General features: G+C 65.9%; 55 protein-coding genes and 2 tRNA genes (2 of these 57 cut by a window edge). 20 read left to right on the forward strand and 37 right to left on the reverse strand.

The features are described from left to right. The 4 genes from ACYQ4T_RS07615 to ACYQ4T_RS07630 all read right to left on the reverse strand — a co-directional run. On the reverse strand, nucleotides 1-120 hold the start of the coding sequence (locus ACYQ4T_RS07615; protein WP_459852170.1) for an ABC transporter permease. 945 nt of this gene lie to the left of the window's left edge; 120 of the gene's 1,065 nt are visible here — the first part of the coding sequence; it begins with the start codon at nucleotides 118-120; its stop codon lies off the left edge, out of view. A gap of 10 nt (nucleotides 121-130) precedes the next feature. Continuing rightward, nucleotides 131-1,549 carry a CmpA/NrtA family ABC transporter substrate-binding protein gene (locus ACYQ4T_RS07620; protein WP_459852172.1) on the reverse strand — a complete coding sequence of 473 codons (1,419 nt, stop codon included), beginning with the start codon at nucleotides 1,547-1,549 and terminating at the stop codon, nucleotides 131-133. A 295-nt stretch (nucleotides 1,550-1,844) separates the two neighbouring features. Next, nucleotides 1,845-2,999 carry a CmpA/NrtA family ABC transporter substrate-binding protein gene (locus ACYQ4T_RS07625; protein WP_459852174.1) on the reverse strand — a complete coding sequence of 385 codons (1,155 nt, stop codon included), beginning with the start codon at nucleotides 2,997-2,999 and terminating at the stop codon, nucleotides 1,845-1,847. After that, nucleotides 2,996-3,568: an ANTAR domain-containing response regulator gene (locus ACYQ4T_RS07630; RefSeq protein ID WP_459852176.1), complete on the reverse strand. Its 573-nt coding sequence runs from the start codon at nucleotides 3,566-3,568 to the stop codon at nucleotides 2,996-2,998. Before ACYQ4T_RS07630 ends, ACYQ4T_RS07625 begins: the two co-directional genes overlap by 4 nt. Before the next feature lie 354 nt (nucleotides 3,569-3,922). Between ACYQ4T_RS07630 and ACYQ4T_RS07635 the strand changes: the two genes are divergently transcribed. Next, complete coding sequence (locus ACYQ4T_RS07635; RefSeq protein WP_459852178.1) at nucleotides 3,923-4,657, forward strand: CBS domain-containing protein; 735 nt, start codon at nucleotides 3,923-3,925, stop codon at nucleotides 4,655-4,657. Between the two features lie 22 nt (nucleotides 4,658-4,679). On the opposite strand, the gene ACYQ4T_RS07640 is transcribed toward ACYQ4T_RS07635, so the two are convergent. Together ACYQ4T_RS07640 and ACYQ4T_RS07645 are read right to left on the reverse strand one after the other, a co-directional pair. After that, complete coding sequence (locus ACYQ4T_RS07640; RefSeq protein WP_459852180.1) at nucleotides 4,680-5,348, reverse strand: hypothetical protein; 669 nt, start codon at nucleotides 5,346-5,348, stop codon at nucleotides 4,680-4,682. Beyond that, nucleotides 5,341-7,770 (reverse strand): Lon protease family protein, encoded by a 2,430-nt coding sequence (locus ACYQ4T_RS07645; RefSeq protein WP_459852182.1) that lies wholly within the window; start codon nucleotides 7,768-7,770, stop codon nucleotides 5,341-5,343. The genes ACYQ4T_RS07640 and ACYQ4T_RS07645 overlap by 8 nt, the downstream gene beginning before the upstream one ends. Nucleotides 7,771-7,934: 164 nt before the next feature. Between ACYQ4T_RS07645 and ACYQ4T_RS07650 the strand changes: the two genes are divergently transcribed. After that, nucleotides 7,935-8,279, forward strand: coding sequence for an HPF/RaiA family ribosome-associated protein (locus ACYQ4T_RS07650; protein ID WP_459852184.1), 345 nt, complete (start codon nucleotides 7,935-7,937; stop codon nucleotides 8,277-8,279). Between the two features lie 188 nt (nucleotides 8,280-8,467). Here ACYQ4T_RS07650 and ACYQ4T_RS07655 read toward each other — a convergent pair. Next, nucleotides 8,468-8,543: transfer RNA gene (locus ACYQ4T_RS07655), tRNA-Glu, on the reverse strand. 197 nt (nucleotides 8,544-8,740) lie between these two features. Between ACYQ4T_RS07655 and ACYQ4T_RS07660 the strand changes: the two genes are divergently transcribed. The 3 genes from ACYQ4T_RS07660 to ACYQ4T_RS07670 all read left to right on the forward strand — a co-directional run bounded on the left by ACYQ4T_RS07660 (nucleotide 8,741) and on the right by ACYQ4T_RS07670 (nucleotide 11,505). Beyond that, on the forward strand, nucleotides 8,741-9,091 hold the full coding sequence (locus tag ACYQ4T_RS07660; protein WP_459852186.1) for a RidA family protein: 351 nt from the start codon (nucleotides 8,741-8,743) through the stop codon (nucleotides 9,089-9,091). Between the two features lie 133 nt (nucleotides 9,092-9,224). Further along, nucleotides 9,225-10,517 (forward strand): DUF3300 domain-containing protein, encoded by a 1,293-nt coding sequence (locus ACYQ4T_RS07665; RefSeq protein ID WP_459852188.1) that lies wholly within the window; start codon nucleotides 9,225-9,227, stop codon nucleotides 10,515-10,517. 31 nt (nucleotides 10,518-10,548) lie between these two features. After that, on the forward strand, nucleotides 10,549-11,505 hold the full coding sequence (locus ACYQ4T_RS07670; protein WP_459852190.1) for a DUF2950 family protein: 957 nt from the start codon (nucleotides 10,549-10,551) through the stop codon (nucleotides 11,503-11,505). Between the two features lie 42 nt (nucleotides 11,506-11,547). On the opposite strand, the gene ACYQ4T_RS07675 is transcribed toward ACYQ4T_RS07670, so the two are convergent. Together ACYQ4T_RS07675 and recJ are read right to left on the reverse strand one after the other, a co-directional pair. Further along, on the reverse strand, nucleotides 11,548-11,925 hold the full coding sequence (locus ACYQ4T_RS07675; protein ID WP_459852192.1) for a hypothetical protein: 378 nt from the start codon (nucleotides 11,923-11,925) through the stop codon (nucleotides 11,548-11,550). 219 nt (nucleotides 11,926-12,144) lie between these two features. Continuing rightward, on the reverse strand, nucleotides 12,145-13,959 hold the full coding sequence (recJ, locus tag ACYQ4T_RS07680) for a single-stranded-DNA-specific exonuclease RecJ (protein WP_459852194.1): 1,815 nt from the start codon (nucleotides 13,957-13,959) through the stop codon (nucleotides 12,145-12,147). Nucleotides 13,960-14,251: 292 nt separating this feature from the next. Here recJ and ACYQ4T_RS07685 point away from each other — a divergent pair, with 292 nt between their 5' ends. Further along, entirely contained in the window at nucleotides 14,252-15,250 is a 999-nt protein-coding gene (locus ACYQ4T_RS07685) for a LacI family DNA-binding transcriptional regulator (protein ID WP_459852196.1), read from the forward strand. 40 nt (nucleotides 15,251-15,290) lie between these two features. Here the strand turns inward: ACYQ4T_RS07685 and glpX are convergent, their stop codons facing one another. The 3 genes from glpX to ACYQ4T_RS07700 are packed head-to-tail and all read right to left on the reverse strand — an operon-like array spanning nucleotide 15,291 to nucleotide 18,904. Further along, complete coding sequence (glpX, locus tag ACYQ4T_RS07690) at nucleotides 15,291-16,262, reverse strand: class II fructose-bisphosphatase (protein WP_395021380.1); 972 nt, start codon at nucleotides 16,260-16,262, stop codon at nucleotides 15,291-15,293. 25 nt (nucleotides 16,263-16,287) lie between these two features. Continuing rightward, a complete protein-coding gene (locus ACYQ4T_RS07695) occupies nucleotides 16,288-17,601 on the reverse strand; it encodes a homoserine dehydrogenase (RefSeq protein ID WP_459852199.1) in 1,314 nt (437 codons plus the stop codon). A gap of 58 nt (nucleotides 17,602-17,659) precedes the next feature. Continuing rightward, a complete protein-coding gene (locus tag ACYQ4T_RS07700; RefSeq protein WP_459852201.1) occupies nucleotides 17,660-18,904 on the reverse strand; it encodes an OmpA family protein in 1,245 nt (414 codons plus the stop codon). 325 nt (nucleotides 18,905-19,229) lie between these two features. On the opposite strand from ACYQ4T_RS07700, the gene ACYQ4T_RS07705 reads away from it, so the two are divergent. Further along, a complete protein-coding gene (locus ACYQ4T_RS07705; RefSeq protein WP_459855147.1) occupies nucleotides 19,230-20,978 on the forward strand; it encodes a PHA/PHB synthase family protein in 1,749 nt (582 codons plus the stop codon). 944 nt (nucleotides 20,979-21,922) lie between these two features. Continuing rightward, complete coding sequence (locus tag ACYQ4T_RS07710) at nucleotides 21,923-23,347, forward strand: hypothetical protein (protein ID WP_459852203.1); 1,425 nt, start codon at nucleotides 21,923-21,925, stop codon at nucleotides 23,345-23,347. A 16-nt stretch (nucleotides 23,348-23,363) separates the two neighbouring features. Here the strand turns inward: ACYQ4T_RS07710 and ACYQ4T_RS07715 are convergent, their stop codons facing one another. From ACYQ4T_RS07715 to ACYQ4T_RS07725, 3 genes are read right to left on the reverse strand one after another with little or no spacing between them, the layout of a single operon-like run. Continuing rightward, a complete protein-coding gene (locus ACYQ4T_RS07715; RefSeq protein WP_459852205.1) occupies nucleotides 23,364-23,570 on the reverse strand; it encodes a hypothetical protein in 207 nt (68 codons plus the stop codon). A gap of 49 nt (nucleotides 23,571-23,619) precedes the next feature. Beyond that, a complete protein-coding gene (locus ACYQ4T_RS07720; RefSeq protein ID WP_459852207.1) occupies nucleotides 23,620-23,997 on the reverse strand; it encodes a hypothetical protein in 378 nt (125 codons plus the stop codon). Nucleotides 23,998-24,016: 19 nt separating this feature from the next. Continuing rightward, on the reverse strand, nucleotides 24,017-24,376 hold the full coding sequence (locus tag ACYQ4T_RS07725) for a hypothetical protein (protein WP_459852209.1): 360 nt from the start codon (nucleotides 24,374-24,376) through the stop codon (nucleotides 24,017-24,019). A 232-nt stretch (nucleotides 24,377-24,608) separates the two neighbouring features. Between ACYQ4T_RS07725 and ACYQ4T_RS07730 the strand changes: the two genes are divergently transcribed. Beyond that, entirely contained in the window at nucleotides 24,609-24,827 is a 219-nt protein-coding gene (locus tag ACYQ4T_RS07730; protein WP_459852211.1) for a hypothetical protein, read from the forward strand. Between the two features lie 32 nt (nucleotides 24,828-24,859). On the opposite strand, the gene ACYQ4T_RS07735 is transcribed toward ACYQ4T_RS07730, so the two are convergent. The 4 genes from ACYQ4T_RS07735 to ACYQ4T_RS07750 form a co-directional block, all read right to left on the reverse strand. Beyond that, on the reverse strand, nucleotides 24,860-26,029 hold the full coding sequence (locus tag ACYQ4T_RS07735; RefSeq protein ID WP_459852213.1) for an aromatic ring-hydroxylating oxygenase subunit alpha: 1,170 nt from the start codon (nucleotides 26,027-26,029) through the stop codon (nucleotides 24,860-24,862). Between the two features lie 78 nt (nucleotides 26,030-26,107). Further along, nucleotides 26,108-26,635: a PAS domain-containing protein gene (locus ACYQ4T_RS07740; RefSeq protein ID WP_459852215.1), complete on the reverse strand. Its 528-nt coding sequence runs from the start codon at nucleotides 26,633-26,635 to the stop codon at nucleotides 26,108-26,110. A gap of 135 nt (nucleotides 26,636-26,770) precedes the next feature. Further along, nucleotides 26,771-27,517, reverse strand: coding sequence for a TfuA-like protein (locus ACYQ4T_RS07745; protein WP_459852217.1), 747 nt, complete (start codon nucleotides 27,515-27,517; stop codon nucleotides 26,771-26,773). Nucleotides 27,518-27,867: 350 nt separating this feature from the next. Further along, a complete protein-coding gene (locus tag ACYQ4T_RS07750) occupies nucleotides 27,868-28,344 on the reverse strand; it encodes a hypothetical protein (RefSeq protein WP_459852219.1) in 477 nt (158 codons plus the stop codon). 47 nt (nucleotides 28,345-28,391) lie between these two features. Between ACYQ4T_RS07750 and ACYQ4T_RS07755 the strand changes: the two genes are divergently transcribed. After that, a complete protein-coding gene (locus ACYQ4T_RS07755; protein WP_459852221.1) occupies nucleotides 28,392-29,639 on the forward strand; it encodes a YcaO-like family protein in 1,248 nt (415 codons plus the stop codon). Nucleotides 29,640-29,658: 19 nt separating this feature from the next. On the opposite strand, the gene ACYQ4T_RS07760 is transcribed toward ACYQ4T_RS07755, so the two are convergent. From ACYQ4T_RS07760 to ACYQ4T_RS07790, 7 genes are all read right to left on the reverse strand, one after another. After that, nucleotides 29,659-30,162: a PAS domain-containing protein gene (locus ACYQ4T_RS07760; protein WP_459852223.1), complete on the reverse strand. Its 504-nt coding sequence runs from the start codon at nucleotides 30,160-30,162 to the stop codon at nucleotides 29,659-29,661. 326 nt (nucleotides 30,163-30,488) lie between these two features. Continuing rightward, a complete protein-coding gene (locus ACYQ4T_RS07765; protein WP_459852225.1) occupies nucleotides 30,489-31,025 on the reverse strand; it encodes a PAS domain-containing protein in 537 nt (178 codons plus the stop codon). Between the two features lie 210 nt (nucleotides 31,026-31,235). Continuing rightward, nucleotides 31,236-33,278, reverse strand: a complete 2,043-nt coding sequence (locus tag ACYQ4T_RS07770) for an elongation factor G (protein ID WP_459852227.1) — start codon at nucleotides 33,276-33,278, stop codon at nucleotides 31,236-31,238. Nucleotides 33,279-33,438: 160 nt separating this feature from the next. Next, nucleotides 33,439-34,356, reverse strand: coding sequence for a phosphotransferase (locus ACYQ4T_RS07775; RefSeq protein ID WP_459852229.1), 918 nt, complete (start codon nucleotides 34,354-34,356; stop codon nucleotides 33,439-33,441). 5 nt (nucleotides 34,357-34,361) lie between these two features. Further along, nucleotides 34,362-36,776: a GcvT family protein gene (locus ACYQ4T_RS07780; protein WP_459852231.1), complete on the reverse strand. Its 2,415-nt coding sequence runs from the start codon at nucleotides 36,774-36,776 to the stop codon at nucleotides 34,362-34,364. After that, complete coding sequence (locus ACYQ4T_RS07785) at nucleotides 36,773-39,229, reverse strand: GcvT family protein (RefSeq protein WP_459852233.1); 2,457 nt, start codon at nucleotides 39,227-39,229, stop codon at nucleotides 36,773-36,775. Before ACYQ4T_RS07785 ends, ACYQ4T_RS07780 begins: the two co-directional genes overlap by 4 nt. Nucleotides 39,230-39,232: 3 nt before the next feature. Next, on the reverse strand, nucleotides 39,233-40,144 hold the full coding sequence (locus ACYQ4T_RS07790) for a phosphotransferase (protein ID WP_459852235.1): 912 nt from the start codon (nucleotides 40,142-40,144) through the stop codon (nucleotides 39,233-39,235). A 126-nt stretch (nucleotides 40,145-40,270) separates the two neighbouring features. On the opposite strand from ACYQ4T_RS07790, the gene ACYQ4T_RS07795 reads away from it, so the two are divergent. Then, nucleotides 40,271-40,960 carry a phosphatase PAP2 family protein gene (locus ACYQ4T_RS07795; protein ID WP_459852237.1) on the forward strand — a complete coding sequence of 230 codons (690 nt, stop codon included), beginning with the start codon at nucleotides 40,271-40,273 and terminating at the stop codon, nucleotides 40,958-40,960. Here the strand turns inward: ACYQ4T_RS07795 and ACYQ4T_RS07800 are convergent. Next, nucleotides 40,957-41,721 carry an alpha/beta fold hydrolase gene (locus ACYQ4T_RS07800; protein WP_459852239.1) on the reverse strand — a complete coding sequence of 255 codons (765 nt, stop codon included), beginning with the start codon at nucleotides 41,719-41,721 and terminating at the stop codon, nucleotides 40,957-40,959. The two genes, ACYQ4T_RS07795 and ACYQ4T_RS07800, sit on opposite strands and share 4 nt — an antisense overlap. Nucleotides 41,722-41,880: 159 nt before the next feature. On the opposite strand from ACYQ4T_RS07800, the gene ACYQ4T_RS07805 reads away from it, so the two are divergent. Beyond that, nucleotides 41,881-43,884, forward strand: a complete 2,004-nt coding sequence (locus ACYQ4T_RS07805) for an oxidoreductase (protein WP_459852241.1) — start codon at nucleotides 41,881-41,883, stop codon at nucleotides 43,882-43,884. Nucleotides 43,885-43,897: 13 nt separating this feature from the next. Here ACYQ4T_RS07805 and ACYQ4T_RS07810 read toward each other — a convergent pair whose 3' ends face one another. From ACYQ4T_RS07810 to ACYQ4T_RS07820, 3 genes are all read right to left on the reverse strand, one after another. Beyond that, nucleotides 43,898-44,380, reverse strand: a complete 483-nt coding sequence (locus ACYQ4T_RS07810) for a hypothetical protein (RefSeq protein WP_459852243.1) — start codon at nucleotides 44,378-44,380, stop codon at nucleotides 43,898-43,900. A 66-nt stretch (nucleotides 44,381-44,446) separates the two neighbouring features. Beyond that, nucleotides 44,447-45,049, reverse strand: a complete 603-nt coding sequence (locus tag ACYQ4T_RS07815; protein ID WP_459852245.1) for a hypothetical protein — start codon at nucleotides 45,047-45,049, stop codon at nucleotides 44,447-44,449. Nucleotides 45,050-45,129: 80 nt separating this feature from the next. Next, on the reverse strand, nucleotides 45,130-45,528 hold the full coding sequence (locus ACYQ4T_RS07820) for a COG4315 family predicted lipoprotein (RefSeq protein WP_459852247.1): 399 nt from the start codon (nucleotides 45,526-45,528) through the stop codon (nucleotides 45,130-45,132). A gap of 226 nt (nucleotides 45,529-45,754) precedes the next feature. Here ACYQ4T_RS07820 and ACYQ4T_RS07825 point away from each other — a divergent pair, with 226 nt between their 5' ends. Next, complete coding sequence (locus ACYQ4T_RS07825; protein WP_459852249.1) at nucleotides 45,755-46,174, forward strand: hypothetical protein; 420 nt, start codon at nucleotides 45,755-45,757, stop codon at nucleotides 46,172-46,174. Between the two features lie 12 nt (nucleotides 46,175-46,186). Here ACYQ4T_RS07825 and ACYQ4T_RS07830 read toward each other — a convergent pair whose 3' ends face one another. After that, nucleotides 46,187-46,915, reverse strand: coding sequence for a hypothetical protein (locus ACYQ4T_RS07830; RefSeq protein ID WP_459852251.1), 729 nt, complete (start codon nucleotides 46,913-46,915; stop codon nucleotides 46,187-46,189). Between the two features lie 270 nt (nucleotides 46,916-47,185). Between ACYQ4T_RS07830 and ACYQ4T_RS07835 the strand changes: the two genes are divergently transcribed. Both ACYQ4T_RS07835 and ACYQ4T_RS07840 read left to right on the forward strand, forming a co-directional pair. Beyond that, complete coding sequence (locus ACYQ4T_RS07835) at nucleotides 47,186-47,764, forward strand: hypothetical protein (protein ID WP_459852253.1); 579 nt, start codon at nucleotides 47,186-47,188, stop codon at nucleotides 47,762-47,764. Nucleotides 47,765-47,906: 142 nt separating this feature from the next. Continuing rightward, nucleotides 47,907-48,302 carry a hypothetical protein gene (locus ACYQ4T_RS07840; protein WP_459852255.1) on the forward strand — a complete coding sequence of 132 codons (396 nt, stop codon included), beginning with the start codon at nucleotides 47,907-47,909 and terminating at the stop codon, nucleotides 48,300-48,302. 51 nt (nucleotides 48,303-48,353) lie between these two features. On the opposite strand, the gene ACYQ4T_RS07845 is transcribed toward ACYQ4T_RS07840, so the two are convergent. The 4 genes from ACYQ4T_RS07845 to ACYQ4T_RS07860 all read right to left on the reverse strand — a co-directional run bounded on the left by ACYQ4T_RS07845 (nucleotide 48,354) and on the right by ACYQ4T_RS07860 (nucleotide 49,864). Next, nucleotides 48,354-48,530, reverse strand: coding sequence for a hypothetical protein (locus tag ACYQ4T_RS07845; protein WP_459852257.1), 177 nt, complete (start codon nucleotides 48,528-48,530; stop codon nucleotides 48,354-48,356). Between the two features lie 75 nt (nucleotides 48,531-48,605). Continuing rightward, a tRNA-Leu gene (locus ACYQ4T_RS07850) sits at nucleotides 48,606-48,694 on the reverse strand. Nucleotides 48,695-48,719: 25 nt separating this feature from the next. Beyond that, complete coding sequence (locus ACYQ4T_RS07855; protein WP_459852259.1) at nucleotides 48,720-49,496, reverse strand: competence/damage-inducible protein A; 777 nt, start codon at nucleotides 49,494-49,496, stop codon at nucleotides 48,720-48,722. Nucleotides 49,497-49,510: 14 nt separating this feature from the next. Continuing rightward, nucleotides 49,511-49,864, reverse strand: a complete 354-nt coding sequence (locus ACYQ4T_RS07860; RefSeq protein WP_459852261.1) for a hypothetical protein — start codon at nucleotides 49,862-49,864, stop codon at nucleotides 49,511-49,513. Nucleotides 49,865-50,019: 155 nt separating this feature from the next. Between ACYQ4T_RS07860 and ACYQ4T_RS07865 the strand changes: the two genes are divergently transcribed. From ACYQ4T_RS07865 to radC, 4 genes are all read left to right on the forward strand, one after another. Next, complete coding sequence (locus ACYQ4T_RS07865; RefSeq protein WP_459852263.1) at nucleotides 50,020-50,472, forward strand: PAS domain-containing protein; 453 nt, start codon at nucleotides 50,020-50,022, stop codon at nucleotides 50,470-50,472. Nucleotides 50,473-50,491: 19 nt separating this feature from the next. Next, nucleotides 50,492-51,208: a DNA/RNA nuclease SfsA gene (gene sfsA, locus ACYQ4T_RS07870; protein WP_459852265.1), complete on the forward strand. Its 717-nt coding sequence runs from the start codon at nucleotides 50,492-50,494 to the stop codon at nucleotides 51,206-51,208. Between the two features lie 76 nt (nucleotides 51,209-51,284). After that, nucleotides 51,285-52,109, forward strand: coding sequence for a type I methionyl aminopeptidase (gene map / locus ACYQ4T_RS07875; protein ID WP_459852267.1), 825 nt, complete (start codon nucleotides 51,285-51,287; stop codon nucleotides 52,107-52,109). Between the two features lie 13 nt (nucleotides 52,110-52,122). Continuing rightward, entirely contained in the window at nucleotides 52,123-52,824 is a 702-nt protein-coding gene (radC, locus tag ACYQ4T_RS07880; protein WP_459852269.1) for a RadC family protein, read from the forward strand. Between the two features lie 51 nt (nucleotides 52,825-52,875). Here radC and ACYQ4T_RS07885 read toward each other — a convergent pair whose 3' ends face one another. Beyond that, nucleotides 52,876-54,423, reverse strand: coding sequence for a S8 family serine peptidase (locus ACYQ4T_RS07885; protein WP_459852271.1), 1,548 nt, complete (start codon nucleotides 54,421-54,423; stop codon nucleotides 52,876-52,878). Nucleotides 54,424-54,565: 142 nt separating this feature from the next. Continuing rightward, complete coding sequence (locus tag ACYQ4T_RS07890; protein ID WP_459852273.1) at nucleotides 54,566-55,006, reverse strand: SRPBCC family protein; 441 nt, start codon at nucleotides 55,004-55,006, stop codon at nucleotides 54,566-54,568. A gap of 100 nt (nucleotides 55,007-55,106) precedes the next feature. Here ACYQ4T_RS07890 and ACYQ4T_RS07895 point away from each other — a divergent pair, with 100 nt between their 5' ends. After that, on the forward strand, nucleotides 55,107-55,157 hold the 5' portion of the coding sequence (locus ACYQ4T_RS07895) for an adenylate/guanylate cyclase domain-containing protein (protein ID WP_459852275.1). It continues 1,026 nt past the right edge of the window; 51 of the gene's 1,077 nt are visible here — the first part of the coding sequence; it begins with the start codon at nucleotides 55,107-55,109; its stop codon lies off the right edge, out of view.

A 55,157-nucleotide genomic window follows, 5' to 3' on the forward strand; every position in this document is an offset into this window, starting at 1 on the left:
CAGGCGCAAGGCCGGCACCAGAGCGCCGAAGCCGGACAGGCTGAGCGCGGTGCAGAGCCGGGCGATCCGTGCCAGGCGCTGTTCCGCGGTATCGATCGTCAGGGTGTCGGTGACGGCCATGGGATCTCGCTCAGTTGGTGACCGTGGTGCCGTCGACGCGCTGGCTGCCCTTGAGGCCGATCGCCAGTTGCTCGAGATAGGCGTTGGGTTGCTTGCCGTCATAGGCGACGCCGTCGATGAACGCGGCGGTCGGCGCGCGATAGCCGTCGGTCTCCCAGGGGAAGTCGCCCTGCTGCGCCTTGCCCTCATCCACCAGCGCCTGCGCCGCCAGGCGATAGATGTCCGGGCGATAGACCGACTTCGCGGTCTCGGCGTACCAGGCATCGGGCCTGGCTTCCGCGAGCTGGCCCCAGCGGCGCATCTGCGTCAGGGTCCAGACCGCGTCGGAGTAATAGGGATAGGTCGCGAAGTGGCGGAAGAAGACGTTGAAATCCGGCACCGCGCGCTTATCGCCCTGCTCGTATTCGAAGGTGCCGGTCATCGAATTGGCGATGACCTGGGGATCGGCGCCGACATAGTCCGGCTGGCTGAGCAGCTTCACCGCCTCGGCCCGGTTCTTGTTGTTCGCGGCGTCGAGCCACATGCCGGCGCGGATCAGCGCCTTGGTCAGGGCGACCACGGTGTTCGGGTTGGCTTCGACGAACCCGGCGGTGAGGCCGAACACCTTCTCCGGATTGTTCTTCCAGATCTCATAGTCGGTGACGACGGGGACGCCGATGCCCTTGGCGACCGCCTGCTGGTTCCAGGGCTCGCCGACGCAATAGCCGAGGATGGTGCCGGCCTCGAGCGTCGCCGGCATCTGCGGCGGCGGCGTCACCGAGAGCAGCGCATCGGCCATGATCTGCCCGCTGGTGTCGCCGGGCGCATAGAAGCCGGGATGGATGCCGCCGGAAGCCAGCCAATAGCGGAGCTCGTAGTTGTGGGTCGAGACCGGGAAGACCATGCCCATGTTGAAGGGCTTGCCCTCGGCTTTGTAGCGGTCGACCACGGGCTTCAAGGCCTCGGCCTTGATCGGATGCACCAGCTTGCCGTCGGCGCCGACGGGGATATGCGGCTTCATCTCCTGCCAGACGGCCTTCGAGACGGTGATGCCGTTGCCGTTCAGGTCGAGCGAGAGCGGCGCCACCACATGCGCCTTGGTGCCGAAGCCGATGGTGGCGCCGATCGGCTGGCCGGCCAGCATATGCGCGCCGTCGAGCTCGCCGGTGATCACGCGATCGAGCAGCACCTTCCAGTTGGCCTGGGCCTCGAGCGTGACATAGAGGCCCTCGTCCTCGAAGAAGCCCAGCTCCTTGGCGACGGCGAGCGGCGCCATGTCGGTGAGCTTGATGAAGCCGAGCTTCAGCTCCTCCTTCTCGATCGTCGCGGCGGCGCGCGCCGGCCGCGTCAGCCGCCGCAAGCCATAGGCGAGCCCGCCGGCCGAAGCCGCCTCGAGCAGGCGGCGGCGGCTGAGCCGCGACGCGCGCATCGTCTTCACTGCATCACCCATGGTCGCTTCCTCTCCTGCATCGAGGGGCCAAACGAAAAACGCCGCTGATCGAGGCGCAAAAGGCGCATCGACGCAGCGGCGTTGCTGTCTCTGTCCAGCTTTGGACGGTCGCGAGATCGCCGCACTTTGGCGATCTCAGTCATCTGCCTTCTTACACATGCCGTGCCAGCTTTGCGGCGCGGCGACATATCGTTGTTCTGAAACGGCTTAGCGCGCGTGCGCGCCGCCGGCAGGCGCCGGCCGCGGCGGCCGATGCTCAAATTCCAAGCGGCAATGTTTGTGCGTTGCACAAAGACTAGGCGAAGGTCTTCTCGCTCAGGGCGCGCAGATAGCCGCCGATATCCTCCGGGGTGAAGGCCGGACCGGCGAAGGCGCCGATGCCGTCCTCCTGCGGCGTGAGCGCGGCGTCATAGAGATCGGCGCGATAGACCGCCGCCGCCGCCGCCTCCGCAGCGGGCGACGGCGCAACCTGATGCCAGTGCACCATCTGCGCATAGAGCCAGAGCGCATGACGCCGATCCGGTCGCAGCGATGCGGCGGCGTCGAGGATGAAGAACTGGCCATGCGCGCGCGTCGTGCCGTCCGGCGCCACGCGCAGCCTGCCCTCCAGCAGCTCGGCGATGATGCCGGGCGCGACCGCCAGCCGATCGGGCGCCGCCAGGATGCCGACCAGCGCCGCGCGGTGTTCCTCGACCGCGCACCAGGCGGCGGCCCGCACGCAGGCGCGCACCAGGGCATGTAGAATCTTCGGATTGTCGGCGGCCCAGGCATTGCGCACCGCCAGCACCTTCTCCGGGCAGCGCGCGATCAGGTCGACGCCGAAATGCAGGATGCGGCCATGGCCCGCCATGACCGCGACGCTGGCCCAGGGCGCGCCGACGCAGAAGCCGTCAAGCTGTCCCTTGGCCAGCGCATCCGCCATATAGGGCGGCGGCAGCACGACCAGGCTGAGGTCGCGATCGGGATCGATGCCCGCCGCCGCCATCCAGGTGCGGAGCTGGTAGTTGTGGCTGGAGAATGGGAACACCATGCCGAAGACCAGGGGCTCGGCGCCGCGCCGGCGGCGCTTCGCGATCGCCTGAACCAGAGCCGCCGCCGTCACCTTGGGATCGGTGAAGTCGCCGGCAGCCTGGGCGCGGAGCTCCGCGTCGAGCGCCGCCGACACCACGATCGCATTGCCGTTCAGGCCCAGGGCCATCGGCGCCGTCATCCGCGCTTGCGGGCGATCGCCGTCGAGCGCTGCGGCGATGGCGAGCGGCGCCAGCATATGCGCGGCATCGAACTGGCCGAGCGCCAGCCGGTCGCGCAGGTTGGCCCAGGAGACCTCGCGGGTGAGTTCCAGCCGGAGCCCCTCCTCCGCCGCGAAGCCGCCATCGGCCGCGACGATCAGCGCCGCCGCGTCGATCAGCGGCATGAAGCCGGCCCGGACCGGGGTGAGGTCGCGGTTCATCGCAGCATCTCCGCCGCGGTCAGGATCGATTGCGCGATCTCCACCAGCTTCTTCTGCTCCTTCATCGCGGTCTTGCGCATGCGGTCATAGGCCTCTTCCTCGCTCAATCCCTTGGCGCGCATCAGGATGCCCTTGGCGCGATCGACCAGCTTGCGCTCCGCGAGCTGGCTCTTGGTCTGGTCGAGCTCCTGGCGCAGCGCGTCGAAGGCCTTGAACCGCGCGATCGCCACGTCGAGGATCGGGCGCACGCGGTTGGCGTTGAGGCCATCGACCACGTAGGCGGAGACGCCGGCCTCGATCGCCGCGTGCATCATGGAATTGCTGCTCTGGTCCACGAACATGACGATCGGCCGCGGCCGCTCGCGGGTGGCGACGCGCAGCTGCTCGATCGTGTCCCGGTCGGGAAGATCGAGATCGACGATCAGCACGTCGGGCTGCGCGGTCCGCAGCAAGGCCAGCAGGTCGCCGGCCTTCGGCGCGACCTCGACCATGTAACCGCCGACATCCACCAGAGCCTGACGAACGACCGAAGCCCGCTCGGGGTTGTGATCGACCACCAGGATGCGCAAATAAACCGTCCCTGCCCTCACGCCGTCAGGCAATGAAGCAAGCGACATGCCAAGGCCAACGCCTTGGATTCCCGCGCTGAACACCGCCGCCGCCCGACGCGGCGACTGAAAATGAGGCAATCGCCTGCCGCTTCTTCAGACTGCCGCGCCCGGCGCCGCGGCCAGAACTTGATCCTGTCTGGGCCGGGTCTGCGTTGCCGGTGCCGCCGCACGCCTGGCGGCAATCAGCCTCAGGTTCCCCGGAGGGCGGATCGCGTGCCGGACTCGCTCCGCGATTGATCAACATCAAAGCCGGGCGCGGCGCTCGGCTGTCAGATGGCGGTGGTCCGAACGAACGCGAACAGGAGACTGCCGATGAAGGCCGCCGATATCATGACGCGCAGCGTCGTCACCATTCGTGACGATGCCACCGTGCGCGATGCCGCGCGCTTGATGCTGCAGGACAATCTCAGCGGGCTTCCCGTGGTCGATCGCGACGACCGGCTGGTCGGCATGGTCACGGAGGGCGATCTGCTGCGCCGCGTCGAGATCGGAACCGAAGCGCGGCGGCCGAAGTGGCTCGAATTCCTGGTCGGGCCGGACGTGCTGGCCGGCGAGTATGTCCGCAGCCATGCACGCCGCATTTCCGAGATCATGACCACGCCGGTCGTCACGATCGGCGAAGACGCCGAGCTCGAAGATGTCGTGCGCCTGATGGAGCGCAAGCGCATCAAGCGCGTCGTCATACTGCGCGACGGCAGGATCGCCGGCCTCATCACCAGGAACAATATGCTTCAAGCCCTGGCCGCCCTGATCCCGGACTCCCTGCCGACACAAGCATCGGATCGGGCGATCCGCGAAGGCATCCTGGCGGAAATGGGCCGACTGCACTGGCGGCCGAGCACCTCGATCAACCCGATCGTCCACGATGGCGTGGTCGAGCTTCACGGCGTGATACTGGGCGACCGCGAGGCGGATGCGCTCTGTGTTCTTTGCGAGAACATCCCGGGCGTGAAGCGCGTCAACGACCGGCTGGTCTGGGTCGATCCATTCTCCGGCCTTACGGTCGATCGTTCAGACTTCAGATCCGCCGGCAAACCCGCCGCCTGACACTGAGCGGCTGCCGAGCGAGCTAAGCGCGGTTCGGACCGCCGTCTGAGGGTCCCGGCGACCGACCTGGCAAGACCAGGACGGTGCGCCGCCGCAGATCCGTCAGCTCGGTTGGCGAGGGATGGAGAAGCAGTGCCGGTGTACCGGTGAATACGGGCGCCAGAAACTTGATGAGGCTCTCCAGATCCTCCGCTTCGCCATCCAGGACCGACAAGCCGCCCAACGGCGATGCCAAGTCGCCGAGAAAGATCGCCGGCCGCCGGGCCGCGTCCGCCAGCTTGCGGACTGCCGCCAAGCTGAGGCTGGCGTTGCGCGGCTGGCCGAGCAGGAAAAGGTCGCATTCGGCGGAGGCGGCGGCGATCTCCGCCATCGGCCGGCCGCGCACCGATCGCAGTTGCCAGCGCAATCCGGCGCGCCCGGCGAGGTCTTCGAACCGAAGCGCCAGGTTGCGGGCGAGAACCATGAAGTCCAGTTCGAGACTCTGTCGCGTCAGGCCGCGCCGCACGCCCGTCGTCGCCAGAATCTCCTGAGTGAAGGGCAGATCGGCCGCTGTCATCAGCGCCGCATCCTGGACCAGGATGGCGTCGATCTTCGCCGCGCTGCGGGCGGCGATCCTGGTCGCGAGCTCGGGCACAGCGCCCTGCGCGGATGCCGGCTCGAGGACGACCAGGATGCGACGGATCTCAGGCATGCCCGGCCTCGGCGCTTGCGCCATTGCCCGCTCCCGCCTCCGGCTGGCTGTACTTCCGCGCGGCCGCGACGAAGTCATCCAGCCGTTGCTCGATCCGGCGGTTGAGGGAGCCCTCCGGAAACCGCCCCGAAGCATCGCGCTCGCCGGCTTCGCATCCGGTCAGCAGGCTCAGCGCCTGGTCAATTCCACTGATCGCATAGACCCGGAAGCGCCCGGCGGCGCAGGCTTCGACCACGTCGTCGCGCAGCATCAGGTGCTGCACATTCGACATGGGAATGATGGCGCCCTGCTCGCCGGTCAGTCCGATCTCGCGGCAGATGTCGAAGAATCCCTCCACCTTCTCGTTGACGCCGCCGATCGGCTGTATCCGGCCGTGCTGATCGACCGATCCGGTGATGGCCAGCGACTGCAGGATCGCGGCATCGGCCAGCGACGACAGCAAGGCGCAGAGCTCCGCCGCCGACGCACTGTCGCCTTCCACCCCGCCATAGGACTGCTCGAACACCAGGCTGGCTTGCAGCGAGAGCGGCCGGTCGGCGGCGTAGCGCGCGCCGAGAAACCCTTGCAGGATCAGCACGCCCTTGCTGTGGATGGGGCCGCCGAGCTTCACCTCGCGCTCGATGTCGATGAGCTGGCCGCGACCGAGCCGCGTGCGCGCGGTGATGCGGCTGGGAAAGCCGAAGCTGAACCCGCCGAGCTGCGTGACGGCGAGGCCATTCACCTGGCCCACCACCTTTCCCGACGTCGCCACCATCAGCGTACCGCGGCGGATCTGCTCATAGAGCCGCTCCCGGACGCGGTCCGCGCGGTGGATCTTGGCGCTGATCGCCTGCTGGACGTCCTCCGCGGCAATGACGCCGGCGCTCCGCTGGCCCGCCCAGTAGTGCGCCTCCCGCAACAGGTCGGCCAGGGCGCGCCGATGGATCGAGAGCTTGCGGCTGTCCTCGCTCAGTCGCGAGGCATGGTCGATCACCCTGGCCACCGCGCCGCGGTCGAGTGGCGACACCCGCTCTTCCCGCTGCAGGGCCGCAAGATGCCGGCAGAACGACGCCTCATCGGCGGCCGATCGTTCCATGTCCTCGCTGAAATCGGCCGGGACCTTGAACAGCTCGCTGAAGTCGGGGTCCAACGCGCTCAGCAGATAATAGAGGTGTCGATCGCCCATCAGGACCACTTTGACATCGAGCGGAATCGCTTCGGGCTCGAGCGATACGGTGCTGACCAGGCTCAGGATCTGCCCGATCGACTCGATGCGAACCCGCCGGGCGCGCAAGGTGCGCTTCAGCTCCTCCCAGGCCATCGGCTGGGTCAGAACCCGGATGGCGTCGATGATCAGATAGCCGCCATTGGCGCGGTGCAGGGCACCCGGCTTGATCAGATTGAAGTCCGTCACCAGGGCGCCGAAGCGCGAAAGGTGCTCGATCCGCCCGACGAGGTTCTCATGGGTCGGATGATCCTCGTAGTGGACGGGCGCTCCCTTGGACTGGCTGTGGTCGATGAGCAGGTTGACGCGATAGCGCCGGATGGCGCTGATCGTGTCGCCGCCGTCCGCAGGCTGGGCATCCTGATCGGACGTCTGGAACTCGTTGGCATTCTCGATGACGTCCCGGCGAACCGCCTCCAGATGGTCCAGCACGACATCGAGGCCGGCGTAAGCCTTCCGCAGGTCGGCAAACATGTGGTCGACCACATGCGTGGTCACCTCCCGGACCAGGGCCCGAATGGCGGCCCGGGTTTCCTGCTCCAGCCGCGGCAAGCGCCGCACCACTTCCTCCAGGCGCCGACCGAGCGCTTCCATGGCGGCGTGCAGCCGCTTCTGCTCCTCCTCCGGCAGCTGGTCGAACTGCGCCGGCGCCAGCACGTCGCCGTCCTTGGTCGGCGCGAAGGTGAAACCGACCGGGGTGCGCAGCAGGGCGATCCCTTCCTTCCGCGCATCCTCCTGCAGCGTCTCGAACAGCTCGGACTGCTGCTTCTTGGTGGCTTCGACGATCGCGTCGTGCCGGGTGCGAAAATCGTCGCTCTCCAATGCCGCCGGAAGTGCCACCTTCAGCTCCTCGATCAGCGACGTCATGGACTGGCGCAGCCGGACGCCGTTGCCGGCCGGCAGCCGCAACGCCCGGGGTTTGTGCGGCTCCGCGAAGTTGTGCACGTAGCACCAGTCCGGCGGCACCGGCTCGGTTGCGGCACGCCGGCTCAGGTAGCGGGAGACCGCCAGGTGCTTGCCGAGACCGATCGGACCGAGCGCGTAGATGTTGTAATGCTCGCCGCGAATGTCGGTGCCGAACTCCAGCGCGCCCATCGCGCGCGCCTGGCCGAGGGCTTCGTCCGGATCCGTGAGATCGGCGGTCGTGGCGAATGGCAGGCGGTCGGCGACGCAGCGGTGAGACAGGGCGTCACCGGCCAGGGGCAATGGGGCGGGCATGTCCGGACCTGCAGTAAACGCAAGGGGCTCCAGGAGAGCGCGCGATCGCGCCCCAGGCATTGACAAGGGTCAAGCCGCCGCCACGTCGCGATTTTGACTTCGGTCAAGGCAGGATCCGGCGCGCGTGCACAGACTGCGGTACCAGCGCTCAACCGAGGCTCCAGATGAAACTTCCGCTGCAAATCTCGTTCCGAGGCATGGACAACTCGCCGGCGACCGAGGCCTTGATCCGGGAACGGGCCGAGAAGCTCGAGCGATTCCACGATCGCATCACCGGCTGCCGGGTCGTGGTCGAAGCGCACCACCGCCATCAGCGCAAGGGGCGGATCTACCACATCCGCGTCGACCTCACGATCCCGGGTCACGAGATCGTCGTCGGTCGCGAACGCGACGAAGACCACAGCCACGAGGACATCACGGTCGCCGTCCGCGACGCCTTCGACGCCGCGCGGCGCCAGCTGGAAGATCGCGTGCGCCTGGACGATCACCGCAACCGCAACGAAGCCTAGGGCGCGGCTTTCATGGACGCGCGGCCGCGGGACCCCGCCACGCGCGTGGACACCGAAGCGACGTTTGAGATTTTCGGTTGACCCGACGTAGGTATCGCCGTTGCTGAAGAAAATAGGCGTCCCACACGGCATCAGACTCCCTACGCCCTCCGGGCTTCGGGAGACAGCCTACGGTTCTTGATTTCGGGTGGCGTCCCCAACGGGATTCGAACCCGTGTCTACACCGTGAAAGGGTGTTGTCCTAGGCCTCTAGACGATGGGGACGCAAGAGCGCCGCGGGGTGTTAACTCCCCGGGGTGACGCGCCTTTTAACGGCTGCGGCCCTTGAAATCAACCACCCCGATTTGCGCGCCAGTCGGCGCTTTCGCGCCGGCCCGGCATCGGCCATAATCCCGCCCCTCAAGCGGCTGATTTCCCAGCCGATTTCTCCGCATAACCTTCTGAAAACACGAGGTCTTTCCATGTCGATCAAGCGCATTGGCGATCACGGCAATCTGTGCGACGCGGTGGTCCATAACGGGCTCGCCTATCTCGCCGGCCATGTGGCCGACGATCCGGTCTCGCCCTCGGTCTACGAGCAGACCAAGAACATCCTGAAGCAGATCGACGAGACCCTGGCCCAGTGCGGCAGCGACAAGACCAAGATCCTGAAGGCCAACATCTGGCTCTCCGACATCTCGACCTTCGCCGAGATGAACAAGGCCTGGGCCGAGTGGGTCTCCAAGGGCAACGCCCCCGCGCGCGCCACCGTGGAATCCAAGCTCGCCGACCCGAAATACAAGGTCGAGATCATGCTGACCGCTGCGATCTGATCGCCGCACCTTCCGCCCGGCCCCTCTCCCGCAAGTGGAGAGGGGCAAGCTAATGTCCCTTAGGTCCAATCAACGGAGCTCCCCGCTCTCCGTATAATTTCCCTGCGTCCGTGGCATGGCAGGGAGGTTTGAGGTGACTTGGCGTCGCATCGCGCTTGGCGCGGCCTTCACCTTCTTTGTCCTCGGCGCGAGCGCCGCCTTGCGCCCGGCCGCGGCGCAATTCGCCGACATGCAGGAGCAGGAGGCGGTGGCGCCGGAAGGCGACGCCGCCAGCATCATGCTCTCGGCCGAGGAGCTCCACGCCCTGGTGGCGCCAGTCGCCTTCTATCCCGACGACCTGCTGGCGATCGTGCTGCCGGCCGCGACCCAGCCCCTGCAGGTGGTCGAGGCGGCGCGCTTCCTGGAGAAGCAGAAGGCCAGCAAGGACCTGCAGCCGAACGAGAACTGGGATCCCGCGGTGCTGGCGCTGCTGAACTATCCCGAGGTCGTCACGCTGATGAACAACGACCTCGACTGGACCCAGCGCCTCGGCAACGCGGTCATGGACCAGCAAGACGGCGTGCTGGAGGCGATCCAGGCAGCGCGCGCCGAGGCGACCGCCGCCGGCGCGCTGCAGTCGGACGCGAAGCAGACGGTGGTGACCGAGAGCGAGACCATCATCATCAAGTCGGCGGATCCCGAGGTCATCTACGTGCCGACCTACGACCCGGCGCCGGTGGTCGAGCATCATTACGTGGACTACCCGCCGCCGGTCTATTCGACGCCCTATCCCTATTACTACGCGCCGGGCGCCGCCTTCGTGACCGGCATGTTCGTCGGCGCCGCCTTCTCCTATGCCTTCGACTGGAACAACAACGACATCGACATCGATTGCTGCGAAGGCGGCGGCAACAACATCAATATCGGCAACGGCAACACCAACATCGACCGCGACAAGCTGCAGAACAAGTTCAACGGCGACCGCAACCCGAAGGCCAAGGGCGGCAACGGCATGAAATGGTCGCCGCAGAAGGCGCGGACCAAGTCGACCGCGACCCGGCCGGCGAGCGCCAAGCCGCGGCCCACCACCGCGGGAATCTCGAAGCAGCTCGGCAACGGCGGGGCCGGCACCAAGAAAATGACGCCGCCCAAGGCCAAGCCGGCCATGCAGACCAAGCAGCAGAGCCAGCGCGGCAACCAGAGCCTGGGCGCCAACAAGCAGCAGCGGCAACAGCAGTTCAAGCAACCCTCGAAGCCGAAGCCGTCGCAGATGCAGCAGCGCAAGCAGCAGCAGAAGTACAACAACATGCAGACCAAGCCGCGGAAGGGCTCGTTCTCGACCATGCCGTCGCAGCAGCGGACCCGGCAGCAGAGCAATCGCGGCACCAGCAGCATCGGCGGCGTCCAGGGGCCGAGCCGGAGCCGGAGCGGCGGCGGCCGGCGCTAGAGTCGCAGGCGTGGAAGCAAGGAGAGGATCGATGAACGGGATCACGCGGCGCGGCAGCCGGATCGCCGCAGGAGTCTTGAGCGGAACGCTCTTCGCCCTCGCCTGCCCCGGCCTGGCGGCGGCCAAGGACGCCAAGATCTTCGCGACGCCGGAAGCGGCGGCGGCCGGCATGATCGCCGCCCTCGAGGCCGGCTCGCGCGACGCCATCACCGACCTGCTCGGCGACGCGCAGCAGGAGCAGCTGTTCACCGACGACGAGGCCGCGGAGCGCGAGAACCGCAAGCAGGCCCTGGCCGCGGCGAAGCAGAAGATGAGTCTCCGCAACGACGGCGACAACACCCGCACCATGCTGATCGGCAACCAGGAATGGCCGGTGCCGTTTCCGATCGTCAAGGGCGACAAGGGCTGGAGCTTCGATGCCGAGGAAGGCATCTACGAGCTGCTGGCGCGCCGGATCGGCGCCGACGAACTTGCGGCGATCGGCGCGCTGCACGCCCTGGTCGCGGCGCAGCAGGACTATCAGTCGGTCGACCAGGACGGCGACGAGGTGCTGGAATATGCGCAGCGGCTGGTGAGCACGCCCGGCAAGCATGACGGGCTCTATTGGGAAACCGACCCCGATTCCAACGCGCCGGCCAGCCCGCTGCTCGCCTTCGTGACCGCGCAGGGCGGCTATCTCGAAGGCCGCGACCAGGGCGATCCCCTACGCGGCTACAATTTCCGGGTCCTGACGCGGCAGGGCGAGGGCGCCCCGGGCGGGCGCTATGACTATGTGATCAACGGCAACATGATCGGCGGGTTCGGCGCGATCGCCTGGCCGTCGGAATACGGCTCAACTGGGATCATGACCTTCATCGTCAACCAGCAGGGCAAGGTCTATCAGAAGGATCTCGGCGAGGACACCGACCTCGCCGCCGCGGCGCTGCAGAGCTACGACCTCGACGCCAGCTGGACTCTCACCAAGGACAAGGGCGAGACCGAGCCATGATGCGGCTACGGCCGCCGGATCGAACCGGCGGCCGCGCGCTCGTTACTGCGTCACCTTCGAGACGGTGACCTTGTCGCCGATGCGCTCGATGCGCAGCACCGGCTGCGTCTCGCCGAGTGCCAGCGGCACCGAGATCTCCTGGGCCTGGCCCGGCTGCAGCACCGCCTGCAGGCGCACCACCGCATGCTGCTCGGCATCGGTGTCCGCCGCAGCGACGGTGTCGACGGTGGTCACGACCCGGGCGCCTTCCGGATGGTCGGTCCAGTAGGTGATCGCCTTGGCATTGCCGCCGAGCTCGGTGGTGACCGCCTGGCCCGCCCCGACGGTCTTGGCCGAGCCGGCCCAGAGCGGCTGCGCCAGGGCGACGGCGCCGGCCACCAGGATGGTGCCGAGGGCTGAAATCCGGATCATCGAAGTCATGTTGGTCTCCACTTCCCACTTGGCCTGCCACCCATGGCATGCCGCAATGCAGCAAAGATTGTTGCATATGCGAAGAAAGTAAAGGGAGATTAACAAATGACGTGATAACGCGCACCGCTGCAGCGCGCTGCGCTGGAGCGTTTTTGCTATCAATATCAGGTTGTTATCGGCTGTTGTGGCGGCCTGCCGCAGGCGGCGCCGGAACCCTCGCGCGCCCGGCTATTCGACTCGGGCGGCGTCCTCGATGGTCATCTGGACCCGTTCCTGGCCCTGCCAGGTGTCCAGCCGGAGGTGGCCGGCGACATGCAGCGGCCCGGCATTCCGGCCCTGGAGCAGCAGGCGGCCGAGGTCGTTCTCCACCGCGCGGAAGGCGATCGCCTTCAGCCGCGCCCCGTCGCTGCCCTCGAGCACGCAGCGCACATGCTTTTCGCCGGCGAGGTCGGCGAACACCACCCGCACATTGGCCAGGGCGAAGCGCGGCTCGGCATTGCCGGCGCCGTAGGGCGCCAGGCGGTCGAGCATCTGCGCGAAGGCCGGTGCTGCACCCCGCGGCTGCAGGCTGCCGTCGAGATCGAGCACCGCACGCGGCGGCACGCCAGCAAGATGATCGCCGATCCGCGCATCGATGAAAGCCTTCAGCTGGTCGAGCTTGTCGGCCGCGACCTCGAAGCCGGCCGCCATCGCATGGCCCCCGCCCTTCGGTATGATGCCGCTTTCGCGCGCCGCGATGACCGCGTTGCCGAGGTGGAAGCCGTTGGCCGAACGCCCCGAGCCCTTGCCGATCCCGTTCTCCAGCGCGACCACGCAGACCGGCCGCTCATAGCGCTCGCGCAGCCGCCCGGCGACGATGCCGATGACGCCGCCATGCCAGCCCTCGGCGGCGACGAAGATGAGATGCGGGCGCTTGGCCGCTTCCGCGTCGGCGAGGCGGCAGGCTTCTTCCAGCACCTTGGCCTCGATGTCGCGGCGCTCGGCGTTGTGGGCTTCCAGCTCCTGCGCCAGCGCCATCGCTTCGTATGCGTCGTCGGTCGAGAGCAGCCGCGCGCCGAGATCGGAGCGCCCGACCCGCCCGCCGGCGTTGATCCGCGGCCCCAGCAGGAAACCCAGGTGATAGGCGCCCGGCCGCTCCTTGATGCCCGCGGTCTCGCCGAGCGCGCGCAGCCCGGGATTGCGGCGCTGCGCCAGCACCTTGAGGCCCTGCGCCACCAGCGCGCGGTTGACACCGGTCAGCGGCACCACGTCGCAGACCGTGCCCAGCGCCACCAGGTCCAGCCACTGCATCATGTCCGGCTCCGGGCGCGTCGCGTTGTACCAGCCCTTGGCGCGCAGATAGCGATTGACCGCGACCGCGACCAGGAAGGAAACGCCGATCGCCGCCATCTGGCCGTGCCCCGCCGTCTCGTCGAGCCGGTTGGGGTTGACGATCGCCGAGGCCGGCGGAAGGTGCGGCTCCGCGACGTGATGATCGACCACGACCACGTCGAGCCCGGCCTCCTTCGCGGCCTGCAAGGGTGCGAAGGCAGTGACGCCGCAATCGACCGTGATGACCAGGCCGGCGCCTTCGCTCTTCAGCTTAAGCAGCGCCGGCGCATTGGGGCCATAGCCCTCGATGCCGCGATCCGGGACGTAGAGCCGTGCCGGCGGCGCCCCAACGGCGCGCAGGAAGCGCGACAGCAACGCCGCGGAAGTGGCGCCATCGACGTCATAGTCGCCGAAGATGGCGATCTTCTCGCCGTTCTCGACCGCGGCGCCGATCCGGGCCGCGGCGGCATCCATGTCGCGGAAGCTGGAGGGATCCGGCAACAGGTCGCGCAAGCGCGGCGTGAGGAAACTCTCGGCCGTGTCCAGGGTCTGGCCGCGCGCGGCGAGCAGACGCCCGACCGGTTCCGGCAGCTGCAGGCGCTGCGCGATCGCCAGGGCCATGCGCTCGTCGGTGGCGCGCTGGCGCCAGAACTTGCCGGTGACCGAGCGCGCGACGCCCAGGAACGGCGTCGGGTCTTCGGTTTCGACAGGGCGAGTCGCGGCGAGGTTCATCGCGTGACTATAACATGTGTGCCGGGTGGGCCAGCTTGACCGGACCTGGGGGCGGCAAGGCCCCCATCCCGGCCTGCCCCCTGAAGGGAGAAGGACAAGGAGCGCGGCAGGCCGCCGGCCGGTGGTCCGGGGCCGGGAAATCCCCGTCAGATGACAGGCATTTTCCTACGGCAACCGGGCTGAAAGTTGATGGCGGGAATGCTTCGGCATACGATAGTGTTCTTCGTGAGATCACGGCCCCCCGTGACAAGGCCGGCACGCGGGAGGGCCGCCGCCAAGGCGGAGTTCGTCGATGATCACCATCTCTGAGGTCGCACGCGCGGCCGGGGTTTCGATCTCAACCGTATCGCACGTCGTCAACGGAAGCCGCGACGTGGCGCCCGACACCGCGCAGCTGGTCAATGAAGCGATCGCCCGCATCGGCTATCGGCCGAACGACCCGGCGCGCTCCCTGGAACTTGCCTCGACCAGAACCGTCGGGCTGGCGATCTCCACGCTCTCCAATCCCTATTTCAGCGACATCACCGGCGCGGTCGAGGCCGAATGCGCCCGGCTTGGACTGATGGTGTTCCTGGCCGATACGCAGGACGACGCGGAGAACGAGCTGGCCGTGATCCAGGTCCTGCACCAGCGGCGGGTGGACGGCATCATCTTCGCGCCGTCGGCCGAGCCCATCCAGGCGCTCGACTACCTGCTGAACAGCGGCCTGCCCTGCGTCCTGCTCGATCGAATGGCGGACCGGCGTTTCGACCAGGTCGGCGTCGACAATGTCAATGCGATGGACGTGTTGGTGGAGCACGTCCTGCAAAAGGGGCACCGCGATATCGCCTACGTCGCCGGTCAACCCGGATTCGCCACGACCATCGAGCGCATAGCCGGATTCCAGGCGGCATTCGAATCGAGAGGCATCGAACTTCCGGCGGAGAGGATCGTAACGGGCTGCGCGACGACCGCGGCCGCCTGCGCGGCGGCGCATCGCCTGCTCACCCGCCCGCAGCGTCCCTCCGTGATCGTGACCGGCAACAATCTCGCCACGATCGGCGTCATGCGGGCGGTGCGGGAGCTGGGGCTGGCCGTGCCCGACGACGTGTCCCTGGTCGGCTTCGACGACTTCGAATGGGCGGATCTGTTCGAACCGCGTTTGACCCTCGTGGAACAGCCTTGCGCCGAGCTCGGGCGCCAGGCCGCCGCCCTGCTGATCGAACGCATTGCCGCGCCGAACGGCCCCCGCCGATCCGTGCGGCTGCCGACGGTGCTGAATGTCCGCGCCTCCTGCCGGAGGGTGGGATGATCACCGTCGCGCTCGTCGGCTCCGGCGCTGCGAAGCGGGTCTAGTACGCCCCGCGCTGCTCGTAGGGCATCTTGAGGTCCCAGTTGTGGGTCGCCTCGATCACCCGGACGGTGCCGGTCTTCGAGCGCATCACGATCGAATGGGTGCTGGCGCGGGTGGTGCCGCGGCGGACACCCTTCAGCATCGCGCCGTCGGTGACACCGGTAGCGGCGAACATCACGTCGCCCTTGGCGAGGTCGAGCATCGAGTATTTGCGGTTGAGATCGGTGACGCCCCATTTCTTGGCGCGCGCCTTTTCGTCGTCGTTGCGGAACAGCAGCCGGCCCTGCATCTGGCCGCCGATGCAACGCAAGGCCGCCGCCGCCAGCACGCCTTCCGGCGCACCGCCGCTGCCCACATACATATCGACGCCGCTGTCCTTCTGCGCCGTGGCGATCACGCCGGAGACGTCGCCGTCGGAGATCAGCATGATGCGCGAGCCGGCGCTGCGCACCGCCGCGATGAGCTCGGTGTGGCGCGGGCGATCGAGGATGCAGACCACCAGATCGCGGATGTCCATCTGCTTGGCCTTGGCGAGGTTCTTCAGGTTGACCTCGGGCTTGTTGTCGATATCCACCACGCCCTCGGGCAGATCCGGGCCGACCGCAATCTTGTCCATGTAGACGTCGGGCGCGTTCAGGAAGCCGCCCTCCTCCGCCATCGCCACGACGGCGAGCGCGTTATGCCCGCCCTTGGCGGTGATGGTGGTGCCCTCGAGCGGGTCCAGAGCGATGTCGACCTTGGGGCCGCCGGCGCCGACCTTCTCGCCGATATAGAGCATCGGCGCCTCGTCGCGCTCGCCCTCGCCGATCACCACAGTGCCGTCGATGTTGAGCGAGTTCAACGCGGTGCGCATCGCGTCGACCGCGGCCTGGTCGGCCGCCTTCTCGTCGCCGCGGCCCATCAGCCGCGAGGCAGCGAGAGCCGCCGCTTCGGTGACGCGCACCACTTCCAGCGCCAGGTTGCGATCCATGATCTTGGGCCTTCCGATAGCTGAGCTAAGAGAGTTGTTCGATCGACATGACATGCGGCGGCTCGACCACCGCCGAGACCTTGCCGAGCTTCTCGACCACGCGCGTGACCTGCGCCTGGCTGGTCTCATGCGTGGTGAACACCACCGGCACGCGGTCGCCGGGCGAGCGCGAGCGCTGGATCATGCTTTCCAGCGAGACGTTCTCGTCGCGCATGATCGCCGCGACCTCGGCGATGACGCCCGGCCGGTCGACCACCATCATGCGGAGGTAGAACGGCCCGACATGGCTGCCTTCCGGCGCCGCCGGGATCTTCTTCAAGGTCTCGGCCGGCGCCGAGAAGGCCGGCAGGATGCGGCCACGGGCGATGTCCATGAGGTCGCTGACCACGGCAGATGCGGTCGGGCCCTGGCCGGCGCCGCGGCCGATCGCGACGTTCTGGCCGACGAAATTGCCGTGGGTGACGACGGCGTTGTAGACCCCGTCCACCTTGGCGATCAGTGCGTTTTGCGGAACCATGCAGGCATGAACGCGCTGCTCGATGCCGCGTTCCGTCAGCCGCGACAGGCCGAGCAATTTAATGCGGTAGCCGAGCTCGGTCGCGTATTCGATATCCATGGCCGAGACATTGCGAATGCCGGAAATCTTGATACCGGCGAAGTCCACCTCGCAGCCGAAGGCCACCGCGGTCAGGATCGAGAGCTTGTGCGCGGCATCGATGCCGTCGACGTCGAAGCTGGGATCGGCCTCGGCATAGCCCAGCTGCTGCGCCTCGGCGAGCACGTCGGCGAACTCGCGCCCGGTCTCGCGCATCTGGGTCAGGATGTAGTTACAGGTGCCGTTGAGGATGCCGTAGACATGCTCGATGCGGTTGGCGGCCAAGCCTTCGCGCATCGACTTGATGATCGGGATGCCGCCGGCGACCGCGGCCTCGTAAGCCAGCGCCAGGCCGGCCTTCTCCGCACTCCGCGCCAAGGCGGTGCCGTGCTCGGAAAGCAGCGCCTTGTTGGCGGTAACGACATGCTTGCCCCGGCTGATCGCCTTCTCGATCAGCGCCTTCGCCGGTCCGCTCGCGCCGCCGATCACCTCGACGACGACATCGACCTTCGGATGGTCGGCGAGTGCCACCGGATCGTCGCACCAGTCGTACTGGGAGAGATCGACGTCGCGGTTCTTGCGCCGGTCGCGCGCCGAGACCGCCGTGACCTCGATCGGCCAGGGGCAATGCTGCAACAGGATGTCGCGGTTCTCTTTCAGCAGCCGGACGACCCCGACACCGACGGTGCCGAGGCCGGCGATACCAACGCGCAAGGCGCGTCCCGACGCGTTTTCAACAGCCATAGCTCAAACGTTACGAAAGATGGTTACAGGGATGAATCAGTCTTGAATCAGGGAGCGGTCAATTTTGGGACAGATAGACTTCCGCCCTGCGATTGCCGGCTTCACCGGCCGGCGTGCTTTCCGCATAGAGAGACTGATCGTCGCCGGCGGCGGCCACCTGGACCAGGATCGGCTGCACGCCATACTCGACCAGCGCCCGCGCGACCGCGGTCGCGCGCTGCATCGACATTTCGTGGTTCACCTGCTGCTGCTCCAGCGCTTCCAGGTTGCCGGTGCGGGCGCTGGCATGGCCGATGATGCGCAACACGCCGCCCTGGATCTGCTGGAGCTGCGCGACCTGCTGCAGCACCTGGCGGTCGGCAGCGCTGAGGCGCGAGGAGCCGTTGCCGAAATAGACGTAGCCGACCGCCTGGCCGACGCCCGCGATGCTGCCGGAAGGCGCATAGCCGCGGACCGGCGCGACACCACCCATCGTCGGCTGCTGATAGCTGGTCGGCGCGCTCGCCTGCAGGCCGTTCAGCACCGAATAGTCGACCGAGACGCCGTCGCTGCCCGGGGCCGGGGTCATTGCCGTCATCGGTGCGTTGCTGCTGCCCGGCAGCGGCATCGCCGCGATGCCGGACGGCGCGGTGGTGGCCGGGCCGCTCGAGGCCATCGCCGGCGCGCCATCACGCGACAGCGAGCCCGGCTCGAGATGCAGCGGGCCGCTCGGCTCGAACGGCGTCGAGCCCGCCTGCGGGGTGCCGACCTGCGCGACCTGAGTGGTCGGCGCGGGCGCGGGTGTCGGCGTCGGGGTTTCGACCACCGGGGTCGTCGGGGTTTCGACCACGGGAGGCGTCGGCGTCACCGTGGTGGTGTCCGGCTGCTCCGGCGCCTGCGGCTGGACATCCGCCTGCGCGGTCGCCGTGCCCTCCTCGGCCGGCTTTTCCGGACGGGCCGCACTTTGGGTCGGCATGGTCAGCGTTTCGTCGGTGTGCTGGGAATTGCCGCTGTCCGAGCCCAGACCTTCCTGGGCCTGGTCCAGGTTGACGATGCTCGGCGTCGGCGCCTCGTTGGGCACGCTGTTGATGTCAGGGACCTGCGCCTGCTCGCCCGCCATCGGCTCGCCTTCTCCGGGCGCCGGGGTCGCGGTCGAGCTTGGGGCCTGGGCTTGCTCGGAGGGCGATGGCGGGGCCGGCTCCTCGTCGAACCATGAACAGCCCGCGATCACCAGCAGCGCCGTCGCCGGCAGCCAGCGGCCGAACGGCGCGAGATTGATGCCCTCCGCCTTCGCTTTCAGCTGCAGCGCCTTGGATTTGCACATGTCCAACATCAGACCTGATCTCCCCACTTCCCCCGGCTGGCATGGGCTCGACCCCGGTGCCGCGACATGGCCGCGCACACAGAATCTGTCACCGAAGGGCTTTTATCTCTTTAACTCATTAGACTATAAGAAACAATTGGCGTTGTCTCCGCCGCGAGTGTGGTTCCCACGGAGCGGATCGCGCCTGGGCGTATCCCATTGTTAACAATCAGGAACCGGGTGGAAACGCATGTCTGATACCAGCCGTGGCGCCAGCACTGGCAAAGGCCCCGATCAAGAGCCGGGCAACGGCAACGGTTCCGATCCGATGGAACTCGCCCGGGCGATGGCCGGAATCGCCGAGCAATCCCAACGGCTGGTGGCCGACTTCGTCGCCCGGAACCAGGAGCGGCTCAATGACCCCGACCCGCTCAATGTCGGCCGCGCCTTCTATGAGATGACCACCCGGCTGATGGCCGATCCCTCGAAGCTGATCCAGGCCCAGATGTCGCTGTGGCAGGATTACATGAACCTCTGGCAGACCACCGCCCGGCGGATGATGGGCCAGGAGGCCGAGCCGGTGATCGCCCCGGCCAAGGACGACCGCCGCTTCAAGGATGCCGCCTGGCAGGACAACCAGCTGTTCGACTACATCAAGCAGTCCTACCTGCTGACCGCGCGCTGGATGCGCAACACGGTCGAACAGGTCGAGGGCCTCGACGACAAGACCGCGCAGAAGGTCGACTTCTACACCCGGCAATTCGTCGATGCCATGGCGCCCTCCAACTTCGTGATGACCAATCCCGAAGTGCTGCGCGCGACCATCGAGAGCCGCGGCGAGAACCTGGTGAAGGGTCTGGAAAACCTGCTGGGGGATCTCGAGCGCGGCAAGGGCAAGCTCGCGATCAGCATGACCAACTACGAGGCCTTCGAGGTCGGCAAGAACATCGCCGTCACCCCGGGCAAGGTCGTGTTCCAGAACGACCTCTTGCAGCTGATCCAATACACGCCGACCACGGCGAAGGTCGCGAAGCGCCCGCTGCTGGTGATCCCGCCCTGGATCAACAAGTACTACATCCTGGATCTGAAGCCGCAGAATTCCTTCGTCAGATGGGCGGTGGAGCAAGGCCTCACCGTCTTCATCGTCTCCTGGGTCAACCCGGACGAGAAGCTCGCGCAGAAGAGCTTCAGCGACTACATGCGGGAAGGCATTATCGCCGCCCTCGACGCCATCGAGAAGGCGACCGGCGAGAAGAGCGCCAATGTGATCGGCTATTGCCTCGGCGGCACCCTCCTCGCCTCCACCCTCGCCTATCTCGCGGCGAAGAAGCAGTCGAGCCGCATCGCCAGCGCCACTTTCTTCACCGCGATGGTGGATTTCAGCGAGGCCGGCGAGCTCAGCGTCTTCATCGACGAGGAGCAGCTGGACGCGCTCGAAGCCAAGATGAACGAGCGCGGCTATCTCGAAGGCTCGGAGATGGCGACCACCTTCAACATGCTGCGCGCCAACGACCTGATCTGGTCCTTCGTCATCAACAACTACCTGCTCGGCAAGGAGCCGTTCCCGTTCGACCTGCTCTACTGGAACTCGGACTCGACGCGGATGCCGGCGGCGATGCACAGCTTCTATCTCAGGAACATGTACCAGCGGAACCTGCTGGCGCAGCCGGGCGGGATCGAGCTCGACGGCGTGCCGATCGACCTCACCACGGTGAAGACGCCGACCTTCATCCTCTCGACCCGCGAGGACCATATCGCGCCGTGGAAGTCGACCTATGCCGCGACCCAGCTCTACCAGGGCCCGGTGAAGTTCACCCTCGCCGCCTCCGGCCATATCGCCGGCGTGGTCAACCCGCCCGCCGCGAACAAATACGGTCATTGGGTGGGCTCGGAGAAGACCGGCAAGGACTATCCCGCCGACCCCGAGGCCTGGCTCGCGAAAGCCGAGAACCGCCCCGGCTCCTGGTGGCCGGAATGGCGTGCCTGGCTGAAACAGTTCGACGACGGCGAAGTCGACGCCCGCAAGCCCGGTGACGGGAAGCTGAAAGTCATCGAAGATGCGCCGGGTTCTTACGTGCTGGTGAAAGCGCAGTAGGCGGCGTCACGTTCAGGATCCGGCGGGATTCTTCTCAACCGTCCCGCTCGCTCGCCGTCGTCTAGTGTCTAGGGGAGGGGTGGTAAGCCGAGCGATCGAAGTCAGTGAGAGCCACCAAGCGAGTGAACAACTAATCAAGAAGCCGAAGACGACAAAGTATCGAAGCCAATAGATCATTGAACTGTAAGTGCCAGCGTCGTGCGCAAAGATCATCCTGGCTAAGCCACACGCAAGAACGATCAGAAATCCACCCATAGTGCTGTGAATGTCATAAAGCGATTTTATCGTTTCGCGCTGGATTGGCGACATCTCGGCGACAAGTTTTCGACTTGAGCCGACACCGGTATCGAACGCGCTTAATATCGTCGCCAAGTCGCGAATGAGAGAGCACCGATCTTGAGCCTTAGAGCGCTTGCGGTACGTCTTCATTCGCAACAAGCGAACCGCGATCATAGACGTAGAAAAAGTCACGCTCCGGATGAGCATTCCTGCTGAGAGGGAAAGCAATGCTGTCGCCAAGATACCGCTAGACGATACAGTTCCTGCGGTTCCAAGGGCCTGAGGAAAAGCGCTGTTCACCGCATATGCTGCTATTTGAAACTGGTCGCGTAAAATGAAAACCAGCAAGAAGCCTGGCGACGCCAGTGAGATCAACTGTGAGATCGACAACACATCCGAAAACATGAGCGCCCCCTGTCGCGCGACCGATCTGCCTGCAATCAAATATAGAATTTTACTGCACATAACTCAACGCCGGGAGCCTGCACGGGAACGGGCGCTTTTGAGTTTGCAAGCGATGATCTTCGAATTGTCCCGTCGGAGAACAACAACGCGGCCTAATGCGGCCTAATACCGTGTCGCCACATGATTGACGTGGAACCGTCAAGGAACATTCGCCGCCGGCATGCGTTCATACCGCAGTGCAGCAGTTCCCCAGGCGTTTCATGAATATCGTTGCAGTCGATTTCGCCAGCCGACAGGGCGCACGCGCGGTCCAGCCGGCGCAGGACGAATGTCAGGCCTTGTTGCAGCTGGGCGACAGAATCGCCGCGCGCATGCCGCAAGCGGAGAACCTCCTGCGTCCCTGGCGCGCGGCGGTCGGCGCCTTGGGGCATGCCGAGCTCGAACCCCATGCTTTCGAAGCGGAGCTGGATCGCCTGGCCCTCGCCTTGCGCCGAATCTGCCTCGGCCTTGCACACCAGGCTTCGGATAAGGCGCTCCGCTCGCCGCGCGACCGCGATGTGACGTCGATGCCCGACGGCGAGGCGATCGATTTCGGCTACGAGCGCAGCATCGAGCCGGCCGCGCTGGAAGCGCGTCTCGCGGCCTACGCGCCGGCCCCCGCGGGCTGGCAGGCGGACCACCTGCTGTTCTCCAGCGGGCAGGCGGCGATGAACTGCCTGCTGCTGGCCTTGGCGCCGCGCGGGGCCAATCCGGCCAACCCGCCGCGGATCCGGCATCTCGGCGGCTATTTCGAGACCGAGGAATTGCTGGCGATGATGAACAGCCACGGCATGATCCGCGAGCTGCCGATGGAGGGCGACGACCATGCCGACGTCCTCATCCTGGAGCCGGTCTTCTTCGACCGCGACGCCAATGTGCACCGCCTCGATATGACGGCGGCGCTGCAGCGGCACTGCGCCACGGCCGAGGGCTGCCCCTCGCTGGTGATTGTAGACGGCACCCTGGTCGGTCCCTGCTTCGACCTCGATCCCTTGCTGCCGCAGCAGCTCACCTGTTCGGAGGCCGGGCATCTGCTGGTGCGGATGAGCTCCGGGCTGAAGCTTGACCAAGCGGGGCTGGAACTCGCCAATGTCGGCCTGGTCAGCCTCTATCGGGGCGAGGGCCAGACATTTGCCATCGATCCCGCGGAGAAGCTCAGGAAGGCACGCAGCCTGACCGGCGCCGGACTCGGTTTCGATGCGATCGGCGCGCTGCAGGCCCCGTGGTTCCTCGACCGCGAGCAGGCCCGAAGCTATGCCGAGGCGGTGTTCGAGAACAACGCCCTGCTCGCGCAGCGCTTGAGCCGGGTGGACGGCCTGTTCTCGCAGGTCTCACATCCCAGTCTCGGCAGCGACCGCGGCGCCGCGGCGCCTTTTGTGCTGATCCAGCTCGAGGAGGATACGCCGGAGAACTACCGGCAGCTCGAACAGGTGATCGCGCGCGAGGCGAAGGCCCGCAATCTGCGCTTCGACAAGGGCGGCAGCTTCGGTTTCCGCGGCCACCGCTATGAGGCGATCCTGCCGCATGCCGGCGAGATCACGCCCTTCCTGCGCGTCGCCCTCGGCGCCCGCAGCGGCTGGTCTCGCGACGGCATCATCGAGCTGCTGTGCGAAATCGCACGGGCGCCCTCGCTCGAGGCGCTCTAGAAGCGCCGCCAGCGCCTCACGGCCCTGCCCGGGACGGCGTGCTGGCAACCGCCGGCAGCCGGGCCCGCAGCACCTTCTGCTCGGCCCTGGCAGCCTCGATCAATCGCAACGCCATGACGTCGCCATGGGTCGCGTTCAGCGCGCGCATGCGGGCGATGCGGTCGTCGAGCACGGCCAGCCGGTCGCGCAGGCTGTCAGGACTGTTGTCAGTCTCATCGATCATTGTTTGTCCAATCCGCGGTTTGTAGGGGTTGTGTCCCGCAGGCGGGACATCATGGCGCGGGCTTCTCCGTGCTGCCGGCCAGCCTTTGAAGATCCTCGAGCGTGGCTGCGATCAGCTGCTTGTAGCGGGGATCCTGCGCCTCGCCGGTCGCCGCGAAGAGGCGCAAGAGATACACGGCTTTGTCAGCCGCCTCGGTCCAGCTTGCGGCCGGCCCCGAGAACAGCTGTGTTTCCAGCGAAGCCAGAGCTTGGCGAAATGCAGCTTGGTCGGCCTGCACGCCGGACTGATGGCGCCGTGCGTCGGTCTCTTTCTGCGCCGTCATGCCGCGGTGTTCATCCAGCACGACGGCGGCCCCAGCTGCTGGCACGACCACCGGCGGTTCGGTGGTGGGGCCGCGGCTGGGCCGCTCGTTGTCGTTCTCACTCACAGTCAAAGTTCGTCCGTCTTCAGCTCTGGCTGGGCTTAATCAGCTTATCCGCACAGGCCGAGGCGACGTCGCCATTCGGGCTTTCGGCGGAGGGCGCGGTTGCCCAGCCGACCTTCATGACGTAGTCGCGCCGCTCGTAGCCGGTGACCATGCCGGTCATCGCCGTGATTTTGGTCTTGCTGTCCGGGTCAAGCTTCGATTGGGCCACGCAGAACGGGACCAGCGCATCAACCACTGCCACGGCCGACCGATCATCGGCCAAGCGCTCGGCAGACTCGGTTGTGTACCAGCCGCCTTGGCTGAATCCGATGACCAGGGTCGCGACTGCGCCGAGGGCGGCGCCGGTCAAGCCCGGCTTGAGCCAGGTGGGAATGTTCATGGGTGGGTTCTTTCCTGAAGGAGAGGGCGTTCGGTCGGCCCTTCGAAGCCCATATAATGCGCCCAATACGCCCGGAAAGATACATAATATAATATCAAGATCGCAAAATACTTGGCTTTATTAATTTTTATCGCCGACCGGGAAATCTTCGTTTAGACTGCTCCAAATAATATTACGCACATTATTTGAGTTTTTGCGGCACCGCCGAAACCAGCGCTGGGAGACCGGGACAATGAATGATGTCGAAAACCTGCGGTCGGTGCGGCATTCGCTGGTCATCCGCAGGCGAGACCTGGCATCGCGCGGCGCCATGAGTCCGGCCGACGGCGGTCGCTCGGCGACCCAGATCCGGAACATCCAGGCCGAGATCGATGCGATCGACGACGCCATCGCCGACGAAGTGGCGACCGAAAACGCTGCCGTGGATCGAAAGGCGCTGTCGGCGGAATAGTCGCCGGTTGCGGTCGGAAACCCCCGCGCCGCCTACATCAACCGCTGCGCCGCCCATTTATGGAAGCAGTGGGTCGGGACGTCCATCACCGGCGAGAAGACGCCGCCGTCGAAGGCCGGCGAGGCGCGGCCGCGCTGCATGCGCTCGACCACGCCGACATCCTCCGAGAAGACCTGTTTCCAGGCGCGGAGGTTGGCCGAGCGGATCTGGGCGAAGCCGTCGTCCAGCGCCGCGTCGCCGACATAGTAGAGTTCCAAATGCTCGAGCGTGCGGTTGACGCTGACCGGCTCCAGGCGCACGGCCATGAAATGGTCCTGGTGGACGCCGAGCAGCAGGTTCGGGAATAGCGCCGCATATTCGGCGCCGCCGCGAAACTGGCTCGGCAGGCCCGGGAAGTTCGGCAGTTCCTCGCCGGTTTCGGTCAGGGTCGGGCGATAGACCCGGCTGCCCTGGCCGGCGAAGGAATCCCATTCGTTGATGTTGTAGTGGTCCTCGAGCTTGGAATAGGTGTTCAGCGCCGGATGCACCCAAGGCAGGTGATAGGCCTCGCAGTAATTCTCGACCGCGAGCTTCCAGTTGCAGTTCACGTCGAAGGTGGATGAGGAATCCGCCCCGGAATGGCGAATGAGGCTCTGGTCGAACATCGACCAGCGCTCGGCGAGCGGCGCGATATAAGCTGAAAACTCCTGGGCTTGGCCGCTCACGTTCACGAAGATCATGTCGAACCAGACGGCGGTCCGCACCGGCCGCAATCCATGCGCCGATTTGTCGAAACCGTCGCAGCGGTTGACGTTCGGGCCGCCGATGAACGGCGTCGCTTTTAGTTTACCTTCAAGATCATAGGCCCAGGAATGATAGGGGCAGCGCAAGACCGCGCCGACATGGCAGGGCTCGGAGACCAGCTCGGCGCCGCGGTGGCTGCAGACATTGTGGAAGACCCGGATCTCGTTCCTGGTGTCGCGCACCAGAATGAGCGGCAGGCCGAGCAGGTTGCGGGGCACGACGTCGCCCGGCTTGGCCACATCCTTGCCGAAGCCGATGCAGGCCCAGCCGGCCTCGTAGAGCCGCGCCCGCTCGAAGGCCAGGAAGTCGGGATCGACATAGCAAGGATTGGGCAGCGCCCTGGCGGCGGCGGTCTCGGAGAGGACGGCGGTCAGCCGGTTGCGGAAGGCCGGCGCGGTAAAGGCCGAGAGGTCGCCCATGCTGTTCTGCCTTGCGTCAGGTGTTGGGTGGATCGAGTTTCGCCGGGGTCCTTGCAGCCGTCTCCCCGGCCAGCGACGTCAGGATGGCGCGCCGAGATAAGGCCGGCGGGCGACGTAATCCTCCAGGCCGATGAAATGCGTCACCTGCGCCCCGTCCTCCGAGAGCGGGCAGATCACCCATTCGTAGCTGCTGGTGCCGACCCGCATCTGCGTGCCGTCGGTCCGCCCGAGGATCGGCGCACGGGCATCCGCCACCGCGCGATAGAGCCGGATCGTGCGATCCACATCCTCGCCGTCGGGATAGACCTCCGAGACCCATTTGCCGCCGAGCTCGATGCCCAGGGCCGAGACCACCTCGGTGCCGCTGATCCGATAGAACAGGCGATCGGGGTCGCTGTGCCACTCGGTCAGCATGATGTTCTTGAGCAAGTGCCAGATCAGGGTCGGGTCGATGTCCTGGCGGCGCGGCATGTGTCGACCGCCGCGGATCTGGTTCCAGTAGCCGAGCAGCCGATGCACCTTCTCCGAACGGCATTCATCCGGTGTGATGAAGTTGTAGCGCCCGGCCTTCTGACTGCCGAGCGGCTCAGGCAGGTCCGATCCCAAACTGCGCAGCCCCCCAAGGCAGGATTGGCGCACATCCGGCGCCGCTCTACCGACCAATAGGATAATCCACCCTGCCGTGACCCGCCACTGCGGCAAGAGCCCCGGCGCGCAATTCAGGACCAAGGCTGTCAGGAATCAGGTGGGCTTCTCGCCGAGCCCGGGGATGTCGCCGAGCTTGTCCTCGAACTGGTGCACCCAATGGACCGTGCGCGGGAAGGTCCAGGCAGGCTCGGCCGCCGGCCGGCGCGGCGCGCTCAGCCATTCGAGTAGTCTTTTTCCGTCATCGCCCTTCGCGTCCCGCCGGAACTTCCCGTAGCTTTCCGCGACCGCGGCCGCGCGATCAGCCGGAACATGCGCCTCAATCGCCGCGCGAATATGCTCGAGGTTGCGGTCCGCGAAATGCGCCGCCTTGAGGTCGGCGGCGATGGCCTTCTCCTCATCCGGTGAGACGATGCCGGCATGGCGCAGGTCGCGCAAAGTGTAACGGATGCTGATCATCGGCTCCGAGAGCGGCATGTAGTCGAGCGCGTCGATCGCATGGGTGACGCAGACCTCGTCGTCGTCGGCGATCGAGGCGCGACGGTAGAGCCGGTAGATATTGCCGATCCCGCGCATGCCGTAGGGGGCAAGCTCGGCCGCGCGCAACGCCCCGGTGCTGGCGGCGCCCACCACCTCGGCCCCCTTGGCGATCACGAACATGATCTCCTTGTGCCAGACCGACGGCGTGTTGCCGAAGAAGCCGTCGATGATGCCGATCCGGCGATAGCCGTGCTCGAAGGCGCGGTAGACGGAGCCCAAAGCCGCCGGGGGGAGGAAATCGATCTGCGGATAAGCCTTCTTGGGCACCCGAGTCGGACCGACAAAGACACAAGACTCGTTCACGGCCCCTCCCCAGGCGTTGGTTTTTCGCAATCTGCCACGCTGCCGCCGACGGCACGAGCCAGAATCCGCCCTGCGCGTTCCAGTGGCATGACAGCTGCGAAGGGTCTCGATGCCTAGCGATAAGACGGCAGATCCTGCCGGGCACGGCAGGCGTCAAAGCCGCTGGGAGCACGTTGCTAACGAGGGAATGAATCCCCACGAACGGCACTTAGTCCTGACGCAACTTCGCCGCGCATTAGGGAAGACCCGTATTGCGATGCGTTGTGGCTCAAGTTAAGGTTAAGCGTGCGTTAAGCTTAACTACGTGCGTTTACAAAGCGTTAACGTTGGAGGGTGGGACTATGCGTTCATTAGAAGAACTTCTGCACTCGCGGCAGAAAGCTGGCATTGCGATCCATCGGGCTCTGCAGGGCCTCGGTGCTTCGGCGGCGCGCGACGACGATGAGCGCGCTGCGGTTTCCGTCTTTGCCCGCGATGACGACGAGCGCGCCGCGCTCTCCGTTTTCGCCCGTGACGATGACGAGCGTGCGGCGGTCTCCGTCTTCGCCCGTGACGACGACGAGCGCGCGGCGGTCTCCGTCTTCGCCCGCGACGATGACGAGCGTGCGGCGGTCTCCGTCTTCGCCCGCGACGATGACGAGCGTGCGGCGGTCTCCGTCTTCGCCCGCGACGATGACGAGCGTGCGGCGGTTTCCGTCTTCGCCCGCGACGACGACGAGCGTGCGGCGGTCTCCGTCTTCGCCCGCGACGACGACGAGCGTGCGGCGGTCTCCGTCTTCGCCCGCGACGATGACGAGCGTGCGGCGGTTGCCGTGTTCGCGCGCCAAGACGACGAGCGCGCGGCGATCCGCAACTAAGCGATCGACGCGTTGCAGTGACCGAGACTACGGTTGACCTCGGCGGAACGGTACGTGCCCGTTCCGCCGAGGATACTCTCGCGCGAATCAAGCCGCGGATTTCGGAATACGGCATCACCCGGGTGGCGAGCGTCACCGGGCTGGATGTCCTCGGCGTTCCGGTCTGGATGGCGGTCCGGCCGCTGGCCCGGTCGCTGACGGTTTCTCAAGGCAAGGGCATCAGCGATACCCTGGCCTATATTTCCGCCGTCATGGAGAGCATCGAGATGCACCATGCCGAGCACTGGGACGCGACCGGTCCCGAAGTCTCGCTCGGCGAGGCTTTCGAGGACGACCGCTTCGCCTCCCCCGCTTCACTCTCCCTGCGCTCCGACGCGCCGATCACCAACGCGACGAAAGTCGCCTGGGTGGCAGGGCGCGACCTGTTCACCGGCGAAGCGAAATATCTGCCGAAGGAATTGCTCGACCTCGACTTCCGCATGAAGCGGGGCCGCCAGCCGATCTTCCTCTCCTCGTCGAACGGCCTCGCCTCCGGCAACACCCGGACCGAAGCGGTGGTGCACGGGCTTTGCGAAGTGATCGAGCGGGACCAGAGCTGTCTGTGGCAGATCGAGCAGAGCCTGGCCGGCGATCCCAAGGCGCGGATGGTCAAGCTCGAGACCATCGAGGACCCGATCTGCCGGCAGCAGATCGAGATCTGCCGCAAGGCCAACCTCGATGTCTGGGTCTGGTACTGCACCTACGACATCGACGTGCCGGTCTTCGCCTGCACCATCGCCGATCGCGGCAATGCCACCTATTATCCGCAGCGCGCCTCCGGCTATGGCTGTCATCCGGTGGCGACGGTCTCGCTGTCGCGCGCCATCACCGAGGCGATCCAGAGCCGCCTCACGCATATCTCCGGCGTGCGCGACGACGTGACCTGGGAGCGCTATCGCAACGACATCGCTACCACCGACCGCAGCAACATGATCGCCTTCGAGGCGATGGCGAAGATGCAACCCGCCCTCGCCTTCCAGGACATACCGCTGTCGCGCCCGCCGGCCACGATGGAGGCGATGCTGGACGACATGCTGGCGAAGCTCAAAGCCGTGGACCTGCACCAGGCGATCGTGGTCGACCTGCCGTCGGCGCTCGACGACTTCTCCTTCGTCTTCGTCTGCGTGCCGGGGCTGGAATTCGCCGCGAACAAGCCGAACTACACGCCGGGCGCGCGGATGCTGAATTTCCTGTCGGGCTTGAAGCGGAAGAAGCGGCTGAACTGACGCGGTTACTGCCGGGTGCCTACTGGGCGTAGCCGCCGAGATAGCGCCGGGTCGAGACATAATCCTCGAGCCCGAAGAAATGCGTCACCGTCTTGCCGTCATCGGAAAGCGGGCAGAGCACCCATTCGAAGAACTCGACGCCGAGACGCAGCGTGCTGCTGTCGGTGCGACCGAAGATCGGCACGCGGGTGGCGATGACGCGGTAGTAGAGGTTCATCACCTGCTCGAGATCCGGCGGGTTCGGCGTGATCTCCCTGAGCCAGCGGCCGCGGAACTCCTGGCCCGCGGTGGCGACCAGCTCGGTGCCGGCGATGCGGAAGAACACGCCGTCCGGATCCTTGTGCCACTCGCTCAGGTGCAGGTAAGGCAGCAATGGCCAGATGTCGACGGGGTCGATGTCCTGCCGGCGCGGCATCAGGCGGTCGCCGCGGATCTTCTCCCAGTATTCGTAGAGGTCGCGAACACGCGGCGACGTGCATTCGCTCGGCGAAATGATGATGTCATTGCCGAACGAACGGTCCACTGCGAGATCTGGAAGCCGCCTGGAAATCGAACTGCTCCTTAGGCCTTGCTCTGGGGACAATGCGCAGCCCTTCACATCACTATCGTGATATGACACCGGAAACCCGACTCGCCGCAAGTGGCCGAATGTCCCCTGAGCGCCAATTGGCGGCGCGAGAAGAGCAATCAACACCCGAGGGTGAGTTCAAAGCCCTTCGACTTCAACATTTTCCACAAGATGCTCCACAAGGAGCCGCCGGTGACCGGCAAAACGGGAAATCTCGGCTCAACTATACCCAAAATGCGGGAAACCATTGAGACCAATACACGAAGTCCCGCGCCATCAATTCAACTTCCGGCACCCAGATAGCGCTTGTTGGACACGTAATCCTCGAGTCCGATGAAATGCGTGATGACGTCGTCATCCTCGGAAAGCGGGCAGAGGATCCATTCGAAAGAAGCAACACCGAGGCGCCGCATGCTGCCGAGCGTGCGACCGATGACCGGCGCGCGCCGCGCGATCACCTGGCGATAGAGCGTCATCGTCTCGGCGACATCGTGGGGATCGGTATGGAAGTCGGTGAGCCAGTGCCCGCTGATCTCGCGGCCGATAGAGGCGACGATCTCGGTGCCGGCGAGGCGATAGCGCACGCGGTCGGGATTCTCATGCCACTCGCTCACATGGATGTTCGGCAGGAGCAACCAGATATCGACTGCGTCGATGTCGCGCCGCGCCGGCATGCTGCGCACGCCCCGAACCTGCTGCCAATAATCGTGCAGCCGCTGCACCTTCAAGGAGGTGCATTCGTCGCGGGTGAGGATGATGTCGCGCCAGAAGCTCTCCGGCCCATCATCCCCCAAGTGGAATGTCGTATCCGTGTTCAAGCTTGCGGGGTCCCGTCGGCGACCAGCGCGGCGCGGGCCTCGCGCCGTCCCGGCCATCCGCGCGGTGCAATCGCCACGCGCGCTTGAGCGCCGGCCAGATCGGGACGGCGACGATATGCCATTGAACCAATCCCGCCGCAAGGGCGCGCGCGGCACAACGCGACGCGAAAAGCGCATGGCAAACACGGTCCATACGCCCGGCGCTGCGCGTTAATGCGGCGCTGCAGTCGCCTGACGCTGCTCGACCACCTTGTCAGCCAGCCGCCCGGTCAGTTCCTGGAGATGATCGAAGCGATAGGCGAAATTGCCGACGCCGAGGGTCAACGACCGCAATTCGATGATCATGTCGTGGAGCTCGGATTGCGGCAGCAGGGCCTCGACCATATCCCACCCCGACCAGCCCTCCTTGGCGCCGAAGTTCAGGATCTGGCCGCGCCGTCCGGTGATCAGGTGATGCACCCGCGCCGTGAACTCGTTGGGCGCCGAGACCTCGACGGCGAAGATCGGCTCCAGCAGCACCGGATTGCATTTCGGCATCGCCTCCTGCATCGCCATCCGCGCCGCGGTCTTGAACGCCATGTCGGAGCTGTCGACCGCGTGCGACGAGCCGTCGAACAGGGCGGCGGCGACATCGACCACCGGGAAGCCTAGAGGCCCGCGGTGCAGGTAATCGCGGATCCCCTCCTCCACCGAGCCGATGAAGGTCCGCGGCACCGAGCCGCCGACCACCCGGTCGTGGAACTCGAAGCCGGTGCCGCGCGCCAGCGGCCAGATCTCGACATGGACGTCGCCGAACTGGCCGTGGCCGCCCGACTGCCGCTTGAATCGCGCATGCTGCTTCACCTGGCCCTTGATGGTCTCGCGGTAGCTGACCGACGGGCGGTGATGCTTCACCGGCAGATTGAAGCGGTTCTTCAGCCGGTCGAAGGCGATGTTCAAATGCACCTCGCCCTGGCCATAAAGCAGCAATTCGTGGGTCTCCGGATCGTGGCTGAAGGAGAGCGACGGGTCGTCCTCGCAGAGCTTCGCCAGTGCCGCGGTGAGCTTGACCTCGTCGTTGCGATTCTCGACGTCGATCGCCAGCGAGAACAGCGGCTTCAGCGGCTCCGGCCATTTATAGCCGCTGGGCGTCTTGCCGCTGGCAGTCAGGATGTCCCCGGTCTTCGCCTGCTCGAGCCGGCCCAGGGCCACGACCTCGCCGGAATTTCCCGCCGGCACCTTCTCGCCGGCATGGCCCTTCATCTTCAGCATGCCGGAGATGCGCTGGCCGCTCAAAGTCGCGCCGTCGGCGACCTTGCCGCCGAAGATCCGCGCCAGCGAGAGCTTGCCGGAATGCTGCTGGTTGCTGGTCTTGAAGATAACCGCGCAGGCATCGCCGTTGACGCCGAGCCGCTTCGCCGCGACCTCCGGTCCCGGCACGTCATGGCGGAGTGCCTTGAGCAGGCGGTGCACGCCGGAATCCTTCTCGGCGGCGCCCAGCATCACCGGCACGATCAGATCCTCGGCCAGGTCCTTGCTGAGCAACTGATAGATCTCCTCCTTCGGCGGCACCGCGTCGCTCAAGAGCTCTTCCATCAGGTGATCGTCGAAATCGGCGAGCTTCTCCAGCATCGCCGTGCGCGCCTCCTGCTCGCGCGGCAGCATCTCCTCCGGCATCTTGATCAGGTCGGATTCCTGGCCGGGATGATACTTGTAGGCGCGCTCGGAGATGAGATCGACATAACCAGTGACCTCGTCGCCATCCTTGCCGGCGACCCGGATCGGCACCTGGCGCAGGACCAGCGGGCGGCTCGAGACCGCCTGCAAGGCCGTCAGCACCTCGCGCGCCGAATGATCGGCGTGGTCCATCTTGTTGATGAACAGGATGTGCGGGATCTGGTTGTCGTCCAGGAACTTGAACAGCGGCGCCAGGGTCAGCGCCTTGTCGACGACCGGCTCAGCCACGACGATGGCGACGTCGCAGATGAGCAGCGCGTTGCGCGCCTCCTGTGCCAGCTCGACCGAGCCGGGGCAATCGATGAAGGTCCAGGTCTCGCCGAGGTATTCGGCGGTCGCGGCACTCATCTCGACCGACATCTTGCGTGCCTTGGCCTCCGGCGAGCTGTCGCTCACCGTGGTGCCTTCCTTGGCATTGCCTTTGCGCGAGATGGCGCCCGTTGCGAACAACAGGCTTTCGAAAAGGGCTGTCTTTCCGCTGAGGTAAGGTCCGACAAGAGCGGCGCAGCGAGGCGCCGCAGGTGCTCTGCCCGGCATGCAATCCTCCCATCGCCGGCCACAAGGGCTGGGTCACGCAAAGGACTGGCTCACGCTTCTGCGATCGCCAGAACTCGCACCGGCGCCCGCGGCCCGTTCATTCGGGCATCGCGTTTTGACTATGTTTCTCCTCTCGGCGCCGAGAGGCAAGGCAAAAATCTCAGCCCTTCGCCACCGCGGCAAGATGCGCGCCGAAATCGGAGCGGCCCATCAAGGCCTTGCAGCGCTCGAAGCGGTTGACGGCATAGGCCCAGAAATCGTCGGCCGGGTTCTGGTTGACGTGCTGAATGATGCCCCAGAGCGTCCACAAGAGATCGCACATGGCCTTGTACATCACCATGCGGCCACGATCGTTGGCGCCGGGCTCGCCGTCGAAGTAGGCGCGGAGCAGCGCCTCGTCCTGGTCCGGGCCGAAGCCAGCCTCGACCGAGACGTCGCCCAAGTCCCACATCGGGTCGTTGTTGCCGGCATATTCCCAGTCGATCACGTAAACCTGGCTGCCGGTGTCGAGGAAGTTCTCGGCCAGGGGATCGCAGTGACAAGGCACGATCGGCAGCGGGCGCGCGCTCAGCGCCTTGCGCACCGCCTCTGCCTCGCGCTTCACATCGTGATAGCCGTCAGGCAGCGGCGCATCCTTCTTGGCCAGGATGTCCAGGTATTCGTCGATCATCTGGAACAGCTCGAAGCGGTTCTTGAACGGCCGACCGCAATCATGCACGCGTTTGAGGCTCTGCGCCGCGCGGCGCACCGATCCGAGGTCCTTGAAACGCTCGGTGTTCATGGTGACGCCGCCCTCGATGAAGCGCGTCAGCTGCACGCCGTCGCGGGCATCGAAGAAGACCAGCGGCGCGTTGACGCCGATCTCCGAGGTGATGCGCGCCGCCAGGCTCTCGTTCTCGCGGCTGATATACTCAGCGGTCCCGGCGCCGGGTATGCGCAGCACGAAGATGCCGACCGGCGTGGTCAGCTTGTGGTTCTGGTTGGTGAGCCCGCCCAGCTTCTCGATCCCGATCTTCGCCCGGTCCACGCCCTCGAGTTCGGGAATCCGGTCAAGGACGCCGAGGAGTTGGGGATCCATCGAGATCATGCCTTCAGCCTCTTGTTCTCCGGGTCGTAGAGCGGGCCGTCATGCCGGGTCGCGGCGCTCGCTTCGGCGAAGGCCTCGATCTCGAACCCCTGCGCATCTGCAAGTTCTATCGGCAGATAGGCGAAGGCGATCGACTTGCCGACCGTATAGCCGAAATTGCCGCTGGTCGTCACGCCGACCACCTTGCCGTCCTTGATCACCGCCTCGCCGCCATAGACCGGCAGCGGGCGTTCGAGCGTGAAGGTGCAGAGCTTTCGGGCGACGCCCCTCTCCTTCTGCGCCAGCATGACGCTGCGGCCGACGAAGTCCGGCTTCCTCAGGTTGACCCGGAAGCCGAGGCCCGCTTCGTAGGGCGAATAGTCCGGCGTGATGTCACTGGACCAGTAGAGATAGCCTTTTTCCATGCGGCAGGAATCGATGGCGCGGTAGCCGGCATCGCGGATGCCGTGCGCCGTGCCCGCCTCGCGCAGCACCTCGTAGACATGCGCGGCGTATTCGGTCGGGATATGCAGCTCCCAGCCGAGTTCGCCGACATAGCCGATGCGGATCGCCAGCACCGGCGCCGCACCGACGGTGATCTGCCGGTTGGTCGAGAATGGGAAGGCCGCGTTGGAGATGTCTTCCTCGGTCACCGCCTGCAGCACATCGCGGGCCTTCGGGCCGCAGATGTTGATGACGGCGCGGGCGGAGGTCAGGTCCAGGATCTGGGCCTGGGCGTCGCGGCGGAGATGACTCTCGATCCAGTGCCGGTCATGGGTTCCGAAGGCGCTTCCGGTGACGAAATAGAAGCGATCCTGTCCCAGCCGCGAGATGGTGAGATCGCATTCGATCCCGCCCTTCTCGTTGCAGAGCTGGGTGTAGATCGTGCTGCCCACCGGCTTGTTCATGTCGGAGACGGCGAGCCGCTGCAAGGCGTGCAGGGCATTGGGCCCGACCAGCTCGAACTTGGCGAAGGAGGTCTGGTCGATCAGCGCGACGCCTTCGCGGATCGCGCGGTGCTCCTCGCCGACGGGGCCGAACCAGTTGGTCCGGGCGCGGTCGTAAGCGGGCCGGTCTTCCGCCGCCTCGCCTTTCGGCGCGAACCAGTTGGGCCGCTCCCAGCCTGCGCGCGAGCCGAACACCGCGCCGCGGGCCTTCAGCGTCTCGTAGAGCGGCGAGCGGCGGATGCCGCGCATGCTTTCGTGCTCGTCGCCCGGACGGTGCAGCTTGTAGTGATGGCCATAGAGCTCGACCGCGCGCGGATACATGAAGTGCCGCGTGGTGTGGTGGAAGCTGAAGCGTCGGACATCCAGCGGCCAGAGATTGAGGCTGGGCGCGCCGTCGATGATCCACTCCGCCATCATCCGGCCCGCCCCGCCGCCCGCGGCGATGCCGTAGAGGAAGCCGGTGGTGCAGTAGAAGTTCTCAAGCTCCGGCGCCTTGCCCATGACGAAATCGGCATCGGCGGAATAGGGGATCGGCCCGTTCAAGAGCTCGCGCACGCCGACGGTGTTGATGATCGGGGTGCGTTTGCCGGCCAGTTTGGCCAGCTGCTCGAAGCGATCGAAGTTGGAGGGCAGCAGCTCCTGGGCAAAGCTCTTGGGGATGCCGCCGGTGGCGAAGGCCTTGGTGTCGGGCTCATAGCCGCCGACCACCAGACCGCGCACTTCGGGCTTGTAGTAGATGAGATGGTCGGGATCGCGCATGGTCGGCATGCGCTTCGGCATGTCGGGGATCGGGTCGGTGATCAGATACTGATGCTCGACCGCGAAGGACGGCACGCGGACGCCGGCCAGCTTGCCGACCTCATGGCCCCACATCCCCGCACAATTGACCACGAGCCCGCAGGTCCAGGTCCCCTTGTCGGTCTCCACCGCCTTCACCGTGCGGTTTTCGATCTTGAAGCCGGTGACCCGCTCGCCGACCACGAAGACGGCGCCCTGGTCCTTGGCGCCCTTGGCCAACGCCTGGCAGACGCCGGAGGGATCGATATAGCCGTCGGAGGGGATGTAGACCGCGGAGCGCACGTCCTCGAGGCTCATGATCGGGAAGAGATCGCCCGCCTCCTTCGGCGAAAGCCACTGCATCTCCAGGCCGAAGCTCTTCGCCATGGTGAGTGAGCGCTTGTTCTCCATCTCGCGCTCTTCCGAGCAGGCGAGGCGCAGGCTGCCGTATTTCTTCCAGTCGATCGCCATGCCGGTCTCGGCCTCGAGCTTGTCATAGAGCTCGACCGAATGGGTCAGCATGCGGGTGATGTTGCGCGAGGTGCGGAGCTGGCCGACCAGGCCGGCGGCATGCCAGGTGGCGCCATGGGTGATGCCGCTCTTCTCCAGCACCACCACGTCCTTCTTGCCCATCCGAGTGAGATGATAGGCCAGCGAGCAGCCGAGGATGCCGGCGCCGATGATCAGGATTTCCGCGTGGTTCTTCACGCCTTCACCCGCTCCATCTTCGGATCGTAGAGCGGCTGCAGGCTGACCTTGGCGGGATAGCGCTGGCAGGCGATCTCCAGCTCGTAACTGCCCGACGCGACGTCTTCCGGCGTCACCCCGTTCTCCCTGTCGCGCACATAGCCGATGCCGATGTTGAGCCCGAGCGTGTAGCCGTAGCCACCGGAGGAGAGCCAGCCCACCTGCTTGCCGTTGCGGAAGATAGTCTCGCGGCCGAGCAGGACGATGGACTGGTCATCGACCGTGAAACAGGCGAGCAGTTTGGGGAGTTTCTTCGCCGCCTCGGCAACCAGCGCCTCACGGCCGAGGAAAGGCGTGTTCTTCTTCAGCTTCACCGCCCAGGCCATGCCGGCTTCGAGCGGCGAATGGTCGGGCGAGATGTCGCTCGACCAGGCGCGATAGAATTTCTCCAGGCGCAGGCTCTCGATGGCACGATAGCCGGCGTTGACGATGCCGTGCGGCTTGCCGGCTGCCATCAGCGCGTCATAGACCGCGCCGATGCCGTCGGTCGGAATGTGCAATTCCCAGCCGAGCTCGCCGACATAGGTCACGCGCAAGGCCCGCACCGGCACGCCGGCAACCAGGATCTCCTGCGAGGTGCCGAAGGGAAAGGCCTTGTTGGAGAGATCGCCCTGGGCCACCGCCTGCAGCACGTCGCGCGCCTCCGGCCCCATCAGCGCCAGGGTGCCGTAGGCCGCGGTGACGTCGATGAGGCGCGCGTCGAGGCCGGCCGGGATGTGGCTCTTGATCCAGTGGAAGTCGTGGGTCGCGAAGCCGGTGCCGGTGACGATGTAATAGGCGTCTTCCTCGATCCGCGTGACGGTGAGATCGCATTCGATGCCGCCGCGCGCGTTCAGCATCTGGGTATAGACCAGGCTGCCGGGTCGTTTGGCGACGTCGTTGGCGCAGATCCAGGAGAGCGCCGCCTCGGCATCCTTGCCCAGCAGCATGAACTTGGCGAAGGAGGTCTGGTCGAACAAGGCGACCTTCTCGCGGCAGGCCTTGTGCTCGACGCCGACCTGGTCGAACCAGTTCTGCCGTTCGTAGGTATAGACATCCCAAGGCTCGACGCCTTGCGGCGCGAACCAGTTGGGCCGCTCCCAGCCGAGCTTGGAGCCGAACACCGCGCCCTGCGCCTTCAGCCGCTCATAAAGCGGCGAGACGCGCAAGGGGCGGCCGCTGGTCAGTTCCTCATAGGGCCAGGCCATGGAGTAGTGGTGTGCATAGGCTTCCAGCGTGCGGGTCAGCACCCAGCGGCGGTCGCGGTGCAGGTTGCCGAAACGGCGGATATCGACTGCCCAGAGATCCATCGGCGGCTCGCCGCCGGCGACCCATTCGGCCAGCGCCCGACCGGCGCCGCCGCCGGAGGCGATGCCGAAGGCGTTGAAGCCGGCGCCGACATAGAAGTTTCGGAGTTCCGGCGCTTCGCCCAGAATGAAGTTGCCATCGGGCGTGAAGCTCTCCGGCCCGTTGATGAACTGCTTGATGCCGGTGGTCGCGAGCCCCGGCACGCGGGCCAGCGCCTGCTCCATCAGCGGCTCGAAATGCTCGAGATCGTTCTCGAGCAGCTGGAAAGCGAAGTTTTCCGGCAGGTCGCCGGTCTCGCCCTCAGGCAGCCAAGGCTTCGGGTTGTGCTCATAGCCGCCCATCACCAGGCCGCCGACCTCTTCCTTGAAATAGATCAGGCGATCGGGATCGCGCAGGGTCGGCAGATTCTTCGGCGCGCCCAAGGCTTCGGTGACGATGTATTGATGCTGCACCGATTGCAGCGGCACCGCGACGCCGGCCAGCGCGCCGATCTGCCGCGCCCATTGCCCGCCGCAATTCACCACGACCTCGCAGGCGATCTCGCCCTTATTCGTGACGACGCCGACCGCCCTGCCCTTCTCGGTCTTGATGCCGGTGACGCGGGTCTCCTCGACGATGGTGACGCCGCGGTTGCGCGCACCCTTGGCCAGCGACTGCGCGATGTCGGCCGGATTGGCCTGGCCGTCGGTCGGGAGGAAGGCGGCGCCGACGAGATCCGAGACGTCCATCAGCGGCCAGAGCTTCAGCGCTTCCTGCGGCGAGAGCAGTTCCATTTCGAGACCGAAGGAATGCGCCGTGGTCGCCTGGCGCTTGATCTCGGTCATCCGCTCGGCATTGCAGGCGAGGCGCAACCCGCCGTTCATCTTCCAGCCGGTGGCGAGGCCGGTTTCCTGCTCCAGCTTGTCATAGAGCTCGACCGAGTATTTCAGGAGCTGGGTGATGTTGGCCGAGGTGCGGAGCTGGCCCACCAGCCCCGCCGCATGCCAGGTCGAGCCGCTGGTCAGCGTGTTGCGCTCGATCAGCACCACGTCCTTCCAGCCGAGGCCCGCGAGGTGATAGGCGGTGGAGCAGCCGATGATGCCGCCGCCGATGATGACCGCGCGTGCCTGAGTAGGAAGATTGGGCATGCTCTAGAGCTCTTGGAAATTGCGGAAGGCGCGTTCGAAGCGCGACAGATACTCGGAGGTGTAGGTGCGGTAGTCGAAGTCGAGCGTCGAATGGATCTCGGAGATCATGCTCCACATCGCCTCGCGCAGCAGCGAGGCGCATTTCATCGCGTGGTAGCGCCGCAGCAGCTGGGCGTCGACCGCGCGATCGAAGTAGTTCTCCAGGACCTTCTGCTCGTCCTCCGGCGGCACCTCGGCGTTGGAGCAGAGATTGCCGAGATCGAACAGCGGCGAGTTGAATCCGGCATAGTCCCAGTCGATCAGCCAGAGGCGCTTGCCGTCGTCCATCATGTTGCTTGGCAGCAGGTCGTTGTGGCCGTAGACGATGTCGATCGGCCCGACCGCATCCTCCAGCCGCTCGGCGATCTGCATCAGCCGCGGCAGCGTGGGGACATGGCGGCTCTGGGCGTCGCGCAGGCTGTGCGCGTAGTCGCGCAGCACGTGGAAGACCCAGAAGATGACGGCGGGGCCGCGCACATGCAGCGGCATCACCCGGTGGCAGGTCTTGATCAGCTCCAGCACGCGGAACAGATTTTCCGGCCGGCGGACATCCGCCGCGACGAAGGTCTTGCCCTCGATGAACTCGAAGACCAGCGCGCCGCGCTCGAAATAGACGACCTGGGGCGAGAGCCCGCATTCCGCCGCGGCGCGGCCGGCCGAGAGCTCGTTGAAGCGCATCACCTGATGGACCGGGATGTCATCGCCGATCCGCACGAAGTATTTCTTGCCCTGGTGCTCGACCAGGAAGTTGGCGTTGGTGATGCCGCCCTTGATCCGGACCGGCACGACCGGTTCCAGCCAGCATTTCAGGCGGCGCACCACATCCTCGGCGGCCAACACGATCTGCCCCCTGCCCTTCTTTGTTTGGCGGACCATGCCATGACGGCTGGGCCAGGGCAACATCATATCATCGCAGCTTGTGGGTTTTGTGTGGATTTGGCAGGGAAGTGCACAAAGGCCGCTTGGGAACGAAGGCTCTGCTAGTCTCCTTATATGAAGCCCATGAAGCTTTCCCAGCGTTTCGAAATCCTCCAGAGCCGGCGGCGCGAGATCGGCCTGATCCTGGCCTTCGCCTGCGTCGCCGGCCTGATCTGGGGCTTCATCGCCCTGGCCGACGAGGTCTTCGAGGGCGATACCGACCATTTCGATCGGATGGTCGCCGCCCTGATGCAAGGCGACGGCCCAGGCTATGACCCGGTCGGACCGGTCTGGGTGGAAGAACTGGCGCGCGACGTCACCGCACTCGGCTCTTACGCCTTCCTCGGATTTCTCACCTTCGGGATCATCGGCTATTTCCTGCTGACCGATCGCCGGCCGCGCGCCGGCCTGGTCGCGGTCTCGGTGATCGGCGGACTCATCCTCAGCAATCTGCTGAAGTCGCTGTTCGACCGCGAACGCCCGGACACCGCGACCGCGGTGCAGGTGTTCAGCGCCAGCTTCCCCAGCGGCCATGCCATGCTCTCGGCGGTGACATTCCTCACCCTCGGCGCGCTGCTGGCACAGGGCAGCGCCGACACAAGGGTGAAGGCCTATATCGCAGCCCTCGCCATCATCCTCACCGTCGCCGTCGGCGCCACGCGGGTCTATCTCGGCGTGCATTACGCGACCGACGTGCTGGCGGGCTGGTGCGTCGGCAGCGCCTGGGCCCTGCTCTGCTGGACCGTCGTCTTGTGGCTGCGTGGCCGCGCCTAGACCGCGCCCGCCGCCTTCAGGATCAGACCGGCGATCGCCTGCGGATGCGAGACGATGCCGAGATGGCTCGCCGGAATCTCGATCGTCTCCGCCCGCATCCGCTTCGCCATGAAGCGCTGCAGGTCGGGGTTGATGGTGCGATCGTCGGCCGAGACCGCATAGAAGCTCGGCTTCTCCCGCCAGGCGGCCTGCGTCACCCGGGCGGCGAACAGCGTGTCGGAGACCGGCGCCTGGACCGCATAGAGCGCCCGCGCTTTCTCGGCCGGAAGATCGCCGGCGAAATCGCGCAGGAAGGCTTCTTCGCTCAAGCGCAGATAGCCGTTCTGGCGGATGATGCCGGCGCTGGCCGGCGGCGTCGGGAATGTCTTGGCGAGCGCGGTATAGTCCTCGTTCGCATCCGGTGCGCGCGCCGCGCAATAGACCAGCGCGCTGACCTTGGGATCGATGCCGGTCTCGGTGATCACTTCGCCGCCATAGGAATGCGCGACCAGCACGGTCGGTCCGTCCTGCAGCGCGAGCGCACGGCGCGCATAGTTGCAGTCGTCCTCCAGCGACATCAGCGGATTCTGCACCGCGGTCACGTTGAGCCCCGCCTGCTGCAGCAGCGGAATGACTTCCGACCAACTCGAGCCATCGGCATAGGCGCCGTGTACCAGGACGACGTTATGGACCTTGGGCGGCGTCGCGGCGAAGGCCGCGCGGGTCGAGGCGAGAGCCGCGGCGGCGGCGAGGCCGGCGAACAGCGTGCGACGTGAAAGCATCCGGGGAACCCCTTGTTTCGAGAACCTACATTCGGGACTTGGGGAGGCGCGCGCCGCACTTCCATCATACGCGCGTATAGCGGCCGGCGATTCCGGCTGGGCGCTGGCGCGAATCCCTGGAACAATGACCGCGGTCACAGATCGAAGTGAGTCCGCGCCATGCCTGCCGCCGACCTGCCCCAGCAGGACCTCACGGTCCTGCTACAGCCGCTCCAGCTTCGTCACCTCACCTTGCGCAACCGCGTGGTCTTCGGCGCGCATACCGCCAACATGGCGACCGACGGCCTCCCTGGCGACCGCCATCTCGGCTATTACCGCGAGCGCGCGATCGGCGGCGCTGCGATGATCGTGGTCGAGCCGATCCCCGTCCATCCGACCGCCGTGCTGACCCGCGGCAACTTCCGCGCCGACGATGATTCGGTCGTGCCGCATTTCCGGCGCATCACCGAGGCGGTGCATGCCGAGGGCGCGCATATCCTGCAGCAGCTCTACCACGTCGGTGCCCATGGCGACTGGGACAACTCCTATCGCGCCAGTTGGTCGCCCTCCGGTCTCGTCTCGATGCACGATTCCGACGGCAGCCACGCGATGACCGAGGGCGAGATCGCTGAGATCATCGCCAGCTTCGCCCGCTGTGCCAAGCGTGCGAAAGATGCAGGCTTCGACGGCTGCGAGCTGATGGCGGCCTACAACGCGCTGATCGAGCAGTTCTGGTCGCCCTACAGCAACAAGCGCGAAGACAAATACGGCGGCAGCTTCGAGAACCGCATGCGCTTCTCCGCCGAGCTGCTGGCCGCGATGCGCAAGACCTGCGGCGAGGATTTCGTCATCGGCATGGCGATCAGCATCGACCCCACCCGGCCGGACGTCGCCTCGGCCGAGGACCAGATGGCGGCGATCGCCTGGCACGACGAGCGCGCGCTGTTCGACTATGTCACCGTCGGCAGCGGCAGCTATTTCGACTTCACCACCATCATCCCGCCCTTTCTCTATGGCGAGAAGCTGACCGAGCCGGTGACCGCGGAGATCAAGCGCAACGTCAAGCATATCCGCGTGCAGTCCGAGAGCCATATCCGCACCCCGGAGAACGCCGTGAGCCTCTTGAAGGCCAGGCATGCCGACACGGTCAGCATCGTGCGCGGGCAGATCGCCGATCCGCATTGGGTCGGCAAGGTGAAGGCTGGCGCACCGGAGCGGATCCGCCGCTGCATCTCCTGCAACCAGATGTGCTGGGGCCGGCGGCATCGCGACTACTGGATCTCCTGCCTGGTCAACCCCTCCGCCGGGCGCGAATTTCAATGGGGCGGCGACCGCTTCGCCCAGTCGGAGAGGAAGCGGCATGTCCTGGTGGTCGGCGGCGGTCCGGCGGGGCTGGAAGCCGCGCGCGCCTCGGCCGAGCGCGGCCACCGCGTCACCTTGATGGAAGCTTCCGACAAGCTCGGCGGCCAGTTCCGGCTCGCCGGGCTGCAGCCGCGCCGGGCGCAGATCCTCGACCTGCTCGGCTGGTATGAAGGCGAGTTGAAGCGGCTCGGCGTCGAAGTTGAATTCAACACACTGGCCGATAGCGACAGCATCGGCGCGATCGGCGCCGACACGGTGCTGCTTGCGACCGGCTCGCGGCCGGTGGAGGCGCCGCAGCAGCGCTATTGGCCGAAGCCGGCGCACGAGACCGGCCTCGCCGGCCCGCGGGTCTGGCCGGTCGAGGCGATCATGAGCCGCGAGGCCAATCCGGGTTCACGCGTCATCCTGATCGACGAGGGCGGCAGCTGGCGCGGCTGCGGCACCGCCTGGCAGCTCGCCGAGAAGGGTCACCAGGTCACGATCGTAACGCCGGATTCGCTGGTCGGCCGCGATCTCGTGCGCACCGCGGCCGATGGGCCTTTGCGTTCGCGGCTGAAGAAGCTCGGCGTCGTCTTCCATGTGGAATCGGCGATCGCCGGCTGGGCCAACGGCCGCGCGCGGATCCGCAGCCTGCTGGACGACAGCGAGACCGAGATCGAAGCGGACGACCTGGTACTGGCCCTGACCAACCAGCCGAACAAGGAGCTGGCCGAAGAGCTCCACGCCGCCGGGATCGGCTTCACCGCGATCGGCGACTGCGTCTCGGCGCGGCACGCCCCGGCGGCGATCTATGAAGGCCGCGCGGCAGCGTTGGCGCTCTGACAACTGTCTCTGATTATTGGCGCTTCAAGGTGTAGACCGCGTTGTCGAGCGCGAACATTGCGGTGTCCTTGTCCTCGCCGAAGCTGAAATCGACCGCGAACTCGCAGCCGGTCAGCACCGTACGATACTGCTTGCCGGCGAAGCCCACTTTCTCCGCCAGCGCCTGCGGATCGACCGACGAATCCTGCGCCTGCATCTCGCCGAAAGCGCCCTGGAACAGCATGTCGGGGCCGCCTTGCATCACTTCGTATTTCGGACCCTTGCAGGGGAAGCCGCCCGGGCCTTCGATCGCGTCGGCCTTCAGGGTGATGGTCTGGCCGACCAGGGATTTCATCTCGTCCGGGAACAGTTCGGCGTCGGACTTGATCCACGGCCCGGGCGCGGCGCCGGTGATCTTCCACTGGCCGAGGTAGAAGGCGTCCTCGGCCTTCGCCCCGGAGAGTGACGTCGCGCACAGAAGCGCCGCGAGAGCGGCACCGCGAAGAAACTGAGTCATGGTCGTGGCTTTCCCGATGCTTGGCCGTTGATCAGGCTAATGCGTCGCCGTGACTTTACACAAGGTTCAACAAGGCGGTTGGCCGTTGCCGCCGCAGGGGTTGGGGTAGAAGGTCGGCGCGCCGCTGCCATCGGGTTCCGGGGGAACCTGGTAGACCCAGGGCTGGTTGCCCCCGCCCGGGTTGCCCCCACCGTGATTTCCAGAGCCGGGGCCGGCATTGTTTCCGCCGCCGTCGTGGCCGCCGCCGCTCCAACCCCCATCGCCCCAATTCCCGCCGTTCCAGTTCCCGTCATGCCCGTCGTCGTTCTTCCAATAGGCATGGCGGCGGCCGAAGAAGCGATAGCTCCACCCGTAGTTGGGGCCGTTGCGGCTCCAGCAAAGATTTCGGCGGCGATCGCATTTGATGCCGTAATAGGGCGAGAAGACCGGTCCGCCATAGTCGTCGCGTGCATCGCCATAAACATAGATGCCGCCGATGACCGGCCCGCCCGCATAGGGTGCGCCATAGACCGGCGAGCCCGGGAGATAGGGCGCACCGGGACCGGCCGCGCTGTAATAGCCGGCAACGCTGGTGGGCTGGCTTGCATAATTGCTCTGGTTATAGCCGGCGTCATAGGCACAGCCGCTCAAGGCGAGCAATCCGGCGAAGGCGAGAGATCGGCGCAGCATGGCGGTCGTCCCAGGAGATCCCAGCAAGGATAAATTGCGCCTCGACGCCACCTCGCGTCGAGGCGCAATTTCGGGGCGCACTACTCCTTAACCACGTGCCAGACGTTCTTGAAGTTGTCGCCGGTGACGTCGCCCGGCTTGGTGTCCTTCACGAACGTATAGAGCGGCTTGCCGTCGTCGGCCCATTGCAGGCTGCCGTCGTCGCGCTTGATGATGGTGAGGCCGCCGACCGGCTTGTCGCTTTCCATCGCCATGGCGGGCGGCCAGGCCTTGGCGCATTCGCCGCTGCAGTTCGACTTGCCGGCCTCGTCCTTGTCGAAGGTGTAGAGCGTCATGCCCTTGGCATCGACCAGCACCTCGCCGGCCGCGGTCTCCATCTCCTTGAACGGGCCGTAATCCTCGGCGGCGGCCGGCAAGGCCAGCGCCAAAGCGGTCGCCAACCCGAATCCGAAAAGCCCGATCTTCGTCATCTCGGTCATCGCGGTCTCCATTGTGAAGTTGTCGATCCGAGGCGCAACGGATCACCCGTCGCGGCGACCGGAGGTCCCGCGGTGGATGATGGTGCGCAGTGAGAGCACCGGGCAGGCTTGATCACCCGGCCGATCGAAGGCTAGACCCCTCATCCGGCACCGGCAAATCACCGCTTCGTGTTTGCGCGACCGATCGGCATAATCCGCGCGCTGGAACTTCAAGGGGAAACACAGGATGTCGACGTCGCGTTCACCGCTGCCGCTTGCCCTGGCTCTGCTCGGGCTGCTGCTTGTGCCGCTGCCGGCCGCCGCGCAGGGCGCCGGCGACCCCATCCTCGAGGCCAACGGAATCAAATATGCCTGCGCCGGCGTCGGCAAGGCGAGCCGCGGCGACCCGCGCTGGCCTGCCTTCCCGGTGCGGCTGGAGTTCGCCGCCGCCAACGGCGACTTCCTCGGCGACCCCGCGGTCACCGTCACCGACGCAAGCGGCAAGCAGGTCTTCCAGGTGCAGTGCAACGGCCCCTGGGTCCTGATCGAGCTCGCCCCCGGCAGCTACAAGGTGCACGCCACCGGGCAGAAGGCACAGTACGCGAAGGACTTCGACCTCAAGGTCAAGGCCGGCGGCCAGACCAAGAAGACGATCCGGCTGCCCTGAGCCGCGGCGGGCTCAGGCCGCCGTTTCAGCGCTCCGACGCCGCCAGCCGACGAAGCCGAGGCCGCCGAGCGCCGAGATCAACAGCGGCAACGCCGCCGGGATCGGCGTGGTCGCGACGGCGACGTTCAAGCTGCCGAAGTTCAACGACCCGGTGAGCACCGCCAGGCCGGACGTCGGGATGTTGAAGCTGCCGCCAAAGATGCACGAACCCGGTGGGCAGCTGTTGATTACGGCGGCAGCCAAGAGAGAGGTCGGAAAGCCTGGGCCGGGGTTCGTGGTCGAGAGGCTGACCAGCACCGATGAATGTTGAGCGAAGTTGGCGACCTGATAGGCGAGTCCCACGAAGCCAGGCTTTGACGCGGCAAGGTCGAAATTACCGCTCGGCGAGCTGTCCCCGATGAAGGCATAGCCGTGGCCGTTGATGGTGAGCACCGCGGACTTGCCGCCGAAGAGCTGGTCACCCGACAGCAGCGGGTCGGTGATCGTGCCATTGAACGTCGAATAATCGCCGAGCGCGGTATCCACCGCATAGACCAGGCTGTAAGCGGCGCCCGCCAGATTGGCGCCGGGCGTTCCGAACACGCCGGTGGAATCCAGACCGGTCTTCACCGTCCCGGTAAAGGTCGCCGTGATGGTCGCGGCCGAGGCTTGCGACGCGATCGCCAGCAGCAGGACCAGGGCAGGCGCGACCAGCCTGGCCGAGAGACGCGCCGCTTGCCGAATAGACATGTTCATCCCCATTGCATATGCAGATGCGCAGCCTAAGCGAGTCTCTCCCGCGACAGCAATAGGTTGAAAAATGATCGCGCCTGATTTCCGGCTGTTGTCATCGAATTGACCGCTTTGGTCATTTCATGACCGGAGCCCGAGGAACTCGCCGCGACCCGTTTGCGCATGAGGATTTTATGTCCATGGCGCTTGCATGCACCGCCTACAGGTGTCCGAAATCCACCGCTTGACTGTGGTTCCCCGGCCGGTAGCCTGTCCTCAAGCTGCAATTGGGGGTGGAGCATGCTGCGCCTTGTCATCCTGCTCACCGGCTTGGCGTTCGGCGGGCTGCTCGCTGCACCGGCCGGCGCGAACACCATCGTGACGTTCGGGCTGACGGCGGGTTCCGTGGTTGCGGGCTCGGTCGATGGCGTCATCAACGGAACCTTCAGCCTCGACCTGACGACCCACACCGTGGTCGATGCATCGATCTCGTCGACGACCGGCGCCCAGATCTTGGGAGCGAGCTATAGCGGGTTCTCCATCGACAGCTTCACCACCTCGGCGACCATGACGCAGCTGGTCTTCCACAACAGCGCCACGGCGGTCCCCGGTGTTGCGGGCCAGCTCCTCACCTTGAACATGCACACGACCGACCTTTCGGGCTTCCAGATGGTGACGGTGTTCGGCAACGAATCCGTCTACTTCTTCCTCTGCGGCGGCCTCTGTGCCAGCCGGCCGGTCGGCGGGTTCATCGAGACGCTCAGCGTCACCGAGACGCCGATCCCCGCGGCCCTTCCGCTGCTGGCGACGGCGCTCGGCGGCATGGGCCTGTTGGGCTGGCGGCGGAAACCGCCCCATCTTGCGGCGACCGGCGCCTGAAGCCGTCCGCGGACCCGACCCTATTCACACAGCAGATCCTCTTCGATTCTCCCCCCCAAATTCTCCCGGACGGGGTGAGTCGACTTTCGCCCGGTGCCTATGCTAAGTGGCCTCCGGGGTATTTATTGACAGAGGAAGACTGATGAAGGGTTTGATTATCGCGGCGGCGCTGACCGTCACCGCATTCGCGAATGCCGCTGCGGCGGATGATTACAATGCCTGGCCGAAGTCGGCCCAGGCGAAGTGTCTCATGGACCGAGGCGACTCCAAGGTGGCGGCTTTCGCGGCGGTCGATGCGAACTGCGGTCCGGTCGGCGACGCCAGCCGGGCCGGGCGCGCCTTCGTCCTCGGGGACGAGTTCGAGGACCTGATCCGCTCGATCAAGCTCGGCGATGCCGCGGGCACTAAGCAAATGATGACCGGCTTCTACCGCACCACCAACCGCAGCCCGGCGCTCAACAGCTGCTGGAAGGCGATGGTGCAGAAATGCGGCGCGGAAAGCATCGGCGCGACGATCGAAGCCGCCAAGCCGAACTGATCCGGATGGTGCGCGGCGCGCTCTGCAACGCGCCGCGCACCGCCGACCCCGCTATTCGAAAATCATTCTCGGCATCCACGGGGCGGTCGGCGCGCCGTCGGGTGGCGCGCTCTGGTTCAGCAGGCGGTTGTCTTCGTCGCCCGTCGGCATCGGGGCAACGCAACCCGTCAGCGCCAGCAGCAGCACCGCAATCGCAATCCTGACCATCATTCGCTCCTCGATATTCAAGCTGGCCGTCCGGGCGCCAGCTTAGCATCCGCGTTATGTCCTCACTCGGCGAAGCGCTGTGTGCGGTAGCCGAGATGGTGCCCGCTGCCGGACTCGAACCGGCACGGCTCTTTCGAGCCTCAGGATTTTAAGTCCTGTGTGTCTACCAATTCCACCAAGCGGGCGATGGTGCGCGAGGGTGACACGCTCTTACGCCGGCGTCTCCCCTTCGATCGGCTCGGCGTTTAAGGCGCGGATGATGCTGCGGAGCTCGGCAGCGGCCTGGCCGATCTTTTCCTCGTCGGTGCCGCGGATCACGAAGCTGGCGCCGAACTTGCCCTGGCGGAAGAACGGGTAGGAGCCGATGTCGAGGCTGGGATAGCGCTGCTGCAGCGCGCCGAGGTCGCGGGCGATCACGCCTTCGCCGACATGGGCGCTGACCGTCTTCGAATGAACGGGATCGCCGCGGGTGAGCCCGCCCTTCAAGCCGTCGAACATCGCCTGGCAGATCGCCGGCACCCCGGCCAGCACATAGACATTGCCGATGCGGAATCCCGGCGCGGTCGAGACCGGGTTGTCGATCAGCGACGCGCCCTCCGGCACATGCGCCATCCTGAGCCGCGCCTCGGTCAGGTTCGCCTCGCCGTAATGCTGGGTCAGCAGCTCCACCGCCTTTGGATGCTTGATCAGCTTCACGCCGAAGGCCTCAGCCACCGTCTCCGAGGTGATGTCGTCATGGGTCGGGCCGATGCCGCCGGTGGTGAACACGTAGTCGTAGGCGCCGCGCAGCGCGTTGACCGCCTCGATGATGCGCGCGGCGACATCCGGCACCACCCGCGCTTCCATGAGGCGGATGCCGATCGCCGTGAGACCCGTTGCCAGATAATGCAGGTTCGCGTCCTTGGTGCGGCCGGAGAGGATCTCGTTGCCGATCACCAGGATGGCGGCGGTGACGATCTTGGGCGGCTTGGTTTGGTTGTCCGACATCGATGCGCGCCCGGTCACTCGACCTTGCTGTAGCCAAGCTGGGCCATGCAGTCCTCGAGGATCGACTTGTAGCGCCGGTCGCCCTTGTAGGACTGCATGTTCTGCAGCGGCGAGGTGTCGATTCCGGCGTTGCCCCCGGTTTCGGCGGCGGAGATGTCCTGGTCGATGTCGCGATCGCGGGCGGTCTGCACGTCCGCCTGCTCCTTGCACTGCGCCAGATCGCTGTGGGCCTGTTCCTCGGTGGCGCCGTTCTTGGTCCAGGTGGTGGCGTGGGAAAAGAAGGAGCAGCCGCTGAGCAGGACCAGACCCGCAAGCGTGGAAGCCCCAAGGAATGCCCTGGTGGCGGCTGCGGTACGTCGTCGCGTCATGATGGAAGCCCCGGATCCGAAAGCGGAATTTGCAATTAACTTGCCCCGAACCGGAGCGCGGTGCAACTGCGGGAAGATGGGAATATCGGCGCGATCGGGTGGGGATGGCTGGGAAAATCTGCTATGAACAACACCGAATCGCTGGGAAAGACTTCGTGACCGCCTCGCCCCATCCCGTTCCGGCCGGCCTGGAACCTCTGTTTCGCTACTGGGATCGAAAGCGCGGCGACCGGCGTATGCCGCGGCGCGCCGACATCGATCCGGCGGAGCTGGTTGGCTACCTGCCGGCGCTGATGATTGTCGACGTCGTCGCCGACGAACGGCGCTTCGTCTATCGCCTGGTCGGCACGCGCGAGGTCCAGGCCCGCGGCCGCGACCCGACCGGCCGTCCGGTCGGCGAAGCTTTCCTCGGCGCCAGCCGCGAGGCCGTGCTGGCCAATTACAGCCGCGTGCAGCTGTCCGGGCAGCCGCATGTCGATCTGAAGACCGTCATCACCAACCGGGACCGGCTCGACAACAGCCATGTGATCTTCCTGCCCCTGAGCGAGGACGGGCAGAGTGTCTCGCAGATCCTGGTCTATACCGACTTCAGCCCGCCCAGCGACTGATTGCGGTTAGCCTGACGCCATGCAGTTCTCCCCGCCCCTGGTCGAAGCGCGCCTGATCAAGCGCTACAAGCGCTTCCTGGCAGACGTGGAAATCGGCGGAGAATTCCTCACGGTTCATTGTCCCAATCCCGGATCGATGCTGGGCCTCGCCGAGCCCGGCAGCCGCTGCTGGCTCGCGCCGAAGACCGGGACCAAGCTGCCCTATGGCTGGGAGCTGGTGGAGAGCATGGCGTCGGGCGTGACGGCGGTGGTCGGGATCAATAGCGGGCGGGCCAATGCGATCGTCGCCGAGGGCCTGGCGGCCGGCGCCTTCGCCGATCTGCCCAGCGCCAGCATCGCCCGGGAGGTGAAGGTCGGCGCCGTGTCACGGCTCGACTTTCGCCTCGGCGATGCGCCCTTGGAATTGGGGGGCCAGCCCTGCTGGGTCGAGGTGAAGAGCGTCACCCTCTCCCGCCGTGCCGGCATCGCCGAATTCCCCGACGCCAGGACCGATCGCGGCAGCCGGCACCTGGCCGAGCTCGGCCTGCTGGCCCAGGCCGGCCAGCGGGCGGTGCTGCTGTTCCTGGTCCAGCGCAGCGATTGCCGCGAGGTGCGACTCGCCGCCGACATCGATCCAACCTATGCGGCGGCGATGACCCAGGCCCGCGCCCAAGGCGTGGAAATCCGGGCCTTTTCCTGCGAAATCAGCCCGCTCGGCATTGACGCGGGCCATGAGATCGCCTTTATCCACGGCTAGGATCGGCGGTTAGAAACCTTCCAACCGCAACCCTCTGGGGTTATGCTTGTCGGATGAGCGGGTTAGCGAATTGAACATGCAGAAAAAAGACGTTTCGGACGACTGGATCAACGAGGATCGTCGGATCAAGACCCATGACGCCGCCGGATTCGCGGGCATGCGCAAGGCCGGGCATCTCGCGGCCGAAGTGCTGGACATGATCACCGACCACGTCCAGCCCGGCGTCACCACCGACGAATTGGACAAGCTCTGCCACGACTACATCGTGGCGCGGAACGCCATTCCGGCGCCGCTCAACTACCGCGGCTTCCCGAAGTCGATCTGCACCTCGATCAACCACGTGGTCTGCCATGGCATCCCGGGCCCGCGGAAACTGCTCGATGGCGACATCGTCAACATCGACGTGACCGTGATCGTCGATGGCTGGCATGGCGACAGCAGCCGCATGTATCTGGTCGGCAAGGTCGGCGTGCAGGCGCAGAAGCTGATCGACGTTACCTACGAGGCGATGATGCGCGGCATCGAGATGGTGCGCCCCGGCGCCACCGTCGGCGACATCGGCCATGCGATCCAGACCTATGCCGAGAAGAACCGCTTCTCGGTGGTGCGCGACTTCTGCGGCCACGGCATCGGGCGGATCTTCCACGACACGCCGTCGATCCTGCATTTCGGGCGCCCGAACCAGGGACCCGAGCTCAAGGCCGGCATGTTCTTCACCGTCGAGCCGATGATCAACGCCGGCCGCTTCGACGTGAAGATCCTGGAGGACGGCTGGACCGCGGTCACCCGCGACAAGAAGCTCTCCGCCCAGTTCGAGCATACCGTCGGCGTGACGGAAACCGGTCGCGAGATCTTCACCCTCTCGCCGAAGGGCATGCATCACCCGCCCTACGCGGCGTGACGCGTCTGCGGCGGTGGGGGACGTCGCGGAGAAACCAGACTATCTCGGCCATCGCAAAAGGCTGCGCGAGCGATTCATGGAGGGCGGCCCGACCGCCCTCGCCGACTATGAACTGCTCGAACTGCTCCTTGGCCAAGCGCAGCCGCGGCGCGACATGAAACCCATCGCCAAGGCGCTGCTCAAGCGCTTCGGCAGTTTCGCCGGCGTCATGGCGGCGAGCCCGGATGCACTTCTGGATGTCGACGATGTCGGGGAAGCCTCGATCGTCACCATCAAGGCCATTCAGGCCGCCGCCCTCCTGATGCAGAAACAGGACATCACCGAGAAGCCAGTTCTCGCCTCCTGGAAATCTGTGCTGGCCTATTGCCATTCGGTGATGGCGCATGAGCCCATCGAGCAATTCCGCCTGCTGTTCCTCGACACCAAGAACGCGCTCATCGCCGACGAGAAGCAGAGCCAGGGCACCGTCAACCACACGCCGGTCTACGTGCGCGAGGTGGCGAAGCGCGCGCTGGCCCTCGATGCCTCCGCTGTCATCATGGCGCATAACCATCCGAGCGGCGATCCCTCGCCCTCGCGCGACGACATCGAGATGACCAAGGCGGTGAAGGCCGCACTGGAGAAGATCGGCATCCAGCTCCACGACCACATCATCATCGGCCGCAAGGGCCATGTGAGCCTGCGCAGCCTCGGCTACATCGACGGCGCGCGTTGATGCCCGCGCAGGAGATCGACGAGACCTGATCGCGGAGGCAACGGCTGTCGCTCAGCCGGTGGCCGCCGCCCGGCCGGCCTCTGCCGCGCCCTGGACACCGACGGTCTGCAAGGCCTTGAGGACATTGAGGCGCCCGCTGCCGAAGAAGTCGTTGCGGCCGTTGGCATAGGGGTATGCGCCCACCTTATCGGCCGCCTGGGCGAGGGCAGCGCGCACTTCGCTCTCGCGCAGGCCGGGTCTTGCCGACAGCATCAATGCGCAAGCTCCGGCGACGATCGGGGTCGCGGAGGAAGTCCCATTGAAGGTCGGCAGATAGTTGCCGCTTCCGTAACCGCCTGCGCCTATGATGTCGGTCGTCAGGTTGTGCACGCCGGGGGCAGCTAGGGTCACCTGCGAACCATGATTCGTGCCCCACCAGGTTTCGCCGTCGCGACTGGTTGGCGTCTTCGCCTCGTCGTACTCGTTGCTCGCAGAAACCGCAACGACGCCGGTGAGCGTTGCCGGAAAGCTCACTGCGCCGAACGAGTTTCCAGCGGCAATAACCACGACGCAGCCGCGTCCGCCCCGCCCCTTCGTTCGGGCCCGAGCAAACTCCTCCGCTATGTCGTTCGACGGCGCTCCTCCGCCCCAACTGTTGCTGATGACGTCCGCTCCCTTTTGCCAGCTCCACGCGATTGCGCGCGCGATCTTGTCGTTGGTGGTGACCCATGGCCCGCCATTCGACGCCGAAAAGGCAATACGCACGGCAAAGATCGAGCAACCGGCGGCCACGCCACGCACGCCGACGCCATAGACTCCGCGGGCTGCGGCCAACCCGGCGCAACAGGTCCCGTGGCCATCCCAGGCATTGGGTTCCTGGAACGTGTCGTCATCGGCCGCATCGAACGTCCCGGTCACCGCGGCAGCCAAATCCGGATGCGAGGTATCGACCCCCTCGTCGAGGATCGCGATCGTAACAGCGGGATTGCCGGATGCGATCTGCCACGCCGCGGTCGCCTCCGTGATCTGCATCGCGTATTGACTGCCGATGCCGGTCGTCAGCGCGGTGATCGGAGGAGAAATGCGACTTGGAACATGCCGCCCGATGGTCACGAAATCGGGTTCGGCGAAGCGGACGTTGGGTTCGCCGTCGAGACTTGCCACCAATGCAAATACATCGGCGCCTTCGGGAATCTCACAGACGATCTTGTCGTCGCGAGTTCTCAGCAGCTTGAGGGCGTACTTATCGACGACCCTGCCGGCCAGAGCGACGTCTTCGAGGCCGATGATGACCCGGTCCGTCGCGACCACTTGGTTGCCATCGACACGGAACACCGGCAACGCATGCGAAACCTCGGGCTGAGCATTGAGGGCATGGATGGTCCCGAGCGGCTGGCTTCCATCAGAGGGAATCGGCCGAAGCGGGCCAGCCGATGCAGGAACGATCGTAAGTTTCTCACCCGGCACCTCGAAACGCGTAGCGAAGGCGCCAGCCCCGGCCCGTTCCATCGCCAGCGCTCGAGCGCTCCTGGGCTGCGCATTGTGGAACCGGACAGCGACGACCGTCGGATCGACGTCCAGGCGGACCGTCTCCCCCATGACCTTGTATTCGTATGCCATCAGGCTCCTCCTCAGTAGATGTACGCCGGCCACCCAATGCGAGACATACTTGCAATCGGGCCGTTACATCGGCGTGATATGAGGAGACAACAGATAACGGCGACCTGGGATGTTCCCGCTCAGGCCGCGGACGGTGGCCGCTTCACCACTTCTGATCCGGCCCGACCGTGGCGCCCGCGGCGACCGCGCTGAGCCGTTCCAAATAATGCTTCCAGCCCTTCTCGTGGTTGGCGCGGTCCTGTTCGGTCGGCAGGCCGCTATGGGTCATGCGGACCAGGGTGCCGCCGTTCTGCTCGATGAGGTCTATCTCGACCAGGCTCGATCCCGGCGGAACCCCGGGATCCTCGTCCCAGCCGAAGGTGTAGGAGAGGCGATGCACCGGCACGACTTCCTTGAAGGTGCCGCGCGCGGTGTTCCGGCCGGAGACTTTCTCGAGGAGATAGAGGCCGCCGGGCTGCGCCTCCATGGTCGCGCCGTTGCCGATCCAGCGCAGCAGCTTCTCCGGATCGATCAGGAATGCGAACACGGTCGCGGCCGGGGCGGCGACCTGCGTTTCGGTGCGCAACACGAATCCATCCGCCATCGCGCCTCTCCTTGATGCCCGCCCCCGGCTTATGAAAGCATGGCGCGCCGCGGGCACAAGAGCCCGCGGGAACCACTCCTGACAGAAACTGACAGCAAAAATGCAGCTTCCCTCGGCGCTCTCCTGGCTGATTGACGATGCCGCGGCGTTG

The organism is Dongia sp. agr-C8, from assembly GCF_054658695.1.

Excerpts from the sequence above, each read along its gene's own strand:
- ACYQ4T_RS07620 (WP_459852172.1), bottom strand. The coding sequence starts at position 1,549 with ATGGGTGATGCAGTGAAGACGATGCGCGCGTCGCGGCTCAGCCGCCGC.
- ACYQ4T_RS07635 (WP_459852178.1), top strand. The coding sequence starts at position 3,923 with ATGAAGGCCGCCGATATCATGACGCGCAGCGTCGTCACCATTCGTGAC.
- ACYQ4T_RS07805 (WP_459852241.1), top strand. The coding sequence starts at position 41,881 with ATGCCTGCCGCCGACCTGCCCCAGCAGGACCTCACGGTCCTGCTACAG.
- ACYQ4T_RS07700 (WP_459852201.1), bottom strand. The coding sequence starts at position 18,904 with ATGTGCAAATCCAAGGCGCTGCAGCTGAAAGCGAAGGCGGAGGGCATC.
- ACYQ4T_RS07715 (WP_459852205.1), bottom strand. The coding sequence starts at position 23,570 with ATGATCGATGAGACTGACAACAGTCCTGACAGCCTGCGCGACCGGCTG.
- recJ (WP_459852194.1), bottom strand. The coding sequence starts at position 13,959 with ATGAACCTCGCCGCGACTCGCCCTGTCGAAACCGAAGACCCGACGCCG.
- map (WP_459852267.1), top strand. The coding sequence starts at position 51,285 with ATGCAGAAAAAAGACGTTTCGGACGACTGGATCAACGAGGATCGTCGG.
- ACYQ4T_RS07675 (WP_459852192.1), bottom strand. The coding sequence starts at position 11,925 with ATGACTTCGATGATCCGGATTTCAGCCCTCGGCACCATCCTGGTGGCC.
- ACYQ4T_RS07825 (WP_459852249.1), top strand. The coding sequence starts at position 45,755 with ATGTCGACGTCGCGTTCACCGCTGCCGCTTGCCCTGGCTCTGCTCGGG.
- ACYQ4T_RS07660 (WP_459852186.1), top strand. The coding sequence starts at position 8,741 with ATGTCGATCAAGCGCATTGGCGATCACGGCAATCTGTGCGACGCGGTG.
- ACYQ4T_RS07795 (WP_459852237.1), top strand. The coding sequence starts at position 40,271 with ATGAAGCTTTCCCAGCGTTTCGAAATCCTCCAGAGCCGGCGGCGCGAG.
- ACYQ4T_RS07785 (WP_459852233.1), bottom strand. The coding sequence starts at position 39,229 with ATGCCCAATCTTCCTACTCAGGCACGCGCGGTCATCATCGGCGGCGGC.
- ACYQ4T_RS07645 (WP_459852182.1), bottom strand. The coding sequence starts at position 7,770 with ATGCCCGCCCCATTGCCCCTGGCCGGTGACGCCCTGTCTCACCGCTGC.
- ACYQ4T_RS07710 (WP_459852203.1), top strand. The coding sequence starts at position 21,923 with ATGAATATCGTTGCAGTCGATTTCGCCAGCCGACAGGGCGCACGCGCG.
- ACYQ4T_RS07890 (WP_459852273.1), bottom strand. The coding sequence starts at position 55,006 with ATGGCGGATGGATTCGTGTTGCGCACCGAAACGCAGGTCGCCGCCCCG.
- ACYQ4T_RS07860 (WP_459852261.1), bottom strand. The coding sequence starts at position 49,864 with ATGACGCGACGACGTACCGCAGCCGCCACCAGGGCATTCCTTGGGGCT.
- ACYQ4T_RS07705 (WP_459855147.1), top strand. The coding sequence starts at position 19,230 with ATGGCCGGAATCGCCGAGCAATCCCAACGGCTGGTGGCCGACTTCGTC.
- ACYQ4T_RS07830 (WP_459852251.1), bottom strand. The coding sequence starts at position 46,915 with ATGGGGATGAACATGTCTATTCGGCAAGCGGCGCGTCTCTCGGCCAGG.
- ACYQ4T_RS07770 (WP_459852227.1), bottom strand. The coding sequence starts at position 33,278 with ATGCCGGGCAGAGCACCTGCGGCGCCTCGCTGCGCCGCTCTTGTCGGA.
- ACYQ4T_RS07810 (WP_459852243.1), bottom strand. The coding sequence starts at position 44,380 with ATGACTCAGTTTCTTCGCGGTGCCGCTCTCGCGGCGCTTCTGTGCGCG.
- ACYQ4T_RS07735 (WP_459852213.1), bottom strand. The coding sequence starts at position 26,029 with ATGGGCGACCTCTCGGCCTTTACCGCGCCGGCCTTCCGCAACCGGCTG.
- ACYQ4T_RS07820 (WP_459852247.1), bottom strand. The coding sequence starts at position 45,528 with ATGACCGAGATGACGAAGATCGGGCTTTTCGGATTCGGGTTGGCGACC.
- ACYQ4T_RS07840 (WP_459852255.1), top strand. The coding sequence starts at position 47,907 with ATGAAGGGTTTGATTATCGCGGCGGCGCTGACCGTCACCGCATTCGCG.
- ACYQ4T_RS07815 (WP_459852245.1), bottom strand. The coding sequence starts at position 45,049 with ATGCTGCGCCGATCTCTCGCCTTCGCCGGATTGCTCGCCTTGAGCGGC.
- ACYQ4T_RS07725 (WP_459852209.1), bottom strand. The coding sequence starts at position 24,376 with ATGAACATTCCCACCTGGCTCAAGCCGGGCTTGACCGGCGCCGCCCTC.
- sfsA (WP_459852265.1), top strand. The coding sequence starts at position 50,492 with ATGCAGTTCTCCCCGCCCCTGGTCGAAGCGCGCCTGATCAAGCGCTAC.
- ACYQ4T_RS07625 (WP_459852174.1), bottom strand. The coding sequence starts at position 2,999 with ATGAACCGCGACCTCACCCCGGTCCGGGCCGGCTTCATGCCGCTGATC.
- ACYQ4T_RS07855 (WP_459852259.1), bottom strand. The coding sequence starts at position 49,496 with ATGTCGGACAACCAAACCAAGCCGCCCAAGATCGTCACCGCCGCCATC.
- ACYQ4T_RS07790 (WP_459852235.1), bottom strand. The coding sequence starts at position 40,144 with ATGGTCCGCCAAACAAAGAAGGGCAGGGGGCAGATCGTGTTGGCCGCC.
- ACYQ4T_RS07685 (WP_459852196.1), top strand. The coding sequence starts at position 14,252 with ATGATCACCATCTCTGAGGTCGCACGCGCGGCCGGGGTTTCGATCTCA.
- ACYQ4T_RS07730 (WP_459852211.1), top strand. The coding sequence starts at position 24,609 with ATGAATGATGTCGAAAACCTGCGGTCGGTGCGGCATTCGCTGGTCATC.
- ACYQ4T_RS07885 (WP_459852271.1), bottom strand. The coding sequence starts at position 54,423 with ATGGCATACGAATACAAGGTCATGGGGGAGACGGTCCGCCTGGACGTC.
- ACYQ4T_RS07695 (WP_459852199.1), bottom strand. The coding sequence starts at position 17,601 with ATGGCTGTTGAAAACGCGTCGGGACGCGCCTTGCGCGTTGGTATCGCC.
- ACYQ4T_RS07800 (WP_459852239.1), bottom strand. The coding sequence starts at position 41,721 with ATGCTTTCACGTCGCACGCTGTTCGCCGGCCTCGCCGCCGCCGCGGCT.
- glpX (WP_395021380.1), bottom strand. The coding sequence starts at position 16,262 with ATGGATCGCAACCTGGCGCTGGAAGTGGTGCGCGTCACCGAAGCGGCG.
- ACYQ4T_RS07650 (WP_459852184.1), top strand. The coding sequence starts at position 7,935 with ATGAAACTTCCGCTGCAAATCTCGTTCCGAGGCATGGACAACTCGCCG.
- ACYQ4T_RS07670 (WP_459852190.1), top strand. The coding sequence starts at position 10,549 with ATGAACGGGATCACGCGGCGCGGCAGCCGGATCGCCGCAGGAGTCTTG.
- ACYQ4T_RS07835 (WP_459852253.1), top strand. The coding sequence starts at position 47,186 with ATGCTGCGCCTTGTCATCCTGCTCACCGGCTTGGCGTTCGGCGGGCTG.
- ACYQ4T_RS07775 (WP_459852229.1), bottom strand. The coding sequence starts at position 34,356 with ATGGATCCCCAACTCCTCGGCGTCCTTGACCGGATTCCCGAACTCGAG.
- ACYQ4T_RS07640 (WP_459852180.1), bottom strand. The coding sequence starts at position 5,348 with ATGCCTGAGATCCGTCGCATCCTGGTCGTCCTCGAGCCGGCATCCGCG.